The following is a 46,371-nucleotide window of genomic DNA, read 5'->3' as shown; positions in this document are numbered from 1 at the left end:
CACCGACGGACCGCTTAAGTAGGACAGACAGCCGGGCGACACACGTGCAAATGCCCAGCTAAACGAACGCGATTCAACCCCGCGCTAAAGCACGGGGTTTTCTCGCTACCACAAGATAAGACGCCTCTCGCAAGAGAACATCCCGTTACTGGATAGAGGGCGCGTATCGGTTACGCTTGGAGCTTGACAGCAGTCGTTGCCACGGTCGCCCCGTGATCGTCGGTCTATATCCCGAGCCACTCGTCGTTTCGGATCTGATATCCGTTCGCCCGACAGAACTTCGCCGCTTCTCGGCGTACCGCCCGGGACGTCGGGAGCGTTTCTTTGTCGCGGATTCGCTCGACAATCCAGTCACTGATGGCTTGAATCCCTTCATCGTCGTCATCGGCGTCGATCGCTTTGAGTTCCTGGAACGTCTTCTCGTATGCTTTGCGCTGTGTCCAACTGAAATCCGTGTTCCGAAGCGTCTTGCTGGCTTCTACGACCCGTTTCATGGCCGCGGCAACTGTCGGCCGCTGTACCTGCACCCGGACGGCAGCTGGAGAGTCGAACGTCTCCTCGTCTGTCTCCGGTACTAGTTCTTCGATACTGTAGCTTCCCTCGACCGATTCGATCTCACGATCGCCGATCGCCTCGACGACCTCGATCCCCGTCGCCGGGAATGTCAGCTCTTCGAGGTCCGCCTCAAAATCGGCGAGTTCCTCCGCATCCACCGGTGGTTCTATTTCGTCGCCGCGCTCCAGTTCTGTGGCGATCTCACGCTCTTGCTGGCGTCTCTCAGCGTCGTGTGCTTGCTTGTCTCGACCGCGCTTATCGTCTGCCATCCTAGAATTTTGGCTCTCCAGCCGGATAGCTTTGTGGTCGATAACAGGTACTCCCAAACGTTTACGCCAGCCATTACAAGCGAGTGTATCGGTCATCGCCCGACAGGTTGACTAGTTCACCGAACACCCGAGGAATTACCGGTGTTCGAGTGCTGAAGACACCCTTTGTATTCACGTATGGAAATTCTGCGAGTGAAGTAACGGTCGGCCGACTGCATTACTCTTTTGACTGAACACTCGCGTTGCCATTGGATGAGAAAATCACCAGAGGTCAATACAATTGCTCTCTCCTCAACCGGCAGGCGGTGGACACGTGAATGCGGTAGCTGTGGCTCCTGCTTCCGGCGGCTGATTCCCCTTACTCCCTCTCGGTCGCTTAGGTGATCAGGCCGGGGTGATCGAGCATCTCCCCGTAATCATGCAGGAAATCGACCGTTCTGGTGGTCTGCAGGTCGCACCGCTGAGGCACCAGTGCGTGAGGAAGAGATTCACGTATTCGGGCTTTCCCGGTTGGCGCAGCGAGCGCCACCCGGGCTGTCACGCCCAGGTCTCGGCTTCCTTCGCACGTGGACCAGTCAACAATCGCGCGGTCTTCGCCGCCGAATACAGCTCGGTCTCTTGTGCCTCATACCTTGCTCACGCTCTCTGGATATAGCAGAATTTCCATCGAGTCAGCACGTCGTTCGTGACAGTATCCCATCAGTACAGTCGGAGTCTGTGAGTACACGACGCGTAGCGGTCGCTCGGGCTCCTCGAACTCAGCGTTTCGAACGTCGCTCGGCGGGAATATCGTTCACTCGCGGTTCGACTCGAACCACTCGACCGCGAAGTCCACGAGCGACTGCTGGGGGAAGAGCTTCGCGTCGGCAACCCCGACGCGACCCGCCTCGAAGGCGTCGGGATACGCGCGTTCGAACGCGGCTCCGCACTCGGGGAAGTCCTCGTCGTCGACATCGAGGTCTTCCCAGTGCACCCACGCTCGGTCCCCGTCGACCAGCACCGCACTGGCACGGGTCTCGGTATCGACGTCGAGGTCAGCCCGATACTCGGCGAGGTGGAGGGACGTGTTGGTTGCGTGAGACGTGCCGAGAAGCAGTATCTTCCCGTCGAGGTCGTAGACGCGAGCCAACGGCGACTCGTCACCGAGCGAGTAGTCGTACGAGTGGTCTTCGGTGACGAACTCGGCATCGGTTCCACACGCAGCGAACGAATGTTGAGGATGGGCGCTCCGACGGACGTCCGGATACGAGCGGAAGCACTCCGGAACCGCACCCACCCCCTGAGTGGGTGTGACGGCCGGGCGGTACGGGGGCATCTGTTCACGGACGGTTTCGTACCACGAGTCCGGGACTGAAGGGTTGTTCATGTTGGTCGGGTCCCTGTTTCCGGGTGAGTGGGTGGGCATCACGACCGTTCCCCTCTTACCCACGACGCGCTGGAGAGCATCGACGACGGCGGGCGCGCCACCACAGACCCAGCCGAGAGAAGAAAGCGAACTGTGGACCAGTACCGTCTGGCCGGCCTCGACGCCGAGAGAACGGAGGTCGCTTGCTATCGAGTCGACGGTGACCGGCTCCGATGACCGCTCTTCGGGTAGCGTGTCGCTCATGAAGAGAAGTGAACAAGACCGACAATAAGTTCTGGGAGGACTGGACGTCAGTTCGACCTGTGCAGACGGTTCCGACTGCGATACTCGACGCCGTGTTACCGACCTGATAGGTTGTGAGATAGATTTCCAGATTGTGCGTCATCTCCCAGGCTCGTTCCAAGGCTCTGTGACCACCACCGGTGAACTCCTCCTCGCTGAACTGCCGAGCACACGTCAGTGCGAATTCGATAGCGACAAAGAACCCGTTGGCGAGGATTTACAGGACACCGGCGACGAGACGGGTTCCTTTTTCGAGCGAGTTCATTGCCACCGTATTCACTCACGCACAGTCAGATTCTCAAGAAGTCCTGCTTCGGGGTCGTGGAGACTGGACGAACTCTCCTCCCGTCTCTCCCAGAAGCATCGCCGTCGCAACTGCGTCACTCACGATGCCGACGAGAAACAGGAGGAGCAAAAACAGCCCCATGAGGAGAATGAGGATGGTCTCTTCTCTCATGCGTTGCCCCCGGGATTTCCTCGACAGTGTGGATAACTCCGTGTCGCCGTCACCCGAGCGAAGCCACGGAAGATATCGACGTGTGCCATCGACTCGCACTAGCGTCTCCAACCAGAAAAAGAGCGGGTCGGTACCCGTCGGCGTTCTCCCGTTCGAAGGACACACTTCTTGTACCTGCAACAATCAGCCGGTCTTCCGGAAAATAAGGCGCGATTCCGGGGCGACAGGTCCCGTTCAACGACGAGTCGGGCGAAGGGGAGTACGCACATTCCGTTCACTCCTACTACGCCGTCTCCGAGGACACCGAAGCCAGCTACAGATTTTAGGCTTACCGCACCGAATGGTCCACAATGGCTCTCGATGCACTCGTGAGGAGCGAACGCGTCAATGCCATCGTTGGATGGGTTGTGGTAGCGATAGTAACGCTATGGGCCGCCGAGCGTCTTCTCACGGGTGCTTTCCTCTGGGGTGGGTTCTCGCTTCTTCTCGCCGTCGTTGCGTCGTTACCGGCACTGATAACCCGCGATTGGATGGCGATGGTTCCCTGGCCGCTTCCGTTCGGCGCCGCAGTCGCCGTGGCCGCGAGAGCGGTCGAACTCTACCCTGGAAACACGCCTAAGAGGGACTGATACAGCGTTATCACGGTCATATCGACGATGAAGACTTCACGGAACCGGTCGAATCGACCCTGGAGACGGTCTTCCTGCTGTTCGAGGTCCTCAAGGGCCTCCTTGAGGACCTCTCGGAGAAACGCACAGAGTCGCTCAGTAAACCAATCGTGAAACGATGAGTAACGAAGTGTTCCGCCGAAGGTGTCGATGTATTCCTGACGGAACTCTTCGAGTGTTCGATAGTGGCCGGTAACGAACCCGAGTGTAAGCGACCAAAACAAGGCATCAGCCTCCAGTTTCCCGCCATCGCGTTGGATCAACCCGGTTGCGCGAGCCAGCTCGCGCAGCCGGGTATTCGGAAACGTCTTCACCAACCGCTCTTCTATTACCGAATCCGGTGGGAGTCTCATTCATCTCCTCACCGGGTTTCATACCGCTAACAGCTGGCGGTCTCTGCTTCTTCTCCAGTTAGCCTAGAACGGATGCTTACTACCCGTACACCGCCCTTGCAGTTCCGTGAAGAAGAAACAAAACTCGAGAATTGCGGCATGTAATCGCTAATTTTGTAGTACATTTAATATTTAGATGATTTAGTATTATGATATAGAAGAAAATAAATACCGATAGTTACGGATCTCGTTTCGTTCATTTCCGCCTGCAAGTTCGGTGCAGACACCGACTGTCGGCGGCGACAGCGGCGTTTCGCCTCGGACTGAGACCCTCCTTTACCCGCCGGAGCCACCACGCCGGATTGAAGTGGGGGCGTACTTCGGCATGAAGAATTAATGTGACGGGGTGACAATGCCCACTATGCACGTCCGAGATGCGATGGAGTCGGACGGCGGACGCCTCGCCGAACTCGCCGACGTTCCGACGGAAGTGATGAGCAACGTCGTCCACGACCGGACGGTCTGCGTCGCCGAATCCAACGAGAAAATCCAGGGGTTCGTCGGCTTCGACGCCTACAAAGACACTGTTCACGTCACCCACCTCTTCGGGTCGGAATCAGCCTGCGAGCGCCTGCTGGACGAACCCATCCGATTCGCGGAAAACGAGGAGATGACCGTGGAGATGTTGCTGCCCGAAGCGGAAACGGACACCGCCGACGTCGCCGAAGACGTCGGGTTCGAACACCTCGGGTCGGGACCACGGTTCGAAGACCAGCAAACCCTTCGGTTTCGACTGGAGAATCCAGAGGCCGCAGCGGAGTGATATTCGTTCACAGCCCGAAAATCGCCAGCCGTCTCGCCTCCTTCCGAAACGTATTTTAATCTCACCCGTTTACGAGAGGATGCGTGTCCGGGTTGGGGTAGTGGACTATCCTCCAGCCTTGTGGAGGCTGGGACGCGGGTTCGATTCTCGCACCTGGACCTTATCCGAAATAAAGTCTTACACGGCCATTTGGCCGGTGTAAATCCTTCTATGGCGTTCGCTCGATTGTCGTTATTCAGCTCCGATTAGCGTCAGGAGTTCATCCCGCGAAATCGTCCCATACTCGGCTTTACGGTGACAGCTACTGCAGAGTGAGATCACGTTGTCGAGGAAATGGGCGTCTGTGAGAGTGTGGTCATCTGACTTGATGAACCAGCGAACCGGGACGATGTGATGGACGTCGGGATTTCGTCCAAGTTTTTCCCCGAGTCGTTTCACAGACGAGACACCGATGGCCATCACGTTCGAGGGCGTCCCGGCGAACCTCGTTCCATCCCGTGCCGTATTCTGGATTGCCACCACCCTTCCAATTCGGATGCTTCGATCCACTGAACCGTTGGGAGAGCCAATCTCGACGGCATCCTTCGCTACAGACGACAACATCACCGATGTTACTCGGATATCGCTCGACGGTGGTATCGCACATGACGCAGTCGACCTGCCGTTTGCCACCATTCCACCGCGGATTGTCTTCGCCGACAGCCGTTGGTGGGGTTTGCCAATCCTCCGTTTGCACACAGTCCGGGCAGTAGCGTCCCTCCTTCTCTGAGGGATAGTACTCGAAGGTAACGTCACAGAGTTCGCACGTCCCAACGGTTTTGCCACCGTTGTAGTTCGGATTGTTCGATCCCTTGTTGGACGTATTCTGTTCACGACACGTCGCAGAACAGTATTTCTTCTTATATTCGCAGTAGAATTTGGATCCACAAGCCGCACACGTACGGTTCGGAAACCGTCCATCATGCGCTTTGTTGTAATGAATACGCCGTCTGCGCTGCGTGTCGAACACCCGGTCACACGTCGGGCAGGGAAACTCGCTCATTCTCCGTTCCCTCCCCGAGAAGTGGGAAGAGTGGCGTTCGATTCGATCGTCGGTGCGTCTGCTACTCGATGGTATCGTTCGTTCCAAGCCATGGTATCTCGCAGGCCCGGCGATGCGCGCCTGCACCCCTGCAGGCGCGCGATAATCAACTCGCGGTGGTCGAGATGACGGACGAAGCATCAGTCCATGCTACAACGCCCCGCGTTACGAGGCCAGCTAGCCTCACATCACGGGTGCGCAGCGACGATACGTCCGAGTTGCACCGGAAACAAAGGGGGTTGAGGAGTATGCAAACAGCGAGGATAGAAGGGGTAGTCCTCGGCGACTGTGGTCGTGGTCACGATACCGCACACAGTACGTCGATGACTCGTTCGCAGAAATGAACCACTGACAGAATCGGTATCGAGACCTGGAGACGACCGCGAGACCGCACCCACCTCGACTATCACGATTCACACGCGGTCGTCCAGGTCGACAGGGTGGTGACTGTCGAAACGATCGGTACTCACCTGCGCAGGGGGTGACTGACGAATGTGAATTCGGTCACGGCCAGTCGATGCGAGGATGAAATTTCTGGCAGGAAGGAAATCGCTTACACCCCACCGAAGAGCCGAGACAGCCGATGAGAACGGCCGAGAGCGACGCTCGGACGCACTCCGTTCGCGTACACCCCGATAATCGACCGGGAGAAGGCCTGTCGTGGGAGAAATAACGAACGAGATGCTTTGGGAAAGGGATGTACAGCGGTGCACGCTTAGTCGCGATTCGAAACCGGCGACGAGAAGCCTCCTATCGCCGAATTCGAGTTAATAAATCCACACCAAAATTCGGATTTGAAAATGAGAGAATCGCCAGACGCAACAGAGTTGTACCGATATTAAGATAGTCGAATACCGTCTTGATTGCCTCGGAATAACTATCAACCGGGGACGAGAATTCCACCGAATTCCCCACAGAGATGAGGTGTAGATACCGAATAATCGATTTTTGATGGCGGCACAAAGCGGGGGAGTCAAAAATCCTGAAACACGCGATTTGACCATAGAATCCGGGGGTGTTCCGTCGAATCCTCTTTCCAGTCAATGGTTAGACAAAAGAGACACAGACACCTCGACAGTCACTTCGACGAGAAATTGGATAGAGAGCGTCTTTAGAGTCGGATTTCGGCAGTGAAGGCGCATCGCGTGATGGTGCGCAGGCCCCCGCGTGAGCGGTCTCTTTTGGATATCGAAAACGGCAGTCTACACCCCCTTTTGTACGGTGAATTCCCGGAGTATTGTCGGTATGTACTCGCTCGTTCTCGTGTTGCTCCGCGACACTCCGGTGCGAATATCCCGTCGAAAATGGAGTGTAGATTCGAATCGACAGAGAATTGTGACAGTCAGAATCGAACAACAAAACAGACTATCGAGCACCGGCGAACCAGTAAGAAGCATCGGCTTCGACCAAGTTGCCAGCATCGGTATAGTGCTGTGAACGGTATCAGGTGGCGTTCACCGCTGGGAGTCGGGGGCAGGGCGACGTGGCCGAATAATCACGATAGAGAGGTACGAACGACGTGGAGAGACTGATGGTTTCTATCTGCGGGAAACAGATCGAGTACCGTTCGCCCGGCGGGGAAGAAACGTCGTTTCTCTCGTCTCGATTCTCGGCAGCGCAGACCGCTAAATTGAGACATAATGAGTCATTACTCAAGTAAATGGTATCCAATATAGAACCATGTCCATCCAGACAGCCAACTGGTTCGCTGCGGAAACGGAGCAACCGGGCCGCGATGGCGTCCAGCAGTATACGCTGGTCGCTCCGTTCACGATGGATCCAACACGTCCGCCGAGTCTCAGCGTCGCCGACGCCGTGACCGCAGTCACCGCGTCGTCCGGCCAGACGACGCTCACCCTCTACGAATACCTGGAACCGGATGCGCTCGACCAGATCGTCGAGGCGAGCGCGGAGAAACGAAGCGACGTAGAGGTTCGATTTACCGTCGAAGAGTATCTGGTCGTCGTCCAGAGTCCGTACACCGTTCTCGTGTACGAACCGGAGCGGACAGACCACTGAACCCCTGGCGGATGGCGAAACCGTCTCCGTGAGTACCCTTCGTGGGAGGCGACAAACTACACGATTGTTTAAGATGCTGAGAGGCGAACAGAGTACGGGATACGATGGCACAGCAAGAACTCACACAGGAACTCTCGGTCGACCAGTACACGCTCGGGCTCGTCGGTCCGGACCAGGAGTGGGTCGGGACGGTAGCGGACGGTGGCACCATCAAGACGCACACGCCGCCGGCCTGCTGGGGACCGATGATTACCCCCAAATTCCGGGGTGGACACGAGGTGACACGGCCGATTCGCGTGGAGAACGCGACGGTCGGCGACGCTATCGCGCTGAAAATCGAACGGATAGAGGTGACCAGCGTCGCGACGAGTACGGGAAGCATGACCGAACGCGAGGGGGCGTTCGGCGACGACCCGTTCGTCGACCACGAGTGCCCCGAGTGTGGTGCGAAGTGGCCGGAGAGCGTCGTGGAAGGAACGGGTGAAGACGCGATTCGCTGTGCGGAGTGTGGTGCGAACGCGTCGTCGTTCGGGTTCGAATACGGCTACACGGTCGTCTTCGACGACGACCGGTCGGTAGGTCTCACCGTCGGCGACCGTGGTGCTGACGACCTGGCCGAGAGGGCCGACGAAGTGATGGCGCTCCCCGAGAACTCCCGACAGCACCCCATCGTGCTCTACAAACCCGCCGAGATGCCGGGGACGCTCGGGCACCTCCGACCGTTCATCGGGAACGTCGGGACGACGCCACCGATCGAGATGCCAGATTCGCACAACGCCGGAGACTTCGGACAGTTCCTCATCGGAGCCGAACACGACTGGGGACTCGCGGACGAAACCGAACTCGAAGCGCGAACGGACGGCCACATGGACATCAACGCGGTTCGGGAGGGAGCCATCCTCATCTGTCCAGTCAAGGTCGACGGTGGAGGCGTGTACGTCGGTGATATGCACGCCAACCAGGGGGACGGCGAACTCTCGTTGCACACCACGGACGTGAGTGGGCGTGCCGAACTCGGCGTCGAGGTAATCAAAGGACTCGACATCGACGGACCGCTCTTGCTCCCGAACGAAACGGACCTCCCGCACATCAGCAAACCCCACACGCAAGAGGAGCGCGACCGGGGCCAGCAACTGGCCGACGAGTACGGTGTCGACCGAATCGACGAGATGGGGCCGATTCAGGTAATCGGCAGTGGGGCGACGATCAACGACGCGACGGAGAACGCCTTCGAACGAGCGGGGAAACTGCTCGATATGAGCGAAGGCGAAGTTCGTGCGCGCTGCACGTTCACCGGCGGCGTCGAGGTCGGACGACTCCCCGGAATCGTCCAGCTCACGATGCTCGCGCCGATGGAACGGCTGGAGGAGCGTGGTCTCGCTCACCTCGTCCGTTCCCAGTACGACCTCTGATCGCGTAACCGAGAGGTGGTCGTCATCCACCTCGCATCGCCGGAAACACGGTTAGCTCGGCGTCAGGTGGACAGTCGTCGTCGAGGTCGGCTCTGTCCCCGTCGACCGAGAGACGGACGCTGGGTCGGAGCGTCTCACCATCGGTGAAAAGCTGTTTTCGTGCCCGAGGATAGCGCTCGACGAGCGCGGAGAGGGCGTCTTCGACAGACCCACCATCGAACGCCAGCGTGACCGTCTTCGAACCCGTCACACCCCTGAGTGGACCGTACACGGTGAGTTGCACGAGGCCACCAGAGGGACGCCGTCGAGAAAAATCCTCGGGAGAGACGGGTCTGTCGGTCGAGTGGTGACAACTGAACAGCCGAAGGGGAGGAGTAGGACGCAGGGAGAATGTCGATGGGTGGTACGAAGCTCTGAGCTACGGTTCGGCGACGATACCGCGTGTTCTCCCTACACCTTTTGATTCGAGGGGAAACGGGAGAATCTATCGGTAGTCATGCGAGGCGATATTTAATCGGACGGCGACGCTTCGGGTCGAGACTGCCATCCGGGGCCGTCGGAAGGTCGTCGACCCCCGGAACTGAGTATCAGTCGTCCTGCGGTCGGAGAAAACGGAGCGGTCGGTCTCTCCCGGCAGTGCTCACGCTACGTCTCGGCCATCTCCCCGTCGACACCGAGCGGGTTCTCAGACCCGGTAGCGGTCAGTAACCGGAGGAACTGTCCCGCCCCCGTGACGAGCTTGTTTTCGGCCTTCCGGAGGTGCTCTTCGAACGTCGACCGCGACACCGACGTTCGAGCGGCGAGTTCTCGAATCGACGTTCGACGCGGCTGCTCGTAGTATCCGGTATCGAGTGCGAGTCGAAGGGCCGCGAGTTGGCGGTCGGTCAGTCCATCGAACAGCTGGTCGGCGGGGGTGAGCAGGCTATGGGGAATCCGTCGTTCGTCGAGTGCAGTCTTCGACAACACCTCCACGTCCCGGTCGGCGTCCAGGTCCCGAAGGAGCGCTCGAACGTCACGCTCGTCGAAGGCGACGACCGTGTAGTGTTCCCACCCCTGTCGGTGGACGGTCGGGGGTTGATAGAGACAGTCGTGTTCCTCGAAGCGCTGGACGAGCGACCCCTCCAGCGAGCAGAGACACGACTGCGTGACGACGTGCAGGCCGTCGTCGTCGACCATCTGGTGGAGTACCGTTCCGAGTCGCCGAATCCGGTCGAGGAGGTCGTCCGTAGGTGCCTCCGTCGCAGTGATTTCGAGCACCTGACAGTCGCTCAGATACCACTCTCGGATGGTGATGTCGGGGTACTGTTCGGAGAGGTCCCGGTACGGACAGTCGTGACGAACCCGGAACGAGGCCTGATAGAGGCTCATACGAAGTGATTCGTCCGGGCGGAGAAAACGGTACCGGACATGACCGGCATTACTCATATACAGTGACGGCGAAGATGCTAGCACGACAGATGACTGACCGCCGACGGAGCGACAGTGGCGACCGGACGCGAGTTCGGAGCGGAGTGCAGACGAGATGAGAAGTGAGTACCAGCAGGGGATTCGAGCCAACTGGAAGCAGTTCACGCTCCAGCTTCTGACGGTGTTCGCCGTCGGTCTCACGATTGGCGCAGAGCGGAACGTCGTCCCGATACTCGGACGAGACGTCCTCGGCGTCGAGTCGCTGCTGATAATCGGGTCGTTCGTGGTGAGCTTCGGCTTCGTCAAGGCGCTGCTCAACCTCTACGGCGGCAAGTGGGCGGAAATCTACGGGCGCAAGCCAATCCTCATCGCGGGGTGGCTCTTCGCGCTTCCCATCCCGGTGATTCTCGTCTACGCTCCGAACTGGTGGTGGATTACGCTGGGGAACGTCCTCCTCGGTATCAATCAGGGGCTAGCGTGGAGCATGAGCGTCAACGCGAAACTCGACCTCGCCGGAAGCGACGCGCGTGGTCTCGCCGTCGGACTGGACGAAGCACTCGGCTACGGTGGCGTCGCGGTCGGTGCGTGGGTCACCGGTGTCATCGCGGCCGAATACGGCTTGCGGCCAGCGCCGTTTTACTTCCTCGCCGGGGTCGTCGTCCTCGGTCTCGTCGTCGCGGTCCTGTTCGTCGAGGAGACGCTGCCGTACGCGCAGGCCGAAGCAGATAGCGAGGCCGACGAGACGGACGCCGACCTGCCGTTCGTCGCGGTGTTGAAACGGGCGACGTGGGGCGACAAGACGCTGTTCGCGGCGTCGCAGGCCGGAAGTATCGAAAAGTTCGTCGACGCCCTCGTCTGGATCGTCTATCCGCTCTATCTCACGACGGTCGGTCTGTCCGTCGCGCAGGTCGGCGTCGTCGTTGGCGTCTACGGTGGGGTCTGGGGGGTTCTCCAGCTCTACACGGGGAAACTCGCCGACGACGTCGGACGCCGACCACCCGTCGTCGCCGGGATGTTCGTCGCCGGTTTCGGCGTCCTCGCAACGGCGGTCGTAGACGGCTATTGGCTCTGGCTCGTCACCGCGGGCGTCACCGGTCTCGGAATGGCACTGCTCTATCCCAACCTCATCACGGTCGTCGGCGACGCGGCCCACCCCACGTGGCGAGCGACCGGCCTCGGCGTCTACCGGATGTGGCGTGACGCCGGCTACGGATTCGGGGCGATACTCATCGGGGTTACAGCGGACGCCGTGTCGATTCGTGCGGCGTTCTACGTCACTGCCGTTGCGATGTTCGTTTCGGGGGGCATCGTCCTCGTCTGGATGAAAGAGACCCACCCGACGAAAGGAAACTACACCGCACCCGCGGAACCGAAGGCGAACACAACCACCGACGATTGATGGGGAGACGACAGTTATTCGTCCCCCCTCCCGAAGCACCTGCATGCTGGCGAATCGTGACGCTCGACGCCGCGTGCCGTAGACAGCCCCGCCCGCTGCGTCGTGCCGCCCACGCCGAGATTCGCGGTCCGAGCGCCGAACACCGACGTCCTCGATGCGAGCGTGAGCACGCTATCGACGTCATCCACTACCGTTTTCACGCATCTCCGAATCGAACGGAAATACGTTGCCATTGTTCTCGCGGACTGACGACGTGACCAAAGTATATTCCAATCCGTTGTGTCTGTAGAAATGTATGGAACGAAGAAGTTTCGTCTCGGCAGCAGGGACGCTCGGTGCACTGTTACTCGGAAGCGAATCGGTCGGCGCCAAGGGACAGGACGACCAACGGGCGGCACGACCGACACCGAAGACGAAGACCGTCATCCACCTCTCGAGCGGCGAGACGATGGACCAGAAACACGCGTTGCACAACGCGAAGAACTTGCTCGAAGACGAGTCGGTTCCCGTCAACGACCTCGTCTTCCTGGCGAACGGAAAGGGCGTCCTCGTGTACACGCCGCCGACCGACGACAACGAGTTCGCCGACATCGTCGCGATGCTCCAGGAGCGGGGTGTCACCTTCCGGGCCTGTGAGAACGCGATGGAGCACCTCGGTCTCACGGAAGACGACCTGCTCCCGGGTGTCGAACCGGTGCCGTCCGGCGTCGGTGAACTCGCCCGCCTCCAGCAACTGGGGTACGGATACATCAAATCGCCGTAGCGGCCGGGACGCGTCTCAGGCGGTGTCACGTCGTGGCGACAGAAGCTGTCGGATGTCGAGAACGACGACGGAGTAGATGCCGCCGACGGCGAGGACGAACCAGTAGGTGACGAGTCGATAGAGCAACACGCCCGCTCCGGCCAGTTGTGCGTCCATTCCGACGAGTGCGATGCTCATCGCGACGAGGACGACTTCGACGCCACCGAGTCCACCCGGAACTGGAATCATCCGTGCGAGACCGCTCGCCGGAACGATGAAGAACGCGACGAGCAACGAAATTCGTCGCCCAAGCGCGAGAAAGCTCACGTAGAACGGCAGACAGAAACAGAGCCACCCGAAGAGCGAAAACAGGAGTGCGAACGCCACGTCCCGTCGGTGGTCGAGTACCACACTCACTTCGTTCGAGTAGGAGTCGAACTGCGCTCTGACGGTGTTCCGGAGCAACCGGATTCGCGTTCGTACCGGAGAGAACGTGAGTTTGAGTCGCCGTGTCCTGCCGCCGAACAGCGTGTCGGCCAGTACCACCACGTGAGAGACGAACGACAGCACGGCACCCCACAGTATCGTCCCGTACCGGTAGACCGTAAGCGAGGTCACGAGAACGATACCCGCGAGGAAAGCGACCGTCTCTACGGTCGGGAACGAAACGAGCGTCGTGACCGAATAGCCCCGGACGACGAGCGTGAGGAGGCCGACGAACAGGAGACCGAGCGACGCGATGGCGTTGAGCACTTCGACGACAAACGCAACGGCGAGCGTTCGGTCGTACTCCGCCTCGGTCTCGGACGAGACGATGTACGCGATGAGAAACGGACTGCTCGCTCGCCCGATCGGGATGACCTGTTTCGCGAAGAAACTCGAAAGATAGGCCCCTCTGAATCGCCAGCCTCGGACGGGCGTCGCGGTCCCATCGAGGAGTCGTCGTATCGCTTCGCTCCAGCAAAAGAGCGCGAGCAACACCGTCACGAAACCGACCGCGACCAGTCCGAGATTCGCGGTGGCGAGTTCCGCTCGAAGGTAACGCCCGCCGAAGAGATGCACGAGGAGACCGAGGGCGAAGACAACCGCCAGCAGGCGGACAGTGTTCCGATTCATCGGAGGGGAGGGAGTAGGTTCGTTCTGGACATGACTGGTCGCGACTCAAATAAGCGTTCGAATCGTTAGTTCTCGAACGATTGGAATCAGGAGAAATATAGTTGGCGGTCGACAGTATCGGAATCTGGCCGCGAGGTCAGTCGTCGGTCGACGATGCTCGCGCGTCGCGGGCGTGTGCACGGACGAACGCCCGTCGGAGCACGGTCAACAGGAGGTACGTCTCGTATTTCTGCGTCTGGCAGTGCTGACAGGGTGCCATCTCCGAGACGATGTCTTCTATCTCGTCGTCGTACGTCGACAGGAGGCGTGTGACGACGTCCTCGACCGCCGATTCGACGTGTGCGGCCATCTCGTCGACCGGTTCGTCCGCCCCAGGAGGGAGGGTATACGAGAGGACGATGGTGGTCGCGCGGTAGTATTTTGTCGTGCCGCCTCGTCGCTCTTCGAGCCGTTCGACTTCGATGAGGTCGGCGTCGCGGAGTTCGTTGACGTGGTGTCGAATCGTGTTCTCCGTTCGTTCGAAACCTTGCCGTGCGAATGCTTCGTGAATTTCCCGAATCGTCGTCGCTTCGTCGGCAAGCATGTCCAGTATCATCGCCCGAAACGGTTCGTCGACGGCGTCAGAAACGTTCGTATCTCGAACCGCGATGTCCTTCAAATGAACATCGGCTGTGAACTCACTCATCGATACCGAAGATAGGGAAGCGCGTCGTATAGGTGTTCAGCCGAACCCCCTAGACGAACGGTCGTACCGGTTCGACGGTGCGTCGTTGCACACATACATATCATTTGAGCAATAATTAAAGGGCGAGAGCCCCTCTTCGAACGTGGAGATAAAAGATGAGCGAAACAACACAGTTCCGCGTCGTGGACTTCGACTGTCCGACCTGTGCGAGTACCGTCGAGCGCGCGCTCGCGAAGATGGCCGGTGTCGAACGCGTCGAGGTACACTACACCACGGGCCGGGTCGAAATCGAGTACGACGCCGCTCACGCCGACCCGACCGAGTTCGAGTCCACCATCGAGAGTCGAGGATACACCCCTCAACCCGCCTGACCCGGAGTCTACGATGAGTTAGCGACGATACTACCACAGACATCGCACGGCCATCGTCACCGCGGCGAGTGGCCTCCTGTACGCCGTCGGGTGGAGCGTCGGCTACTTCACGACCTTCAGCACTGCCAGCGCGAGCGTGCTCGTCCTCGCCACCGTCGTCGGCGGGTACGACATCGGGAAAACCGCCGTACACGAGGTTCGGAGTCGGACCCTCGGTATCAAGACACTGGTGACGCTAGCAGCCATCGGTGCGATCGCCATCGGCGAGTACTGGGAGGCGGCGGCAGTCGTCTTCCTGTTCTCGCTGGGAAGCTATCTCGAAGGGCGGACGATGCGAAAGACGCGCAACGCCCTGCAGGAACTGTTGGAGATGACGCCGGACACGGCACTGGTTCGTCGCGACGGAGAGCAGGTCGAGGTACCTGCTCGCGACGTCGAACGAGGCGAGATAGTCGTCGTCCGCCCCGGCGACAAGATTCCGGTCGACGGTCGGGTCGTCGACGGGGAGAGCGCCGTCAACCAGGCGCCGGTCACCGGAGAGAGTGCGCCAGTTCACAAGGCCTCCGGCGACGAAGTGTACGCCGGAACGATCAATCAAGCGGGTGCACTGGAGGTCCGGACGACCGGAGCAGGGTCGGATACGACCCTCCAGCGGATCATCCGCCGCGTCGAGCGAGCACAGGAGGCGAAAGCACCAACCGAGAGCCTCATCGACCGCTTCGCGCGGTACTACACGCCCGCGATCGTCGGACTGGCCGCCGTCGCCTACGTCCTCACGCAGGACGCGCTCCTGGCGCTGACCTTGCTGGTCATCGGTTGTCCCGGTGCCCTCGTCATCGGACCGCCGGTGAGCGTCGTTTCCGCCATCGGAAACGCTGCGCGCAAGAGCGTCCTCATGAAAGGTGGCGAACACCTGGAGACGGCGGGGAAGATCGACGTCGTGGCCTTCGACAAGACGGGAACGCTCACGAAGGGAGAGACCACCGTCGCGAGCGTCGAGGGAGTCGGCTACGACGCCGAGGACACGCTCCGTCTCGCCGCCATCGCCGAGAAGAAAAGCGAACACCACCTCGGAAGCGCCATCCTCGACGCCGCCCGGTCGCTCGACGGCCCCGGCGACGCCGTCACCGACGGCGGTGAGCGAGTCGGTCGTCCACGAGCGTCGACAGACCGACGAACTACTGGCGGTGCCCCGTCGGAGCGACGCCGATACCCGGCCCGGACGATTTCGACGTCGTCGCGGGCAAAGGCGTCGTCGCCCACCACGACGGCCGGGAGATCGTCGTCAGGAACCGGGCGCTTCTCGACGACCGGGGCGTCACGGTTCCGGACGACGTCGCAGGGTACGTCCGCGAGCGAGAATCCCACGGCGAGACTGGCGTGCACGTCGTCCTCGATGGCGACGTGATCGGCGTCATCGCGCTCCGCGACGAGGTGCGGTCGGCCGCGCCGCGCGTCGTGGCGGCACTGAAAGACGCCGGTCTGCGGACGGTGATGGTGACCGGCGACAACGAGCGAACTGCCGCTGCGGTCGCCGAAGCGGTCGGCATCGACGACGCCCGTTCCGAACTCCTCCCCGAGGACAAACAGCGTATCATCCGCGAGTTCCAGGCCGACGGCCACGTGGTTGCGATGGTGGGAGACGGCATCAACGACGCGCCATCGCTCGCCACTGCCGACGTCGGTATCGCCATGGGCGCTGCCGGCACGGACACCGCCATCGAGACGGCGGACATGGCGTTGATGGCCGACGACCTAGAGCGAATCCCCGACGCCGTCACGCTGAGCAAGGCGACCCGATGGAACGTCTATGAGAACGTCGGGATAGCCGTGCTGACCGTCACGCTCCTCCTCGCGGGCGTCCTGACGAATGCCGTCCATCTCGCTGGCGGGATGCTCGTCCACGAGGGAAGCGTCCTCCTCGTCATCCTCAACGGGATGCGACTCCTGCGGTACTGAGATTCGACTCCGATTCCAAATCATGAACGAGACGACGAACGAAACCGACCGAGCGAACTGGCGCACCGAACACGAGAACGTCGAGCCGATTTGAATCCGCGACCCGGTAGCAGAGGTGCTGACGGTGCTCGAACCCGGCGAGCCGTTCGTGATCAGCTACGCAGACGTCGTGAAGATAGCCGGGCACTCGTGTCCCACCGCATCGGGTGCCTACCGCATCGTCCAACTCGGTCTCGACGCGCTCTATCCCGACGGGTATCCCGTCCGTGGAGACGTCGACGTTCTCGCTGGCGGGCCGAAAGACGACCCCACCTACGGCGTGATGGCACGGCTCGTCTCGTACGTGGTCGGGGCGGCCGAGGAAGACGGGTTCGGCGGGTTGGCCGGCGGGTACGGGAGCCGAAAGGACCTGCTCCGCTTCGGCGACATCAAGGAAGACGGCCCGACGTTCGTCTTCACCAGAACAGACACGAACGAGTCCGTTCGAGTCACGTACCACGTCGGCGACGTTCCCGAGGCCGGTGGCGCAGGTCGATACCTCCAGAAACTCCTCGATGAAACAGCGACAGTGGCGGAACGTGAGGCGTTCAGTGAAGCGTGGCACGGTCGCGTCGGAACGGTGTTGACCGACGACGACCTCTTTACAGTCGAGCGGTCGACGGCCGAAGAGTGAACCGGTCGGAATCCGGAAACAGCACCGTCTCCCGGAAATCGCCGCGACGACCGACGAAGAGACGACCAGAAGGGGCTGCATGGCACAGGGAGAACGACGGCGAGCGTCAGAGGGCTGTGCGACGAGCCAACCTCGGCCGTGCGTCTTCTCCCTACAGGTATCGATTCCACACGAGACCCGAGAACCTATCGGCGGCCATGTGAAGCGTTATTTAGCCATCCCGGCCACACCATCCGGATGTGGACTCTGTTCCTGCACGTCGACGCGACTCGAACAGGTATCCCCGAAAAAACGTATGCTCGATTACCTGTTGTGAAGGAAAAACGAATTAGGGACGCAGAAATCGGATGCATGCGTCGATTGACCGCGATTTAAGTGACGATTAAATACAGTTTTCGACACGTGACTCGTCGAGGGTTGCTTGCGTAGATAGCCAGAACGTCTTAGTTGCAGTCGGCCCATTTGAAATCAAGTTGGTCATTATGTCAGAAAACACCGAGCGCAGCGACGCGTGCCGCCAGGGTCAGAACGACATCGCTTCCGACAGCCACGACAGTACGGACGACTCCGCGAACGGGAAGCGGTTGATGCCCGACGGTGGCGAGCAACAGCAGAAGAGTGCACCGGAGGAGACGGAAGAATCGGACGACGAGCAAAGCGGCGAATCGACCGCCGACGAGCAAAGCGACGGGGAGTCTTCGGCAGCACAGACGGAAGAATCGCAAGCCGAGACAGCAGAAACGGAGAGCGAGGGGTCTGACGAGTACGGATACCGAGAGGAGGGAGAGACGACGGTGTTGTTCCTCGACCTCGAAGGGTTGTTCCTCGACCTGCTCGGACTCGAAGTCGACCTCGACGAGGTGAAGTTGGACGTGACGGCGGTAAGCGGCCCCGGTCGCCTGCTGGGGAACCTGCTCTCGGGGGTCGCCAACCTGCTCGGGAGCGGTTCGAGTGGCCTCCTCGGGAACCTGCTCTCCGGGAGCCTCTTCAAGGGCCTGGTCGGCGGGAGTTCGGACGAGGAGGATTCGTCGGACTCTGGCTCCGGCTCCGTCTCGTCGGCGGTCGACTCCGCCCGCGACTCCATGAGCGACGCGCTGGCGGACGTCCCGCTCGACGAGATGCTGACGACGCTCTTAAAGGAACTCGTAGACCAGATGTTCGGCGAGGAATCCACTGACAGAGCAGAGTCCGAAGCATGAGCGACGACACTCCGCCGCTCGACATCGGAGAGGCGATCCGGAACATCGATTTCGACGAAGTGTTCGCGGACACGTCGCTCGATGGGGAGTTTGACGACGAGACCTCGGCGGAGTCGTTCGGTGCGACCGTCGGCGGGTTCGTCGGTCGAAATCTCGGCGGGTGGCTCGGTGGCCTCCTCGGTGGCCTGCTCCTGGATTCGCTCCTCGAATCCACGGCCGAAATCGAATCGGGCGACGGCGACACGGACCAAGAGGACGGGAACGACGGAGACGACGAGGAAGAGGCGGCCGACGGCGATACCGAAACCGACGAAGGTGAGAACGCATGAGCGACACACCAAGCCCGAAAGAAGCGGTCACCGACGAACTGACCGACCAGGTCGACGTCGGTTCGCTAGTATCCGGCGATAGCGTGAGCGACCAGGTCGACGGGGCGTCGCTCGGACGGACGTTCGGCGAATCGGTCGGCGCGCTCGCCGGACGCCAACTCGGGCGCGTCGTGGTCGGGCGAGTCGCCTCGAAGCTCGGTCTCCGGGACGACGAGGGCGACCGCTCATCGTTCGGCCGCCTGGCGAGTGCGTTCGTCGTAGCACTCGGGCGGACGCTGAGCCAACCGCAGTTCCGAGAACCCATCGAGGACGCGCTTCGGGGATACGTCGAACAGAGAGAAGCTGCCGAGAAGACGCTCGACGAAGCGAAAGAGACCGCCGAGGAGGCCGCGGAGATGGCCGAGGAGACAGTCGAGGACGGAGCGGACGAAGCGAGCGACGCCGCCGAAGAATCCACAGACGAGGCGACCGATGCTGCTTCGACCGTCGACGCGAGCGACCTCGACCCCGACGACGTGCAGGCGATACGGGAGGAGACCTACCGCGACCTCCTCGAGACGATGGAGTACTCGGAGCTTCAGTCCCTCGCGAAGGAAGTCGACGTCAAGGCAAACCTGCAACACGACGAACTGGTCGATGCCATCGTCGAGGAGTTCAACGACGAGTCGGAGACGAGCGAGGACGAAGATGCCGATGAGGAGTAAAGTACAGCACGACAGTCGACGCTCGTACGCCCACTCGAACGATGAGTAACGACGAATCCAACCTCGAAAAGCTCCTCGCCGACGGGATGGACCGGGTCCGGACGGCACTCGACGCCGTCGAGGACGGCGAGTTGCCGGACGAGAAGGCCGATGCCGTGCGCGAAACCGCCGACGCCGTCGCCGAGGAGGTCGACGACGCATCGCTCGACGAACTGCTCACGGCCGCGGGATTCGAGGACGTATCGGACGACGTCGCTCCCCCCGAGCTTCCGATACTGATACAGGATGCAGACGCCGACGCGGTGCTCGGTCTGCGAAACCTCCTGGAGCTAGCGGACCTGTCCGAGAAGTGGTCGACTCTCGACGAAACGGAGCGCATTGACCGACTCGAACGCATCGGCGGCGATGGAACGTCCAGCGACGACGGCAGAAGCGTGAGCGACCTGCTGTCTTCGGTGTTGTCGACCGGTGACTCCGACGAAGAGACGAGCGAGAAGGGAAGTGAAGGAGACGAGTCAGAAGGCGACGAGGAGACGGAAAGCGAGGAGGACGAAACGGAGAGCGACGAGACGGAAAGCAGCGAAGGGTCAGAAGGTGACGGGGACGGGGAGACGGAAACCGAAGAAGAGGAAAACGAGGAGTCCTCGTCGGTCAAGGAGAGCCTGACAGAACTCCGGTCGCTGTTCGACGCTGCTGGCGGAGAGGACGAGAGCGCGGACGAGGAGACAGAAGAGACCGAGGAAGAATCGGACGAAGAGGAGTCCGACGACGAGAGCGGACGCGACAGCGGTAGCGGGGGCAGTACGAGCGGCGTCTCGACGATGCCGTCGTCTCGGCCGGACATGGGTGGCACGTCTCGGCACTCGACGATGCCGGATAAAAACTGACGACGAGGGCCGCGTCGCGACTCTCACCCGATTCCGTCCGGCGCTCGAACCGACGGAGAACGATTCTCGCGAGTCTGTCTCGAACGACGTCTTCGACGGAGCACGTGAGCGTGGCACTCCATCGCCGGTCAGTGGTGAGCCACCATCAGACACTACTCCCGTCACGCCCCCCTGTGCGGGGACGGAATCCACGGATGATTCGACTGTCAGGTTGGCGGTCGTTCGAACCTCCAACCCTGGCCGAGGACGACGAACGACACGACATCCGCCGGCGCGCTCAGAAGGGATTCCAGTCGATTCGGAGCAGTATCGCGGCACCGACCGCGGTAACGGCCAGCATGCCCAGACTCAGCAGAGCGACGACGTACGATGCGGTGCCGGGGGTCAAGAACGGAATCGTAAACAGCAGGAGTACGAGCAAGATGCTACTGAGCGTCAGCAGAATCCGCCACGGCGAGGTGGTCATCGACTCACGTCCGGGTGCACTCTCCCGAACACGTCGTCACTCCGCCTCCAGGAGCGTCACTTCCCGTGCCTCGTAGTCCTCGATGAACGACCCCGGACCGCCGACGCTGACCTCGCCCGCGTCGGTTCGAACGATGAGGCTATTCTCGATAGGGAAGGAGTTGGTCGGCGGCAACACGAGCGCCTGATTGACGTCGACCACCTCGCCGGTTATCGTCTCGTCTTGTTCGACGCCGTTTCGGGCGTCGATGCGAGCACGGATTCGGTTCCCGGCGCGGCGGTGCAAGACCGCCTGTAACACCGTGTGCCGGAAGTTGCGGTACGTCAGGGGCAGGGTGGCGGGGTCGGTCACGAACACCTCTTCGGCCATCGGCCAGTAGTTGCTCAGAAACGACCCGGCTATCGTCGCCGCGAGCTGTTGTTCGGTGACGGCGACGGCTTCGTTGTCGCCGTTTGACCCGGTGAGTATCTCGTGCAGGCCGAGCAGTCCCGAGGTGATGTCGGTCGAGAGCATCACCGGAACGTCCTCCGCCCAGACGCGGGCGGCACTCGCCACTCCCTCGAGTTGGTTGTACATGATCTCGGTTCCGCGCATACTACTTCCGCTGACCAACAGCAACACCAGCACGTCACGGTCTACGGCGTCGGTGAGCGTCTCCCGTAGGTCCGGTACGACAGTCGCCGGGACCGAGAGGACGACCTCGCTGTCCGCAGCGTCGATCAGCGTTCGGATTCGCTTGAGAACCGTCTGGCGGGACTTGATGATGTCGAACTGTGCGGTCTTCGGTTCGGTCGCCGAGTAGAGGTCGTCGAGACCGGACTCCAGCGATTCGAGCTTTCCACGAAGCCCGGCGATCGCTTCGTTCGGTGGGAGCGCCCGGATGGTGGTAGGGCTCGCGTGGTCGTTGAGTTTAACGAGGCCGCGGTCGGCCAACCGCTCGCCGACGTCGTAGACGTAGCGAATGGAGACGCCCGAATCGTCGGAAATCTCCTTGGCGGTCGCCTCGCCGTGCCGAAGTGCGACGAAGTACACGTCGATTTCTTTTTCCGAGAAACCGAAGACTATCAACTGCTCCCTGAGAGTATCAGCAGTCATCGTGGGTTGTTGTTCGTTTTTCTTCATAACTGACAATGTAGCTTTCGCAATCGAGTTTCACGTCGTGGTTCGACGGGGTCAGGAGTTCGTCCCGGCCGGGAGTCGTTCGGATTCCGCTCCCTCTATCGGGTCGCTCTCCCAGTACTCGTGGTCGGGGTCGTCACGGAAACAGGCGACACAGTGGCCGTCCTCGCCGATAGTCGGCGACTCGCGGGTACAGACCTCGCGCGCCTCCGGACACCTGGTGTGGAACCGACAGCCGCTCGGCGGGTCGACCGGGTCGGGAACGTCGATGGTTCTGACTGGAGGTTCGGTCGCACCCTGGTCGCTCGGATCGAGGTCGGCCGTCGCCCACCGCAACACCTTCGTGTAGGGGTGTTTGGGGTCGCTGAGCACTTCGTCCGCGGGGCCGATTTCGACCAGTTCCCCGAGATACATGATGCCGACTCGGCCATCCGCTTTCTCCGCGAGGTAGCGTGCGTTCGAGAGGTTGTGGGAGATGAAGAGAAACGAGGTGCCAAACTGGTCTTGCAATTCGAGCATCAGGTCCATTATCTCCACCCGCAGGGAGACGTCGAGCGCGCTCACGGCCTCGTCCGCGAGGATGAGGTCGGGGTTCATCAACAGCGCGCGAACCAGGGCGACGCGCTGTTGCTCACCGCCAGAGAGCTGATGGGGGTAGCGACGGGCGTAATCTTCCGGTGGCTCCATCCCGACTCGTTCGAGCATCCGGAGCACCCGCGCCCGCCTGTCTTCGGTGTTCATGTCGTCGCGCCACCGCTTTAGCGGCGCGGTGAGACTCTTCATCACCGTCCGGTTGGGGTTCAACGCGCCACCGGGGTCCTGGTGAATCACCTGCAAGGATTTTCGAATCTCGTCGAACGGAACATCCCCACCGCCATCTTTCGCCTCCCAGACGTCCTGGCCGCGGTAGGTGACGTTCCCGCCGGTCGGTCGCTGGAGTCCGATGGCCGTCTTGCCGAGCGTCGTCTTCCCACAGCCGCTCTCGCCGACGAGGGCGACCACGTCGTTCTCTGCGATGTCGAGCGAGACGCCGTCGACGGCGTGGACGGAGTCGGGGTCCTGAAAGAACTCCAGGATGCTCTGTTCTTTCTCGAAGTGTACTTCCACGTCGTTCAGCGAGACGACCGGGTCGTCGTGGCTCATTGTTTCTTTCCTCCGATTTCGAACTGAATCTCGTCCACTGCCTGCTCCCAGTTGAAACAGGCGGCGTCGTGCTGGTCGGCCACGTCGTGGAAGTGGGGGTCGTTCGCCCGGCACTCCTCGTCGGCCAGTGGACACCGGGAGGCGTACGAACACCCCATCGGGATGTTGACGGGGTCGGGAGCCGACCCCTCGATGGGTCGCATCGTCGAGAGCGGCGCATCGAGGTTCGGCACCGCCTTCAGCAGGGCGCGAGTGTAGGGGTGGGCCGCGTTCCGGATGAGCTGGTCTGCCGGACCGCGTTCGACGATCTGGAAGGCGTACAACACGGCCAACCGGTCTGCGAGTCCAGCGACCAGCGGTAGGTCGTGCGTGATGAACACGACCGTCAGGTCGTACTTCTCCTGGAGGTCCGACAGCAGGCTCAGTATCGACCGCTGCATGAGCAGGTCGAGCGCCGCCGTCGGCTCGTCCATCACGAGGACGTTCGGCTCTAGCACCAGACTGAGTGCGATGAGCGCCCGCTGGGACATCCCACCCGAAAGCTCGTGGGGGTACGAATCCAGCACCCGCTCCGGGTCGAGATAGAGGTCGGAGAGCAACTCTCGGGCGCGCTCCATCCCGGCGGCGACGTCGGCGTCGTGAGCCGAGAGCGTCTCTTCGAAGTGGGCCCGGATTCGCATCGTCGGGTTGAACGAACTCAACGCCCCCTGGAACACCATGGAAATCTCCTCCCAGCGAAGTCGTTTCAGCTGTTCGTCGGTGAGGTCGAGTAAGTCCACGGGGTCGCCCTCGTCGGGGTAGTACGTTATCTCGCCCGTGAGTTCGCCGGGTTCTTCGACCGCGTCGAGCATCGCCGAGGCGAGCATCGACTTCCCGCTCCCGCTCTCGCCGACGACGCCGAGGATCTCCCGACGCCGCACGTCGAGGCTCACGTCGTCCAGGACGTGTGCCGTCCCCCGGTCCATCCCGAAGGTGACGTTCACGTCACGCATCTCCAGTATCACGTCCGATTCCGGGTCATTCGTCGTGTCTGCGTCAGTCGTCGTCTGTCGTGTGTGTGCCATCGTCATGTCATCCCCTTCGTGTCGTCGGTGTCGGTTCCCTCTGCGTCGATTTCGCTGACGGTCTGGGCGTGTCGCGCCCGCACTCTGGGGTTGAACAGTCGGTCTGCTGCCTGTGCGAACAGGGTCAACCCGAGCCCGAGGACGATGATGGCGAGCATCGGAATCAGCAGCCAGTGGAACGCGGACGGCGAGGACACCGCCCCGGCCTGTTTGTACGCGCTGTTCATCATCACGCCCCAGTTCGCTTTGTCGTACGGGAGGATGCCGAGGAAGTACAGCGCGACGGAGCCGAAGATGACGTTTCGCGCCGTCTGGACGAAGTTCATCGTGATGTACGGCATCAGGTTGGGGACGATGTCGTACGTGATTATCTTCGGCGTCGAGATACCCATGACGCGAGACGCCTCGACGTACTCGGCGTCTCGCAGGGTCAACACCTGCGAGCGAAGCGACCGCGCCAGCCCGGCCCACGCGTTGACCGACAGCAAGATTCCGATGACGAACGGATTCCCGCTGAGCGTGTTCGAGAGCGCGCCAGCCAGCACGATGATGAGCGGTAGCCCTGGAATGGTCAGCACGACGTCGGTCATCAGCATGAGCGCGCTGTCCACGACGCCGCCCTTGTAGCCCGAGACGGTTCCGACGACCGTTGCGACTGCGACCGTGAACACCGCACCGGAAGTTATCATCTTCAGCATCGGCGGCGTCGCGTGGACGAGTTGCGAGAGGATGCTCTCACCGGACCAGGTCGTCCCGAGCGGATGCTGCATCGTGCGGAACGCGCCGACGAGCTGTGGCCCCTGATTCGGTGTCGGTGACTGGACGAACACGACGCCGACCGTCCCCATCAGCACGTAGAGCGTGATGATGAACATCGCGATGCGCGCTCGCCAGTCCGTCCAGACGACCCGCGCCGGGGCGAGGACGAACTCCTCGAACGTCTCGCGGTAGCGTTCGGTTCGCGTCAGCGTCGTGTCCGAGACCGTCTCGAAGTCCGAGGACGGAGACTCAGTATGCTTCACGCGACCCACCTCCCTTCGCCCGTGGGTCGACGATGCCGTAGGTCAGGTCGGCGATGTAGACGCCGATGACGACCGCGATGGTGATGACCATGAACGCGCCCATCATCATCGGATAGTCGCGCGCACCGATGGCGCGGATGAGGTAGTAGCCGACGCCGGGATACGCGAATATCTGCTCCAAGATGATGGAACCGCCGAACACCGCACCGATGGCGATCATCAGATTCGTGTACATTGGGAGGATGGCGTTCCGGGCGACGTAGCGCATGGCGATGCGCCGCTCCGAGAGTCCCCGCAGTCGGGCAACTCGAAGGTAATCCTCGCCGAGCACGCGGACGCTGTTACCGCGCATATTCAGCGCCCACCCGCCGAAGCCGGTGATGGCGAGCGAGAGGATGGGCAAGGCTCCGTGCTCTAGCACGCTGATGATGAACGCCGGGGTCAAGCCCGGTTCGATCCCCGAGGCGTAGTGCCCCTGCGTGGGGAATATGCTGAATCGGTAGCCGAGAAACGTGAGCAACAGGAGTGCCACCACGTAGTATGGCGTCGAATTCAACAGCAGGGAGACGCCGGTCGCGGACACGTCGAATCGGCTTCCCTCGCGGTAGGCCATGAACGCGCCGAGGACGACGCCGACGACGAACATCACGAACAGCGACGTCGCCATGATGAACACCGTCCACGGAATCGCCTGGACCAGGATGTCGGTGACTGGTTCGTTCTGCCACGTCGAAGTGCCGAGGTCGCCTTGCAACACCGACCCCATGTAGTCCGCGTACTGCACGTATATCGGTTCGTCCACGGCGAGATTCGTCTGGGCCGCGATGCGCTGTTCTATCTGCTCCCGCGACAGGCCGCTTCCCTGTCGGATGAGCTTCGCTCGCAGGTAGTCCATCGGCCCGCCCGGCAGCAGCCGAATCAACCCGAACGTCAGCGAGATGACGGCGAAGACGGTGAAGATGGCCTGTCCGGTTCGTTTGACGATGTAGTTCGCATTCATGGAAACGAGGACAGGTGTTACTTGCGTTTGGCCGACCAGTCACCCTCGCGCGTGAGCCACGGGGCGGGCCAGTACACCTGCAACTTGGGGCTGTTTCGCGGCGGAACGTTCCAGTCGTCGTCGGTGAGGAACGTCTGTGCCAGCTTCTCCTGGAGGGGCAACACCGGAAGCTCCCGGTTGGTCACCCACGCGAGCTTCTGTATGGTCTGGATCGCCTGTTTTTCGTTTTTCGCCTGCGAGAGCTGCTGGACGAGGTCGGCCGGTTTCACGGACTGTTTGGACCCCGAGGGGTTCGACAGCGGCGCGACGTCGAACTCCCGCGGTGCCTTCCAGATGCTCTTCGAGTCGGTGCTGTCGTACAGGTAGTCGAAGTGGAAGAAGGGGTAGCTCTGGCTGTAGTCCGACCAGCCACCGAGGGCGAGCGTGAAGTTTCCGTTCGCCCAGTCTTTGCCCCAGTAGGTCGAGGTGTCTTTCGCCAGAAGTTGGGCCTGGATGCCGAACTCTTTCAAGTGGCTGACGAACGTCTCCGCGGCGGTCACCCAGTCGGTGAAGCCGGAGGGAGCCTTGACCGGCGCTTTCAGTGGCTTGCCGTTCTCGTCTTGCCACGTGCCGCCGCTCTTCTCGAATCCGGCGTCGCGCAGGAGGGACGCCGCCTTCTCGGTGTTCGTCTCGTACTTGTTGAACTTCCCGGCGACACCGTTCAGCCACTTGTCTTTCACCGCGTTCGTCTGGCCCTTGGTGAGGCCGCTTGGAATCTCGACGGGAATCTTGGAGTCGGTGCCCGCGCCGGAGTTAGTCGCGACCGCCTGCCGGTCGATGACGTATGCGATGGCCTGTCGAACCGTCCGCTGGCCGTAGTGTTCGTGTTCGTGGTTGAAAACCAGACCGAGACCCGTGTGGCGTGCGATGAGGCCGACGCGAACCGAGTCCGGAAGCTGGTTGAGTTTGTTCCGCGGCATGAACAGCGTCGCGGAGCCGTCCGTCTTCCCGTTGATGAGCGCGTCCCAGCGCTTCTGGTTCGATGGCAGGTAGAGATACTCCATCTTCGGGAAGTTGATCATCTTCGCGTCCGGGTGGTCGTCGAATTTGGTGAGCAGCGTTCGGCGCGAATCGGCGTTCTCGAACGTGAACGGGCCACTGCCGATCGGTTCTTTCACCTTCCGGTTGAAGAGGTCGTCCTGAGCCTTACTAATCTCCTCGTCGCCCGACGCCTGTTCGAACGCCTGGAGGTGTTTTTTGTACTCGGCGTGTTTCACGTTCATCCGCTTTGGCTGGAGCAACGCGAGGACTATCTCCTCGTTTACCTTCTGCGAGAGTTTCAGCGTGACCTTCTTCTCGCTCTGTTTGGTAACCGCCTTGCTGATCTCGTCCACGTAGTTCGACAGCGACCCGCCGGTGTACAGGTCGAGTTTCAACTTCGTCACGAGATCAGTCGCGGTCACGTCGTCGCCGTCGTGCCACTTCAACCCGTCGCGCACCGTGAGCGACACCTCGGAACCGTCAGCCGACCAGTCGGAGATAGCGTACCCGGTGTACTCCCGTTTCTGGAGATTGTACTTCATGAACCGGTCGTACAGCACACGACGTGGTTCCGCACCGTTCTTGTCGTTGTAGGGGTTGTACTGGGAGTCTTTGGGGACCGCCCACTGGGCGACGCTCAGCGTGTCGTCTTTCGGCTTTCCGCTCTGGTCGGGAGTACCCGTATTTTTCTGGGTCGTCGCAACGCTCCCCGACTGTGTTCCACCTGTGTCGCCACCTGCACTCTGGCCGCCACACCCGGCCAAACTAGCGGTGAGTCCGACAGCCCCGAAACCCTGGATGAACCGTCGTCGAAGGATGTCGTCGTCACCGTCCGCCTGATTGTTACGCCCTGGCATACCACTCACAAATGAACGGGGGCAAATAAAAATTTTGGTTGAACTAACACTACAATATCTATCACATCTGGTCGGGAGTTCGAGGAGAAACGCGGGACGGTGGACGAGACGGAGTCAGAAGAATTCGCGTCGGAGTTCGTCGAGTCGCTGCGAGCCGTGTGCCAGCGACCGAACCGGGTCGGCTGGCTGGTCGTGCTCGTAGATGAGCCATCGAACGTCGGCGTCTCGCGCGGCGCGCACGGCGTTTTGAACGTCGAGGTCACCGTCGCCCAGTTCGACCGGCGTCCCGTCGGCAGTGCGAACGTCTTTGAGATGAACCAGCGGAACGCGCTCACCCAACTCGTCCAGTACCACTGCCGGGTCACGGCCTGCGGCGTCTATCCAGCCGAGGTCGAGTTCGAATTCGAGGCTGTCGTCGGTCGATTCGACAAGCACGTCGAACGCCGAACGGCCGTCGAGCGACGTGAACTCGTGGTCGTGATTGTGATAACAGAGCGTGCGTCCTTCGGCGGCGACTCGCTCGGCGAGGTCCGAGAGACGTTCGGCCGTCGCTTCGACCGCCTCGCGCGACTCGAAGTGTGTCTCGTCGAGATACGGGACCACGAGTGTCTCACAGCCGACCTCCCGATAGCGCGAGAGCGTCTCCGAGAACGACGATTCGAGTTCGTCGATGCCGACGTGGGCAGCGGTGGCGGTGAGGCCCGCGTCGTCCAGCGCCGCGGCAATCGCGGACGGGGACGATTCTCCTAATCCGGCGAATTCGACGCCATCGAACGTAGTGTTGCCGACTTCGCTGATGAGGGCCGGGAGCGACATACCCAGGTCTCGGAGCGAGTACAACTGTATGCTAGTTCCTACCATCTCGGGAGCGACTACGACATACCCTGTGAAAAAAGTTGCAGTAGTAATTCAACCAAAAATTTTTATAGCTCTGGGAGAGGGTGTGTATCGATGCACACACTCGACATCGGATTCGTCGGCGGCGGCACCGTCGCCGGTTGGCACGCGGAGACCGTCGACTCGCTGGGACACGACATCGCGGCGATAACCGACATCGACCCGGACGTTCGCGCGGCGTTCGCGGCGACCCACGACGTGGACACACAGTACAAAGACCACGAACAGATGATAGCGAACGAGGACCTCGACGCGGTGGTCGTCGCCGTACCGAACGTCTATCACGCCGATTGCGCCGTCGCGGCCCTCGAAGCCGACGTCGACGTATTCGTGGAGAAACCGCTCGCTCACGACCTGGCGGCGGCCGAGCGAATCGAGTCCGCCGAGCGCGCGAGCGACGGAACCGTGATGGTCGGGTTCATGCGCCCGTTCGCGCCCCACGCGACAGCGGTGAAATCGATGATCGACGACGGGGAGTTCGGCGACGTGTACGAACTGAATCTCGATTACGTCCGCCGGCGCGGGATTCCGGGGTACGGCAGTTGGTTCGCCAGCAAGAGCGCCGCCGGTGGTGGCGCGCTCATCGACATCGGCGTCCACGTCCTCCACCTCGGCCTTCACCTGCTGGATTTCCCGGAAATCGAAACGGTGAGCGCCTCTACCGGCGCGCACTTCGGCACGAAAGAAGAGTACACCGCGACCCACGCACCGAACGTCGACCTCGGCGACCCCGAAGAGTTCGACGTCGAGGACAACGCCCGGGCGTTCATCCGAACTGCCGACGACGCCACGATACACCTGAAGTGTGCGTGGGCGAGCAACTCGGAGGTGAGCCGCGAGGTGCAGGTGCTCGGCGACGAGTCCGGCGCGGAGTTTTCCATCATGGGTGGCGACCTCACGCTCCGCTCGACGAATCGCAGTGGCGTCTCGGACGAGACGGTGACGTATCCGCCACTCGAAGGCCGCGACCTGAGTTTCGGCAACGGCGAGACGTTCACCGCCGAGTGGCAGTATTTCACCGGGGTCGTCGCCGACGAGCGCGAGCACACGCGAAGCACGCTCGAAGAAGGTGTGACCGTCCAGCGCGTCATCGAAGCGATTTACGAGAGCGCAGACACTGGCTCGGAGGTCGCGCTGGACGACCTCAGATACTGAACTCTTCGACGGCCAGCACGTCCGCCGGTCGTTTTCCGACCTCGTCCCGGTGGAAGTAATCGCGGAGGACGCCACCAGTGAGGTGGTTCGCAAGCGCCGCGACGGTCATCCCCTGGTCGAGCGCGAGATAGGTCTTGGTCACCGTCCCATCGGTCACGTTCACCGAATCGTAGAAGCCGAAGTCGCCGTACGCTCCGAGGTCACGGAGTTCGAGGGCGTTTTCGAACACCGCCTGCGGGGCGTCTTCGACCGCGAGGAACGAGGCGTGTGGCGTGACGAAGCCGTTTTCGCTGTATCCCCAGATGCCAGCCTGTTCGACGCCGAACGCGCCGTACCCGTCCGGCGTATCGCAGGGCGAGAAACCCCACGCTCGGTAGCCCTGTTCGTTCGCGTACGCTCGCTGAATCTGGGTGTGGCGACGGGCGTTCAGCCCGAGTGCGTCGGTGCCGAGTTCGCGCTCTTTGAGCACCAGCGAGGGCATGAGCGACTCGAACATGCTGCCGCCCCAGCTCGGGACGTACTCCACGCCGAGATACTCGTAGTGGCCTTCGAACACTTCGACGCCGTCGTAGGTCCTGAACTCGCCCTCGGGTCGCTGATTCGTCCAGTCGTAATCCGAGGTCGGCGGAAAGGTGCGGAACATCCCCCACCAGTGTTCTTTCGGAACGTCGCCTTTTCCGATGCCGACGTAGCTCGCGACGCGAGGTTCAGTGTTGAACGCGCCGTAGTGATGAGGTGTGTACTCGCCTTCGCCGACGTCGTAGCCGCCGTACATCTGGCCCGGCCCGGCGTAGGGGTCGTCGGGGTGGAAGATGTCGTAGACGGTCGGGTCGTAGAGTGTCGAGTAGTCCATCGAATCGAGCAGTGACGACGCCTGCTGTGAGAGGCCGTCGTAGGCTTGCCCGGCGACGACCAACCCGGCGGAGAGCCAGCCGTTGTCGACGGTCGAGATGAAATCGCCGCCGAAATCCACGTCGATGGTCGTATCGTCCGTGCGATACCAGCGGTAGAACAGGCCGTTCCACGTCTCGACGTTCTCCAGCGTATCGAGGGTCGTCTCGATTCGCCGTTCGGCTTCGTCGTGGGTCAGAAAGCCGAGTTCGTCCGCCGCGATTGTGCTGAGCAGATACATCCCGACGTTCGTCGGAGACGTGCGCCGCGTGACGTCGAACCCGTCGCCGTCTTCGGCGACTTTGTCCGGGGTCAACCCCGTCTCGGCGTTCGTGAACCGCTCGAAGTAGCGGTACGTCTCCGCGGCGATGCCGCGGAATCGGTTCGTCCGTTCGCCGCGCCGTCGAGCGGTAGCAGTGGCCGCCGTGGACGCCGCGCCTATCGACGCGACACCGGTCGTCCGGAGAAACCGTCGTCGGCACCAGCCACCGCGGTCGTCGTCTTTGGCATGATTTACCATGACAACAGTACGCAGAAACCAGTGCCACTTTAAAGTTATTGAAATAAAACTTCAAAATTTCACAGCGAGAGAGATATAGTATCGGCGTCAAACGACGATAGATTGGGCGGTACACCGCCGTTAGCGATGGTCTCGTGCAGTCTCCGGGAGCGTCGGTAAATCGTGAGAATCGTAAAATCGCTGTAATCGAACGACGAGAGACGAATCGAGAACGACTCGTTCAGCAATATTCTCTGGGCGAGCGGTCGCGGTGAGTCGGGTCGCCTCGTGATGGAGCCACCCCTTGTTCGGCGAAAATAGTCATACGTGTTTGGAGAAAAAGGACGACCGTGAGCGCAATTGCCGACTTCGGAATCCGGTCCGAGGACTTCGTGCTCAGCCACGCGACGAGCACCGTCCCCGGCATCAAAATCGAGATCGAGCGCATGGTCATGCACGGCAAGTCGGGGCTGACGCCGTACTTTCGAGCCATCGGTGAGGAGTTCGACGCCTTCGAACGGGCGCTTCGAGAGGACGAGACGGTGACCGAGATACGAACGCTGGAGGAGGCCATCGACGAGCGGTTCTACCGTGCGCGGTGGACGGAGAACGTAGAACATCTCACAGAAGGGCTCGCGGCGGTGGATGCGACGGTCGTCCACGCGAAGAGCGAGGGAGACCACTGGCGATTGCGGCTTTCGTTCGCCGACCGGGACGAACTATCGACGTTCTACGACCACTGTGACGACGCACTCTCGATGAACCTGCGGCAGGTGTTCGACCGCTCGAATCCGACGACCTACGGCGAGTACGAGGTGACGCCCGAACAGCGGGATACGCTCGTGGTGGCGTTGGAGAAGGGGTACTTCGAAGTCCCACGCCGAATCACGATGGACGAACTCGCCGAGGAGTTCGACATCACGACCCAGTCCGTCTCCCAGCGGATGCGTCGCGGACACGCGAACGTCCTTCGGAACACGCTCGCACCGGAGACGGTGGATGGAACAGAGATGGACGGGGACGGGAATGGCGGTCCTGACTGACCGTGGAGGGGAGTCTCCCGGCCGGACTTGAAACCGGTTGAATATTCAGCCATCAGATTGGCAGGGCTTCATCCACATGAACGACACATGGGCGAGAAGCTCGATCTAAAGGAAGCCGTAGCGATGGCCCTCGGCGGGATGATCGGCGGCGGCATCTACTCTGCGTTCGGTATCGTCGTCGCGATCTCCGGGAAGGTCGCGTGGTTGGCGTTCGCCGTCGCCGGATTCATCGCGATGTGCGCGGGGTACAGCTACGTCAAGTTGAACGAACTGGTGGACGACAAGGGGGGCGCACCGACGTACATCGAAGAGATAGTGGAGAATTCGACGGCGGCAGGGATGACGGGGTGGACGCTCCTGTTCGGCTACATCGGATCGATGGCCCTGTACGCCTACGCCTTTTCGTCCTTTTTCTCGGAACTCGTGGGGCGACTCAACTACGCGATGGTGATCCCGGTCGTGAACTACGAGTTCGTCGCCCCGGTTCCGAACGCGATTTCGGTGTTGCTCATCGGCCTGTTCGTCGGTCTGAACCTTCTCGGGGCCGCCGAGACGGGGAAAGTCGAGGACGTGCTTTCTTTCTTCAAGGTCGGCGTCATCGCCATCTTCGGCGCGTGGGGCGTCTGGTTCGCCTACACCGGCCAGACGCTGAATCTCGGGTTCTCCGAACTCGGGTTCAGCCCCATCATCGGCGCGGCGATGTCGTTCGTCGCGTTCCAGGGCTGGCAGTTACTGATGTACGACCAGTCGGAGTTCGAGAATCCGACCGAGAACATCAAGAAGGCCATCTACGTCTCGATTCCGATAGCCACGCTGTTGTACGTCCTCGTGGCGTTCACGACCGTCAGCCTCCTCGAACTGTCGGTCATCGCGGTGTCACCCGAGGTGTCGCTGTTGTACGCCGCGCTCCCCTTCATGGGGTCTCTCGGCGCGTTCGTCATCGGCATCTCGGCGCTGTTCTCGACCGCCAGCGCGGTGAACGCCACGCTGTTCAGCGGGGCGCAGTTCTCCCGTGACCTCATCGACAGGGGACTCCTGCCCGACCGATTCAGTGCGAGCGACGACGAGGGAGTGCCCTCGAAACTCGTCGTCGTTCTGGGCGTTCTCTCGGCGGCGTTCGCGGTGTACGGCAGTCTCCGCAGTATTACTTCCTTCGCGTCGCTCGCGTTCATCGCCGTCTTCGGCGCGATGAGCTATCTGGCGTTCCGCGAGCGCGACGAGGTCGACGACATGGTCGTCGCCCTGCCGGTCGTCGGCATGCTCGGCTGTGTGGCTTTCTTCCCGCTCTTGCTATACAACCTCTATCTGAACAGTCCGAGCACGTTCTTCCTCGTGCTCGTCATCGCGGTCGTCGTCATCGGTGTCGAACTGATCTACTTCGAACGACAGCCCATCGAAGAGGCGATTCCCGGTTTGAGTGAGTAACCATGAACGAGAACACGCGCGAACTGGACCGTCGTACCGCACTGAAGAGAATCGGCGCAGTCGCCGGGTCGGCGGCGCTCGCGGGCTGTGCAGGCGTCGCTGGCGATTCCGGTCAGCAGTTGCGCTACGCACAGGTGCTCACGCCCGTCTCCGTAGACCCCATCGCCGTGGACGACCCGTGGTCGGGACAGGTGCAGTCGCTCGTCTTCGAAGGGCTGTACACCTACGACTACGGCATGAACCTCGTCCCGGTACTGGCGAAGGGAAATCCGAAGACGAGTGACGACGGGAAACGATACACCATCGAACTGCGTGAGGAGGCGCGTTTCCAGAACGGCAAACCGGTGACCGCCGAGGACGTGAAATACAGCTACGAGAAGCCGAATCAGGAGGAGACGCCGCCACCGACGAAGTGGCACGTCGACACGATAGAGACGGTGAAAACGCCCTCCGAGAGGACGGTGGAGTTCGTCCTGAAACATCCCTATCCGGGATTCGGGCACGCGCTGACGCGGCCGGTCGTGCCGAAGGCGGTGCGCGAGCAGAATCCGAAGGCGTTCGGGAAGACGACGACGCTCGGGTCGGGTCCGTACCGGCTCGACCGATTCAAACCCGGCAAGTACGCCACCCTGACGGCGTGGAACGACCACTGGCGGTCGCAGGGTGAGGCGATTCGACGAGCGAAGTTCGTCCCGAACCACGCCGGGTTGGCGCGGACGATGAGCCTGAAGACGGGGCAAAACGACGTCGTGGAGCGAATCCAGCCGAAGCTCTGGCAGACGACGAAGGACTTTCCCGACTCGAAGGTCGTCTCAACCGAGAGCTACCACTACCACTTCGTCGGCTTCAACTGTAGCAGCGGGACGCCGACCGCGAAGCCGACGGTGCGCGAGGGCATCGACGCCCTCCTCTCGATGGACGAACTGGTAAAACACGTGGTCGAACCGGCGGGACGGCGACAGTACAGTCCCCTCCCCCGACAGGTCGCAACGTCGTGGAACATGCCCGTCGAGGAGTGGAAGACGATTCCGAAGAAAAAGAACCACCACGAGGCGAAGAAACTCATCAAAGAGGAGGCGGGGGTGAAATCGTGGAGTCCGAAGATTGCGGTGCCAGGGACGAAGAGTTCGGGCGACAAGATGCGCGAGAAGATAGCCGAGACCATCGTCCACGGCCTGAAGAAGATGGGCTTTCGCAAAGCTCGAACCGAGAAGTATCCGTGGCCCAAGTTCCGCGAACTCGCGACCACCGGCGACCAGGGTAACTACGCGATGTTCGTCGGCTCGTGGGCGGGCTATCCCGACCCCGATACGTTCCTCTATCCCCTGTTCCACAGCAACAACGAGGGGCTGACCAACGGCACCTACTACCGCGACGAGAGCCTGATGGAGCGAATCGAGAACGCCCGGCAGACGGCGAACCACGAAGAGCGCAAGCGACTGTACGAAAAGAGCATCCGGACCATCCTCGAACAGCGCGTCCACCTCCCGGCGTACACCCTGCACAACAGTTTCGGCGTGAAAGATCGAGTGTCCGGATTCAGACCCCATCCCGTCTCGCAATCCAATCCGCGACTCGTGAGTCCGGACGGGTCGGTGTCCCTGGACGAGTGACCAAGCGACGCCTGGTCACGACGGTTGTTCGCGGGGTGTGAAATCCTCCTCCGAACGACCACTGCTCTTGATGATGTCGAACGCGGTCATCAGGTCGGTGCGGGAGATGATACCCGCCACGTTTCCGTCCACGTCGATGACGGGCAGGCGACCGATGCCGTGTTGTTGAATGGTTTCGAGCGCGTCCATCGCGTCGCTGTCCGCGGGAATCGTCTTCACGTCGGTGGACATCACTTCCTCGACGGTGTAGGCGTCGCGTTCGACCTCTCGGACGGCACGGGCGTCGTCTAACGTTATCATCCCGACGAGTTCGCCGTCACGCACCACGGGGTAGCCGGTGTGGCGCTGTTTGAACATCATCTCCAGTAAGTCGGCGATGGACGTGTCGGGTGAGACGGTTTTCAGGTCTGTCGCAGGCGTCATCACGTCGCGGACGCGGACGTCACGAAACGCCGCCGAGAGGACGGTCTGCTGGGCCTCGCTGGACGCGCCGATGTAGATGAAGAAGGCGATGCCGATGAGGATGAAGTTGCGACCGAAGAGACCGAACAGGCCGAGCAAGATAGCGAACACCTTGCCGACCTCGGCGGCAATCTGGGTCGCCTGCGGGAACGGGCGCGTGCGTGCGAGCAGCGCGCGCAGGACGCGTCCACCGTCCATCGGGAACCCGGGCATGAGGTTAAACGCGGCGAGCACGAAGTTCATCAACGCGAGGTAGCCCACGACGAATCGAACCGCCTCCAGGTCAGCGGGGATGGCGAACAGCGCGAGATACGAGACGACGCCGAGGACGATGCTGACGACGGGGCCGGCGATGGCGATGAGCAGTTCTTCGAGCCAGTTCTCCGGTTGGTCGGTGAGGCGAGCGATACCACCGAAAATCCACAGCGTGATGGAGTCAATGGGGAAGCCAAATCGCATCGCCACGACCGAGTGGCCAAGTTCGTGCAGGACGACGCCGACGAAGAGGCCGATGGCGGCGGCCCCGCCGAGATACCACGGCATCGCCCCTGTCGAGAGAGATTCGTCGGTCAACCCGAGATTCCAGAGTTGGTTCAGTGTCTCTACCCAAAGACCGACCTGCGTCCCGATGAGCCACGCGAACACGGGCAAGATGAGGAGGAAGGTCAGGTCGAGTTTGATCGGGATGCCGAACGCACTCCCGATTCTGAAGCTTCGCATACGAGTATCTAGCGGCGGGAGCGTCTTAAACTTCCGCGCACCGACACCGCCACGAGTCGGTCGTCTTCCGTGCCGGGTCGGAGACCGTCTCAACGCGACCCGAAGTATTCAAGAGGACGCTCGGGGGAGAAAAAAGCGTGAGTGGTTCCGAGTATCTCAAGCGGACGGCAGTAACCCGCCTCGTGATCGAGGAAGACGACCACGAGCGCCTGTTGGCGATGGTGCGCGAGTGGAAGCGTGGGTGTCAACTCGCGGTCAACAGCGCGTGGGGGAACTGTCACACCCGCAACGAGGTACAACGACTCGCCTACGACGAACTGCGCGAGCGAACCGACCTCGGGAGCCAGCACGCCGTCCTCGCCACCCACCGCGCCGCCGAGGTGATAAAGCGCGCGCTCGACCGGGACGATACCGAGAAGCCGGAGTTCACCAGTCCGACAGTGGTCTACGACACGCGAACGATGACGCTGTTCGACGACCGAAGCGTCAGTCTGACGACGACGAAAGCGCGCGCTCACTGCACCCTCGACTTCCCGGCGGGAGGCTACCAGTCGCGGTATCTCGACGACGACCGCTGGGAACCGGCAAAGAGCGTGCTGCGCTACCGCGACGGTGAGTTCGACCTCCACCTCGGATTTCGTACCCCCTATCCCGAAATCGAGCCGCCGGACGACGACGCCACCGTTCTCGGCGTCAGCCTCGGCATCGAAAATCTGGCCGTGACGAGCACGGCGCAGTTCTTCTCCGGTGGCGAACTCGCCCACCGTCACCGCGAGTTCGCGGAACTGCGCGCCGACCTGCGTGAGACGGAGACACGAAATGCGCGGCGAACGCTCCGACGGGCGGGCGACCACGCGGACAACTTCGCCCGAGACGCCCTCCACGAGGTCGCCGGCGGTATCGTCGAAGAGGCGGAACGACACGGCTGTTCGGTCGTCGCGTTCGGAGAACTCGAAGCCGTCCGCGAGATGCTTCCGAGTGCCGAACCGTTCCACGACTGGCTGTTCGACCGCCTGTTCGAGTTCGTAGCGTACCGGGCGGCAGAGCGAGGAATCACGGTCGTGCAAGTGAACCCTGAGTACACGAGCCAACGCTGTACCGCCTGTGGGTTCACGCACCCGCAAAATCGGGACGTGGAGAACAACCACTTCGAGTGTCTGAAGTGTGGCAACGAGGCGAACGACGACTACAACGCGGCGAAGAACGTCGGGTTTCGGTGTATCCGGCGCGGGCCGCTCTCCTCACGCGGCATCGGCGCGAGGTACTGTGCGCTCAGTTCGGGCCGGGTGACGCCGGACGGGGAGTTCGTTCCGAACGCGGAGCTCGAAACAGTGCAAAGACCTTAGCCGCTTCTGTGCGAACGGTCGCGTATGTCCGACGTCGACCCGATCGTACGCGAAGCAGACGACATCGAATACGAAGCAGTCGGTGCCGCCGAGGGACTGAAAAAGGGCGTCCTCATCGGTGAGGAACAGAACGCGCCACACTTCGCCATTCGCCGATTCACGCTCGAAGCCGGTGCCGAAGTGCCCGAACACACGAACGAAGTCGAACACGAACAGTACGTCCTGGAGGGCGAATACGTGGTCGGAATCGGCGACGAAACCTACGAAGTCAGCGCGGGCGACTCGCTACTCATTCCGGCTGGCGTGGTTCACTGGTATCGAAACGAGAGCGACGAGTCAGGTGCGTTTCTCTGTGCGGTGCCGAACGGAGACGACGAAATTCGACTGGTCTAGCGGTGCTCGGAGAGCGATACCACGGCGTCGATCGACGACGCTACCCACGCCGATTCGTCGCTCGAATCGCGCATTCTGACGAGCGGACGGTCGCGGTCTGCGCCGTCTTCGATTTCGAGGACGATTCGGTCGTCGAACCGCTGTGGAAGCTCTTCGTCGTGCGTGCCTTTCATGCGGGCCACCTGAGGCGCTACTACGCGCTGTCTGCGCCTTCCGAGCGAACTGGCTTTGTTATGAACCGGTTGCGAGCCGGTAGTGGCGGAATACCGAGTTCTCGTGGCTGTTATCGCCGTATTACTCGCATTCAATGGTGCATTTCGAGAGCGTTGGCGGTGCCTAAAACGGCGGGACGGGAGAGCTATCCACGCGCGACGGGAGTGCTCTCGGGTTCGAATCCCTGAAATACCTCCACCGTGTAGCACGTACCGTGTCGAAGCAGGCCCAGCAGGTGGATACGCTCTTCTGCCACGAGACCGACCGGGGATATCTGGTCGTCGCACAGCAGAACGGCAAGCGACTGTTCCGCGCCGTCCTCGAGCTAAAGGAGACGAGCGCCGGACCGCGACCCGGGCGATTTCTACAGAAAGACGGGTCGAGCGAGAAACCGCGCAGTCCCGACGAGTTCGTCGACCTCGCGCGTAGCGCAGACCGCATCCGTATCTCACAGCAGACCTCGCGGGCCGCCCGCGAAGAACTCGAAGAGATGCTCGCGGGGTACCAGCTCGAAGCGAAAGCCGTTCGTACCTGCCGGTACTGCGCCAACAGCGGGCGCTACTCGCCCATCAGCAGCGAGACGGCCATCGACGCGGGCGACGAGTACATCTGTCCCGACTGTGCGACCCAGGAACTCGAGCGCGAACTCTCGTTCCGGGGTGACCTGACCGGGGCCGCACAGGACCGACTCGAAGAGCTACTGCTGGAAGTACAGGACCTAGAACGAATCACGAACCTGCTCAAAGGACGCCTCGACCCCGACCTGACGAAGTTCGACGAGATCAGCGCGAACGTCGAGGACGTGGAGAACGTGCCGGTCGATTCGCTCGGCCTGCACCCAGGCATCCAGAGTCTGCTGGAAGACCGATTCGATAGCCTCCTCCCGGTTCAGAGTCTCTCGGTACAGAACGGACTCCTCGACGGCGAGGATCAACTCGTCGTCAGTGCGACGGCGACCGGAAAAACCCTCGTCGGCGAGATGACGGGCATCGACCGCGTGCTGAACGGGCAGGGGAAACTGCTCTTTCTCGTCCCTCTCGTCGCGCTGGCGAATCAGAAACACGAGGACTTCAAAGACGAGTACGGCGACCTCGTGAACGTCACCATCCGCGTGGGTGCGAGTCGGGTGCGCGACGACGGCAACCGATTCGACCCGAACGCAGACGTCATCGTCGGCACCTACGAGGGCATCGACCACGCGCTCCGCACCGGGCGTGACCTGGGCGACGTCGGAACCGTCGTCATCGACGAGGTACACACCCTCCAGGAACAGGAGCGTGGTCATCGACTCGACGGGCTCATCTCGCGGTTGAAATACTACTGCGAGGAGCGTGCGAAACGACGGAACGAGTACGGTGGCGCACAGTGGGTGTATCTCTCCGCGACGGTCGGCAACCCCTCGGACCTGGCGCGGGCGCTCGAAGCGAACCTCGTGGAGTTCGAAGAGCGACCGGTCGCGCTGGAGCGTCACGTCACCTTCGCGAGCGGGCGCGAGAAACCGAACGTCGAGAACAAACTGGTCAAACGCGAGTTCGACCGCGAATCCTCGAAGGGGTATCGCGGCCAGACCATCATCTTCACCAACTCGCGGCGACGCTGTCACGAGATCTCCAGAAAGTTAGAGTACAACTCCGCGCCCTACCACGCCGGACTGGACTACGGACGGCGCAAACAGGTCGAGCGCATGTTCGCCGACCAGGACCTCGCCGCGGTCGTGACGACCGCCGCACTCGCCGCCGGTGTCGATTTCCCCGCCTCGCAGGTCATCTTCGACTCGCTGGCGATGGGTATCGAGTGGCTCACCGTCCAGGAGTTCCACCAGATGCTCGGACGCGCCGGGCGGCCCGACTACCACGACCGGGGCAAGGTGTACGTGCTCGTCGAACCCGACGGGAGCTACCACAACAGCATGGAAATGTCGGAAGACGAGGTGGCGTTCAAACTCCTGAAAGGGGAGATGGAAGACGTTCGCACGCTCTACGACGAGAGCGCCGCCATCGAGGAGACGTTGGCGAACATCACGGTCGGCGGCAAGGCCGCCAAACGCCTGAACGACCGGATGATCGGTGACGTACCGACGAAACACGCCCTCGGCAAACTGCTCGAATACGAGTTCATCGACGGCTTCTCCCCGACCCCCCTCGGCCGCGTGGTGACGACGCACTTCCTCGCGCCCGACGAGGCGTTCCGCATCGTCGACGGCATCCGCAAGGAGAAACACCCTTTCGACATCGTGGCCGACCTCGAACTCCACGGCGAGGAAGACTGACACGCGACCCCGTCGATTTCGGTGCTAGCCCGTTCAAAACGAAACTCTTTACAGGAAGAGGAGGATACAAAGATGTACGGGATCGTGGGGTAGCTTGGTATCCTTTCGGCCTTGGGTGCCGATAACCCCGGTTCAAATCCGGGCGATCCCATTCTTTGGCGTCACGATGATACCGCCGCGGAGTGTGGCCGAGAGCGACAGCAGCGTCGAACTCCTGCAGCGAAAAAACAGCCGTCTGTAACTCGTTACTCGGTCTGCTGGCTCGAATCGTCCGGCTCCGCGTCGTCCCCTCCGTCGGTCTGCTCCGACTCCCGGTCTTCGAGGTTGCTTTCGATGGTCTCCTGTTTCATCTTCGATTTGAACTTCCGTTTGACGAGGAAATAGCCGCCGACCGAACCGGCACCGAACACGACTGCGCCGGGTTTGCCGAATCGTCGATATCCGAACTTTGCTGCCTTCTTGCCGACCGTCAGTGGTCCAAGCATGCTCAATACTCGCGTCTCCGACCGCAAAGACGACAGGGCTGTCCACGCAAGTCGTTTATCCGTGACCGAAACCGACCCGTTCCTCACATAGAATCGTCGTGAGTACGACGACACCGACAACCGGATGGTTTATGTTATCGCACAACATTACACATTGTATATGTGTCGTCTCTCCGCCTTCCGCCAGAAGTGGCGAAACGCCGCTCCCGAGGAGGTGAAACGGATAAGGTGTAACAGGAACGCCGGGCACGAAGACGGAAAGTCGAGTGGGATGGGCCACGGCGCGTCGATGTCGCCGATGCCGCTACCGGTGACGAATCTCGTGATGGAGACCGGTCTCACGCCGGACGCGTTCGTTCGGAGACTGCTCGAACGGCACCACGGGACGATGCGCCAGCAGGAGATCATCCGCGAGACGGGGTGGTCGCGGTCACGTGTCAGTCGTTTGCTTTGTTTGATGGAAGCCGATGGGCAGGTCGTCCGCGTCCGATTCCGTGGGAGAAGACCGTCTATCTGCCAGGTTCGGTTCCGAGAGCGATGCTGGCTCTCGACACTGAATTGGTAGACAGCTGAGTAGATATTGCGAAACTTCTTACCTAATCGAGCACCAACGGGAACTGAATGGCTCGCGCGGAAAACACGGAACTCGTAGACCGATTCGAGCAGTTCTACCGGCGGTACTACGGCGACGAGGTCGGGGAGCTCGCACAGCAGTACCCGAACGAGAAGCGCTCGCTGTACATCGACTGGGACGACCTCTATCGGTTCGACGCGGACATCGCAGACGATTATCTGGCTCAGCCACAGCAACTACAGGAGTACGCCGAAGAAGCGCTTCGCCTGTACGACCTCCCTGTGGACGTGAGTCTCGGACAGGCCCACGTCCGGATGCAGGGCCTCCCGGAAACGACGGAAATCCGTGCGATTCGTGCCCGGCACGTCAACACGCTAGTGAGCGTGCAGGGAATCGTCCGCAAAGCGACGGGGGTTCGACCGAAGATTCAGGAGGCCGCGTTCGAGTGCCAGCGCTGTGGAACGCTGACCTACATCCCCCAGGCTGGAGGCGATTTTCAGGAACCGCACGAGTGTCAGGGCTGTGAGCGACAGGGACCGTTCCGCATCAACTTCGACCAGTCCGAGTTCATCGACTCCCAGAAACTCCGCGTCCAGGAGAGTCCCGAGGGCTTGCGCGGGGGCGAGACGCCACAGAGCATCGACGTCCACATCGAAGACGACATCACCGGCAACGTGTCGCCGGGCGACCACGTGACGGTGACCGGCGTCCTCCACCTCGAACAGCAGGGGAACGCCCAGGAGAAATCCGCCGTCTTCGACGTCTACATGGACGGCGTGGCGGTCAAAATCGAGGACGAAGAGTTCGAGGACATGGACATCACGGACGCGGACAAAGAGGAGATCATCGAACTCTCGAACGAGAGCGACATCTACGAGCAGATGGTCGCCTCCATCGCCCCGGCAATTTACGGATACGACGAGGAGAAGTTGGCGATGATTCTCCAGTTGTTCTCCGGCGTGACCAAACACCTCCCGGACGGGTCGCGGATTCGCGGCGACCTCCACATGCTCCTCATCGGTGACCCTGGGACTGGGAAATGCGTAAAAGGAGATACGAGGGTCACGCTAGATGATGGGCGAGAGGTTCCGATTCGAGAACTCGTCGAATCGAATCTGGATGACCCGAAACCGATAGACGATGGCGTATATCAAGAGGTCGATTTCGGCGTTCCCTCGATGACTGATGATTGTTCTCTCGTCCAGAAACGTGCGACGAAGGTCTGGAAACGGGAAGCGCCGGACACCATGTATCGCGTCCGAACTGAATCTGGAAAAGAGTTGGAAGTAACACCTTCGCATCCGCTATTCGTGCAATCGAGCGGACGATTCCAACCAGCGAAAGCAGATCAATTGGTAGAAGGCGATTTCATCGCCACACCACGGACGATCCCGACCGAGAGCTACGACGAACTCGAAGTCGGGTATCGTCGGTCGAAATCACACAACGCGATTCGACTCGACTGCCCGAAAAAGTGGACACCCTCACTCGCAAGATTACTCGGATACGTCATCGCCGAAGGGTACGTAGAAAAGCGAGAGGACAACACAGGATTCGTCTCGATAACGAACAACGACCGAGAGATACTGGACGACGCAAGCGACGCGCTTGACCGATTAGGTCTGAATTATACGGAACGAAAATCCCATGTTGGAAAGTCGGCCCGCGAAGTAATGTGTTCGTCTAGGGAGTTCGTCAGTTTCCTCGAAAATCTCGAACCGACGATTCTGAAACCCTCCGCAGAACGGCAAGTACCGGACGAGTTGATGCGTGCGAGCACGGGAATGAAACGAGCGTTCCTCAGAGCGTACCTCGATTCCGAGGGTCATGTGTCCGCCTCACAGCGCGAAATTTCCGTCGCGTCGATGAGTGAAACACTGTTGCAGAACGTCGGCAGTCTTCTCCTTTCGGCTGGAGTCGAACCGACTCTCTGCGAGCGAGAAAACGGGAGCTATCGACTGCGAATCGGAGGAAAACAGTTCGAGAGATACGTCGAGAACGTTGGCTTCGTTACCGACCGAAAATCACTTGCAGCAGGCGGATTTGACGGGACAGTTGGCAACACGAATCGAGACGTGATTCCAGTAACCTGTGATGAGTTACGGTCTATCCGTGAATCACTCGCGCTGTCGCAATCCGACTGTGGCGTCCCACGCTCGACGTATCAACATTACGAACGCGGTGATAGAAATCCAAGTCGAAAGAGCCTACAAAAGGTCGTCTCTGTTTTCGAAGAGCGAATCGATCAGCTCAGCGAAATCAGAGACCAACTCATCAGTGGGAGTTGGGAGGATATCAGCACAGTTCGTGACGAGCTGGGTCTGTCTCAACGGACGCTAGCAAACGGAATGGACGTTACACAAACTGCTATCAGCTACTACGAGCGTAACGCTATCGTTCCGGATGGCGGGCAAGTTGCCGACGCGAGAGATGTGATTCTCGACCGAATCGACGACGCACTGAGCGTTACGAGGGACGTGGAAGCCCTGCGTCGATTGATAGAAGGTGACATTTTGTGGGAAAAAATCGACACTATCGAACGAGTCGAACCCGACTACGATTGGGTGTACGACCTCGAAATTGAGGAGACGCACAACTATCTCACGAACAACGTCGTCTCACATAACTCTCAAATGTTATCATATATACAACATATTGCACCACGTTCCGTCTACACCTCCGGGAAGGGTTCGTCCTCGGCGGGGCTGACGGCCGCCGCCGTCCGCGACGATTTCGGCGACGGCCAGCAGTGGACGCTCGAAGCGGGTGCGCTGGTGCTGGCAGACAAGGGCATCGCGGCAGTCGACGAACTCGACAAGATGAGCCCTGAAGACCGCTCTGCGATGCACGAGGGCTTAGAACAGCAGAAAATCAGCGTGAGCAAAGCCGGCATCAACGCGACGCTGAAATCGCGCTGTTCGCTCCTCGGCGCGGCGAACCCGAAGTACGGGCGGTTCGACCAGTACGAACCCATCGGCGAACAGATTGACCTCGAACCCGCGCTCATCTCCCGGTTCGACCTCATCTTCACGGTTACCGACCAGCCCGACCCCGACCACGACGCGCGGCTCGCAGAACACATCCTGCAGACCAACTACGCGGGCGAGTTGAACACGCAGCGAACCGAAATCAACGCCCCGAACATCACCGAAGAGGAGGTCGACAGCCAGACGGAGGAAGTCGCCCCGGCCATCGACGCAGAGCTCCTCCGGAAGTACATTGCCTACGCGAAATCGAACGTCTATCCGACGATGAAACCGGAGGCTCGCCAGGCCATCCGTGATTTCTACGTCGACCTGCGTGCGAAAGGTGCCGACGAAGACGCTCCGGTCCCGGTCACGGCCCGAAAGCTGGAAGCGCTCGTCCGACTCTCGGAAGCCAGCGCCCGCGTTCGGCTGTCAGACACGGTCGAGCAGGAGGACGCAGACCGCGTCATCGACATCGTTCGGTCGTGCTTGCAGGACATCGGCGTCGACCCCGAGACGGGGCAGTTCGACGCCGACGTGGTCGAGACGGGGACGTCGAAGTCCCAACGCGACCGCATCAAGAACATCAAACAGCTCATCGCGGAGATCGAAGAGGAGTACGACGAGGGAGCGCCGGTCGAAGTCGTCCTCGACCGAGCGGACGAAATCGGAATGGACCCCTCGAAAGCCGAGCACGAAATCGATAAACTGAAACAGAAAGGCGAAGTGTACGAACCGTCGACCGATCATCTACGAACGACCTGAGATGGGTGACATCCTCCCGCGGCTCAAGACCTGTCTCTTACCCATAAGTCAGTGATAGAGAGAAAATCTAATCAAATGAGATCTGAGAAGAAGGAATGAGTCAAAATGCAGTCATTATTGGAACTGAACCTTGAGTCGCTATGAGTACTCTGTCTTTGATACCGGAGAGAAGCTGAGATTCATGGTGAGTATCGCTGAATGAGCGCTTTCACCGCTCATTCAGCACCAA

At 61.1% G+C, this 46,371-nt stretch carries 41 protein-coding genes, 2 tRNA genes and 3 pseudogenes; 24 read left to right on the top strand and 22 right to left on the bottom strand.

The genetic code is table 11. The annotated features are described in order from the left end of the window. Positions 1-224 precede the first annotated feature (224 nt). The 4 genes and pseudogenes from ACR3FF_RS14510 to ACR3FF_RS14495 all read right to left on the bottom strand — a co-directional run bounded on the left by ACR3FF_RS14510 (position 225) and on the right by ACR3FF_RS14495 (position 2,929). Positions 225-824 carry a DUF5789 family protein gene (locus ACR3FF_RS14510; RefSeq protein WP_458188801.1) on the bottom strand — a complete coding sequence of 200 codons (600 nt, stop codon included), beginning with the start codon at positions 822-824 and terminating at the stop codon, positions 225-227. Between the two features lie 793 nt (positions 825-1,617). After that, on the bottom strand, positions 1,618-2,433 hold the full coding sequence (locus ACR3FF_RS14505) for an AAC(3) family N-acetyltransferase (RefSeq protein ID WP_458188800.1): 816 nt from the start codon (positions 2,431-2,433) through the stop codon (positions 1,618-1,620). Positions 2,434-2,497: 64 nt separating this feature from the next. Further along, a pseudogene (locus ACR3FF_RS14500) lies at positions 2,498-2,689 on the bottom strand (DUF21 domain-containing protein); the annotation flags it as partial. Positions 2,690-2,770: 81 nt separating this feature from the next. Further along, the gene (locus ACR3FF_RS14495) at positions 2,771-2,929 is read right to left on the bottom strand and encodes a hypothetical protein (protein WP_458188799.1); all 159 of its coding nucleotides are present in this window, start codon (positions 2,927-2,929) and stop codon (positions 2,771-2,773) included. A 350-nt stretch (positions 2,930-3,279) separates the two neighbouring features. On the opposite strand from ACR3FF_RS14495, the gene ACR3FF_RS14490 reads away from it, so the two are divergent. Continuing rightward, positions 3,280-3,558, top strand: coding sequence for a hypothetical protein (locus ACR3FF_RS14490; protein WP_458188798.1), 279 nt, complete (start codon positions 3,280-3,282; stop codon positions 3,556-3,558). On the opposite strand, the gene ACR3FF_RS14485 is transcribed toward ACR3FF_RS14490, so the two are convergent. Then, positions 3,528-3,950, bottom strand: coding sequence for a hypothetical protein (locus tag ACR3FF_RS14485; protein WP_458188797.1), 423 nt, complete (start codon positions 3,948-3,950; stop codon positions 3,528-3,530). The genes ACR3FF_RS14490 and ACR3FF_RS14485 overlap by 31 nt on opposite strands. 400 nt (positions 3,951-4,350) lie before the next feature. On the opposite strand from ACR3FF_RS14485, the gene ACR3FF_RS14480 reads away from it, so the two are divergent. Next, positions 4,351-4,752 (top strand): hypothetical protein, encoded by a 402-nt coding sequence (locus ACR3FF_RS14480; protein WP_458188796.1) that lies wholly within the window; start codon positions 4,351-4,353, stop codon positions 4,750-4,752. Positions 4,753-4,838: 86 nt separating this feature from the next. After that, positions 4,839-4,911 (top strand) — tRNA-His (locus ACR3FF_RS14475). 72 nt (positions 4,912-4,983) lie between these two features. Here ACR3FF_RS14475 and ACR3FF_RS14470 read toward each other — a convergent pair. Then, a complete protein-coding gene (locus tag ACR3FF_RS14470) occupies positions 4,984-5,271 on the bottom strand; it encodes a hypothetical protein (protein WP_458188795.1) in 288 nt (95 codons plus the stop codon). Positions 5,272-7,513: 2,242 nt separating this feature from the next. Between ACR3FF_RS14470 and ACR3FF_RS14465 the strand changes: the two genes are divergently transcribed. Both ACR3FF_RS14465 and ACR3FF_RS14460 read left to right on the top strand, forming a co-directional pair. Beyond that, positions 7,514-7,852, top strand: coding sequence for a HalOD1 output domain-containing protein (locus tag ACR3FF_RS14465; RefSeq protein ID WP_458188794.1), 339 nt, complete (start codon positions 7,514-7,516; stop codon positions 7,850-7,852). A 104-nt stretch (positions 7,853-7,956) separates the two neighbouring features. Next, positions 7,957-9,264: an acetamidase/formamidase family protein gene (locus ACR3FF_RS14460; protein ID WP_458188793.1), complete on the top strand. Its 1,308-nt coding sequence runs from the start codon at positions 7,957-7,959 to the stop codon at positions 9,262-9,264. A gap of 22 nt (positions 9,265-9,286) precedes the next feature. On the opposite strand, the gene ACR3FF_RS14455 is transcribed toward ACR3FF_RS14460, so the two are convergent. Continuing rightward, entirely contained in the window at positions 9,287-9,547 is a 261-nt protein-coding gene (locus tag ACR3FF_RS14455) for a ubiquitin-like small modifier protein 1 (RefSeq protein WP_458188792.1), read from the bottom strand. Between the two features lie 362 nt (positions 9,548-9,909). Further along, positions 9,910-10,632 carry a helix-turn-helix domain-containing protein gene (locus ACR3FF_RS14450; protein ID WP_458188791.1) on the bottom strand — a complete coding sequence of 241 codons (723 nt, stop codon included), beginning with the start codon at positions 10,630-10,632 and terminating at the stop codon, positions 9,910-9,912. 154 nt (positions 10,633-10,786) lie between these two features. Here ACR3FF_RS14450 and ACR3FF_RS14445 point away from each other — a divergent pair, with 154 nt between their 5' ends. Both ACR3FF_RS14445 and ACR3FF_RS14440 read left to right on the top strand, forming a co-directional pair. Next, positions 10,787-12,070, top strand: coding sequence for an MFS transporter (locus ACR3FF_RS14445; RefSeq protein WP_458188790.1), 1,284 nt, complete (start codon positions 10,787-10,789; stop codon positions 12,068-12,070). A 295-nt stretch (positions 12,071-12,365) separates the two neighbouring features. Continuing rightward, positions 12,366-12,833, top strand: coding sequence for a DsrE family protein (locus ACR3FF_RS14440; RefSeq protein ID WP_458188789.1), 468 nt, complete (start codon positions 12,366-12,368; stop codon positions 12,831-12,833). A gap of 15 nt (positions 12,834-12,848) precedes the next feature. Here the strand turns inward: ACR3FF_RS14440 and ACR3FF_RS14435 are convergent, their stop codons facing one another. After that, a complete protein-coding gene (locus ACR3FF_RS14435) occupies positions 12,849-13,928 on the bottom strand; it encodes a lysylphosphatidylglycerol synthase transmembrane domain-containing protein (protein WP_458188788.1) in 1,080 nt (359 codons plus the stop codon). Positions 13,929-14,064: 136 nt separating this feature from the next. Continuing rightward, entirely contained in the window at positions 14,065-14,613 is a 549-nt protein-coding gene (locus tag ACR3FF_RS14430; RefSeq protein WP_458188787.1) for a winged helix-turn-helix domain-containing protein, read from the bottom strand. 155 nt (positions 14,614-14,768) lie between these two features. On the opposite strand from ACR3FF_RS14430, the gene ACR3FF_RS14425 reads away from it, so the two are divergent. From ACR3FF_RS14425 to ACR3FF_RS14395, 7 genes and pseudogenes are all read left to right on the top strand, one after another. After that, positions 14,769-14,984 (top strand): heavy-metal-associated domain-containing protein, encoded by a 216-nt coding sequence (locus ACR3FF_RS14425; protein WP_458188786.1) that lies wholly within the window; start codon positions 14,769-14,771, stop codon positions 14,982-14,984. A 52-nt stretch (positions 14,985-15,036) separates the two neighbouring features. Beyond that, a pseudogene (locus ACR3FF_RS14420) lies at positions 15,037-16,943 on the top strand (heavy metal translocating P-type ATPase). 22 nt (positions 16,944-16,965) lie between these two features. Then, positions 16,966-17,616, top strand: a pseudogene (locus ACR3FF_RS14415) (hypothetical protein). A gap of 482 nt (positions 17,617-18,098) precedes the next feature. After that, a complete protein-coding gene (locus ACR3FF_RS14410) occupies positions 18,099-18,815 on the top strand; it encodes a hypothetical protein (protein WP_458188785.1) in 717 nt (238 codons plus the stop codon). Then, positions 18,812-19,144: a hypothetical protein gene (locus tag ACR3FF_RS14405; protein ID WP_458188784.1), complete on the top strand. Its 333-nt coding sequence runs from the start codon at positions 18,812-18,814 to the stop codon at positions 19,142-19,144. Before ACR3FF_RS14410 ends, ACR3FF_RS14405 begins: the two co-directional genes overlap by 4 nt. Continuing rightward, positions 19,141-19,848, top strand: coding sequence for a hypothetical protein (locus tag ACR3FF_RS14400; protein ID WP_458188783.1), 708 nt, complete (start codon positions 19,141-19,143; stop codon positions 19,846-19,848). The genes ACR3FF_RS14405 and ACR3FF_RS14400 overlap by 4 nt, the downstream gene beginning before the upstream one ends. A gap of 41 nt (positions 19,849-19,889) precedes the next feature. Further along, the gene (locus ACR3FF_RS14395; protein ID WP_458188782.1) at positions 19,890-20,735 is read left to right on the top strand and encodes a hypothetical protein; all 846 of its coding nucleotides are present in this window, start codon (positions 19,890-19,892) and stop codon (positions 20,733-20,735) included. Between the two features lie 277 nt (positions 20,736-21,012). Here ACR3FF_RS14395 and ACR3FF_RS14390 read toward each other — a convergent pair whose 3' ends face one another. The 8 genes from ACR3FF_RS14390 to ACR3FF_RS14355 form a co-directional block, all read right to left on the bottom strand. After that, positions 21,013-21,201: a hypothetical protein gene (locus ACR3FF_RS14390; RefSeq protein WP_458188781.1), complete on the bottom strand. Its 189-nt coding sequence runs from the start codon at positions 21,199-21,201 to the stop codon at positions 21,013-21,015. 36 nt (positions 21,202-21,237) lie between these two features. Next, entirely contained in the window at positions 21,238-22,296 is a 1,059-nt protein-coding gene (locus tag ACR3FF_RS14385; protein WP_458188780.1) for a TrmB family transcriptional regulator, read from the bottom strand. A gap of 78 nt (positions 22,297-22,374) precedes the next feature. Beyond that, positions 22,375-23,463: an ABC transporter ATP-binding protein gene (locus ACR3FF_RS14380; RefSeq protein ID WP_458188779.1), complete on the bottom strand. Its 1,089-nt coding sequence runs from the start codon at positions 23,461-23,463 to the stop codon at positions 22,375-22,377. Further along, positions 23,460-24,527, bottom strand: coding sequence for an ABC transporter ATP-binding protein (locus tag ACR3FF_RS14375; RefSeq protein ID WP_458188778.1), 1,068 nt, complete (start codon positions 24,525-24,527; stop codon positions 23,460-23,462). The genes ACR3FF_RS14380 and ACR3FF_RS14375 overlap by 4 nt, the downstream gene beginning before the upstream one ends. 2 nt (positions 24,528-24,529) lie before the next feature. Next, on the bottom strand, positions 24,530-25,549 hold the full coding sequence (locus tag ACR3FF_RS14370) for an ABC transporter permease (protein WP_458188777.1): 1,020 nt from the start codon (positions 25,547-25,549) through the stop codon (positions 24,530-24,532). Then, positions 25,536-26,549: an ABC transporter permease gene (locus ACR3FF_RS14365; protein ID WP_458188776.1), complete on the bottom strand. Its 1,014-nt coding sequence runs from the start codon at positions 26,547-26,549 to the stop codon at positions 25,536-25,538. Before ACR3FF_RS14365 ends, ACR3FF_RS14370 begins: the two co-directional genes overlap by 14 nt. A gap of 17 nt (positions 26,550-26,566) precedes the next feature. Then, complete coding sequence (locus ACR3FF_RS14360; protein WP_458188775.1) at positions 26,567-28,426, bottom strand: ABC transporter substrate-binding protein; 1,860 nt, start codon at positions 28,424-28,426, stop codon at positions 26,567-26,569. A gap of 114 nt (positions 28,427-28,540) precedes the next feature. Then, on the bottom strand, positions 28,541-29,287 hold the full coding sequence (locus ACR3FF_RS14355) for a sugar phosphate isomerase/epimerase family protein (protein WP_458188774.1): 747 nt from the start codon (positions 29,285-29,287) through the stop codon (positions 28,541-28,543). Positions 29,288-29,377: 90 nt separating this feature from the next. Between ACR3FF_RS14355 and ACR3FF_RS14350 the strand changes: the two genes are divergently transcribed. Then, positions 29,378-30,478: a Gfo/Idh/MocA family protein gene (locus tag ACR3FF_RS14350; RefSeq protein WP_458188773.1), complete on the top strand. Its 1,101-nt coding sequence runs from the start codon at positions 29,378-29,380 to the stop codon at positions 30,476-30,478. On the opposite strand, the gene ACR3FF_RS14345 is transcribed toward ACR3FF_RS14350, so the two are convergent. After that, positions 30,468-31,889, bottom strand: a complete 1,422-nt coding sequence (locus ACR3FF_RS14345; RefSeq protein WP_458188772.1) for a glucoamylase family protein — start codon at positions 31,887-31,889, stop codon at positions 30,468-30,470. The genes ACR3FF_RS14350 and ACR3FF_RS14345 overlap by 11 nt on opposite strands. Before the next feature lie 329 nt (positions 31,890-32,218). Here ACR3FF_RS14345 and ACR3FF_RS14340 point away from each other — a divergent pair, with 329 nt between their 5' ends. The 3 genes from ACR3FF_RS14340 to ACR3FF_RS14330 all read left to right on the top strand — a co-directional run bounded on the left by ACR3FF_RS14340 (position 32,219) and on the right by ACR3FF_RS14330 (position 35,949). After that, positions 32,219-32,911 carry a helix-turn-helix domain-containing protein gene (locus ACR3FF_RS14340; protein WP_458188771.1) on the top strand — a complete coding sequence of 231 codons (693 nt, stop codon included), beginning with the start codon at positions 32,219-32,221 and terminating at the stop codon, positions 32,909-32,911. An 87-nt stretch (positions 32,912-32,998) separates the two neighbouring features. Next, on the top strand, positions 32,999-34,336 hold the full coding sequence (locus tag ACR3FF_RS14335; protein WP_458188770.1) for an APC family permease: 1,338 nt from the start codon (positions 32,999-33,001) through the stop codon (positions 34,334-34,336). A gap of 2 nt (positions 34,337-34,338) precedes the next feature. Beyond that, positions 34,339-35,949 carry an ABC transporter substrate-binding protein gene (locus ACR3FF_RS14330; RefSeq protein WP_458188769.1) on the top strand — a complete coding sequence of 537 codons (1,611 nt, stop codon included), beginning with the start codon at positions 34,339-34,341 and terminating at the stop codon, positions 35,947-35,949. 15 nt (positions 35,950-35,964) lie between these two features. Here ACR3FF_RS14330 and ACR3FF_RS14325 read toward each other — a convergent pair whose 3' ends face one another. After that, on the bottom strand, positions 35,965-37,131 hold the full coding sequence (locus ACR3FF_RS14325) for a M50 family metallopeptidase (RefSeq protein ID WP_458188768.1): 1,167 nt from the start codon (positions 37,129-37,131) through the stop codon (positions 35,965-35,967). A gap of 137 nt (positions 37,132-37,268) precedes the next feature. On the opposite strand from ACR3FF_RS14325, the gene ACR3FF_RS14320 reads away from it, so the two are divergent. Both ACR3FF_RS14320 and ACR3FF_RS14315 read left to right on the top strand, forming a co-directional pair. After that, on the top strand, positions 37,269-38,477 hold the full coding sequence (locus ACR3FF_RS14320) for an RNA-guided endonuclease InsQ/TnpB family protein (protein ID WP_458188767.1): 1,209 nt from the start codon (positions 37,269-37,271) through the stop codon (positions 38,475-38,477). A gap of 24 nt (positions 38,478-38,501) precedes the next feature. Next, entirely contained in the window at positions 38,502-38,870 is a 369-nt protein-coding gene (locus tag ACR3FF_RS14315; RefSeq protein ID WP_458188766.1) for a cupin domain-containing protein, read from the top strand. Here ACR3FF_RS14315 and ACR3FF_RS14310 read toward each other — a convergent pair. Next, entirely contained in the window at positions 38,867-39,043 is a 177-nt protein-coding gene (locus ACR3FF_RS14310) for a hypothetical protein (RefSeq protein ID WP_458188765.1), read from the bottom strand. The genes ACR3FF_RS14315 and ACR3FF_RS14310 overlap by 4 nt on opposite strands. 254 nt (positions 39,044-39,297) lie before the next feature. Between ACR3FF_RS14310 and ACR3FF_RS14305 the strand changes: the two genes are divergently transcribed. Continuing rightward, the gene (locus ACR3FF_RS14305) at positions 39,298-41,352 is read left to right on the top strand and encodes a DEAD/DEAH box helicase (RefSeq protein WP_458188764.1); all 2,055 of its coding nucleotides are present in this window, start codon (positions 39,298-39,300) and stop codon (positions 41,350-41,352) included. Positions 41,353-41,430: 78 nt separating this feature from the next. After that, positions 41,431-41,503, top strand: a tRNA-Pro gene (locus ACR3FF_RS14300). A 94-nt stretch (positions 41,504-41,597) separates the two neighbouring features. Here ACR3FF_RS14300 and ACR3FF_RS14295 read toward each other — a convergent pair. Beyond that, entirely contained in the window at positions 41,598-41,837 is a 240-nt protein-coding gene (locus ACR3FF_RS14295) for a hypothetical protein (protein ID WP_458188762.1), read from the bottom strand. A 160-nt stretch (positions 41,838-41,997) separates the two neighbouring features. On the opposite strand from ACR3FF_RS14295, the gene ACR3FF_RS14290 reads away from it, so the two are divergent. Next, positions 41,998-42,402: a helix-turn-helix transcriptional regulator gene (locus ACR3FF_RS14290; RefSeq protein WP_458188761.1), complete on the top strand. Its 405-nt coding sequence runs from the start codon at positions 41,998-42,000 to the stop codon at positions 42,400-42,402. Positions 42,403-42,458: 56 nt separating this feature from the next. After that, positions 42,459-46,142 carry an LAGLIDADG family homing endonuclease gene (locus ACR3FF_RS14285; RefSeq protein WP_458188760.1) on the top strand — a complete coding sequence of 1,228 codons (3,684 nt, stop codon included), beginning with the start codon at positions 42,459-42,461 and terminating at the stop codon, positions 46,140-46,142. The last annotated feature ends 229 nt before the right edge of the window (positions 46,143-46,371 follow it).

Source organism: Haladaptatus ordinarius, from assembly GCF_054177595.1.
This window is presented reverse-complemented; position numbering and strand designations above follow the sequence as displayed.

What these genes read in the sequence shown, in the direction of transcription:
- ACR3FF_RS14510 (WP_458188801.1), bottom strand. Translation starts at nt 824, where the DNA reads ATGGCAGACGATAAGCGCGGTCGAGACAAGCAAGCACACGACGCTGAG.
- ACR3FF_RS14505 (WP_458188800.1), bottom strand. Translation starts at nt 2,433, where the DNA reads ATGAGCGACACGCTACCCGAAGAGCGGTCATCGGAGCCGGTCACCGTC.
- ACR3FF_RS14495 (WP_458188799.1), bottom strand. Translation starts at nt 2,929, where the DNA reads ATGAGAGAAGAGACCATCCTCATTCTCCTCATGGGGCTGTTTTTGCTC.
- ACR3FF_RS14490 (WP_458188798.1), top strand. Translation starts at nt 3,280, where the DNA reads ATGGCTCTCGATGCACTCGTGAGGAGCGAACGCGTCAATGCCATCGTT.
- ACR3FF_RS14485 (WP_458188797.1), bottom strand. Translation starts at nt 3,950, where the DNA reads ATGAGACTCCCACCGGATTCGGTAATAGAAGAGCGGTTGGTGAAGACG.
- ACR3FF_RS14480 (WP_458188796.1), top strand. Translation starts at nt 4,351, where the DNA reads ATGCACGTCCGAGATGCGATGGAGTCGGACGGCGGACGCCTCGCCGAA.
- ACR3FF_RS14465 (WP_458188794.1), top strand. Translation starts at nt 7,514, where the DNA reads ATGTCCATCCAGACAGCCAACTGGTTCGCTGCGGAAACGGAGCAACCG.
- ACR3FF_RS14460 (WP_458188793.1), top strand. Translation starts at nt 7,957, where the DNA reads ATGGCACAGCAAGAACTCACACAGGAACTCTCGGTCGACCAGTACACG.
- ACR3FF_RS14450 (WP_458188791.1), bottom strand. Translation starts at nt 10,632, where the DNA reads ATGAGCCTCTATCAGGCCTCGTTCCGGGTTCGTCACGACTGTCCGTAC.
- ACR3FF_RS14445 (WP_458188790.1), top strand. Translation starts at nt 10,787, where the DNA reads ATGAGAAGTGAGTACCAGCAGGGGATTCGAGCCAACTGGAAGCAGTTC.
- ACR3FF_RS14440 (WP_458188789.1), top strand. Translation starts at nt 12,366, where the DNA reads ATGGAACGAAGAAGTTTCGTCTCGGCAGCAGGGACGCTCGGTGCACTG.
- ACR3FF_RS14435 (WP_458188788.1), bottom strand. Translation starts at nt 13,928, where the DNA reads ATGAATCGGAACACTGTCCGCCTGCTGGCGGTTGTCTTCGCCCTCGGT.
- ACR3FF_RS14430 (WP_458188787.1), bottom strand. Translation starts at nt 14,613, where the DNA reads ATGAGTGAGTTCACAGCCGATGTTCATTTGAAGGACATCGCGGTTCGA.
- ACR3FF_RS14425 (WP_458188786.1), top strand. Translation starts at nt 14,769, where the DNA reads ATGAGCGAAACAACACAGTTCCGCGTCGTGGACTTCGACTGTCCGACC.
- ACR3FF_RS14410 (WP_458188785.1), top strand. Translation starts at nt 18,099, where the DNA reads ATGTCAGAAAACACCGAGCGCAGCGACGCGTGCCGCCAGGGTCAGAAC.
- ACR3FF_RS14405 (WP_458188784.1), top strand. Translation starts at nt 18,812, where the DNA reads ATGAGCGACGACACTCCGCCGCTCGACATCGGAGAGGCGATCCGGAAC.
- ACR3FF_RS14400 (WP_458188783.1), top strand. Translation starts at nt 19,141, where the DNA reads ATGAGCGACACACCAAGCCCGAAAGAAGCGGTCACCGACGAACTGACC.
- ACR3FF_RS14395 (WP_458188782.1), top strand. Translation starts at nt 19,890, where the DNA reads ATGAGTAACGACGAATCCAACCTCGAAAAGCTCCTCGCCGACGGGATG.
- ACR3FF_RS14390 (WP_458188781.1), bottom strand. Translation starts at nt 21,201, where the DNA reads ATGACCACCTCGCCGTGGCGGATTCTGCTGACGCTCAGTAGCATCTTG.
- ACR3FF_RS14385 (WP_458188780.1), bottom strand. Translation starts at nt 22,296, where the DNA reads ATGACTGCTGATACTCTCAGGGAGCAGTTGATAGTCTTCGGTTTCTCG.
- ACR3FF_RS14380 (WP_458188779.1), bottom strand. Translation starts at nt 23,463, where the DNA reads ATGAGCCACGACGACCCGGTCGTCTCGCTGAACGACGTGGAAGTACAC.
- ACR3FF_RS14375 (WP_458188778.1), bottom strand. Translation starts at nt 24,527, where the DNA reads ATGGCACACACACGACAGACGACGACTGACGCAGACACGACGAATGAC.
- ACR3FF_RS14365 (WP_458188776.1), bottom strand. Translation starts at nt 26,549, where the DNA reads ATGAATGCGAACTACATCGTCAAACGAACCGGACAGGCCATCTTCACC.
- ACR3FF_RS14360 (WP_458188775.1), bottom strand. Translation starts at nt 28,426, where the DNA reads ATGCCAGGGCGTAACAATCAGGCGGACGGTGACGACGACATCCTTCGA.
- ACR3FF_RS14355 (WP_458188774.1), bottom strand. Translation starts at nt 29,287, where the DNA reads ATGGTAGGAACTAGCATACAGTTGTACTCGCTCCGAGACCTGGGTATG.
- ACR3FF_RS14350 (WP_458188773.1), top strand. Translation starts at nt 29,378, where the DNA reads ATGCACACACTCGACATCGGATTCGTCGGCGGCGGCACCGTCGCCGGT.
- ACR3FF_RS14345 (WP_458188772.1), bottom strand. Translation starts at nt 31,889, where the DNA reads ATGGTAAATCATGCCAAAGACGACGACCGCGGTGGCTGGTGCCGACGA.
- ACR3FF_RS14335 (WP_458188770.1), top strand. Translation starts at nt 32,999, where the DNA reads ATGGGCGAGAAGCTCGATCTAAAGGAAGCCGTAGCGATGGCCCTCGGC.
- ACR3FF_RS14330 (WP_458188769.1), top strand. Translation starts at nt 34,339, where the DNA reads ATGAACGAGAACACGCGCGAACTGGACCGTCGTACCGCACTGAAGAGA.
- ACR3FF_RS14325 (WP_458188768.1), bottom strand. Translation starts at nt 37,131, where the DNA reads ATGCGAAGCTTCAGAATCGGGAGTGCGTTCGGCATCCCGATCAAACTC.
- ACR3FF_RS14315 (WP_458188766.1), top strand. Translation starts at nt 38,502, where the DNA reads ATGTCCGACGTCGACCCGATCGTACGCGAAGCAGACGACATCGAATAC.
- ACR3FF_RS14310 (WP_458188765.1), bottom strand. Translation starts at nt 39,043, where the DNA reads ATGAAAGGCACGCACGACGAAGAGCTTCCACAGCGGTTCGACGACCGA.
- ACR3FF_RS14295 (WP_458188762.1), bottom strand. Translation starts at nt 41,837, where the DNA reads ATGCTTGGACCACTGACGGTCGGCAAGAAGGCAGCAAAGTTCGGATAT.
- ACR3FF_RS14290 (WP_458188761.1), top strand. Translation starts at nt 41,998, where the DNA reads ATGTGTCGTCTCTCCGCCTTCCGCCAGAAGTGGCGAAACGCCGCTCCC.
- ACR3FF_RS14285 (WP_458188760.1), top strand. Translation starts at nt 42,459, where the DNA reads ATGGCTCGCGCGGAAAACACGGAACTCGTAGACCGATTCGAGCAGTTC.